The following is a 57,671-nucleotide window of genomic DNA, read 5'->3' as shown; positions in this document are numbered from 1 at the left end:
GGGTTCCGTCCGTCGGCCGGGGCGGCGGACGGCCCGTCGGCGGACCCTAGGTCGTCACCGAGCGCCGGGGCGGCGTCGAACGCACCCGCCAGCCGGCTGGCGAAGACGGTCTTGCCGGCCCCGCTCGGCCCGTCGACGGCGACCAGCCGGGTCCGTCCCAGCCGGGCCGGCCGGCGCAGGATCCGGGCCGCCAACTCGGCGTACGCCTCGACCACGGGTGACATCCGGCCGACCCTACTCCGGGCTGACCTGGGCCGGGAGACACTGATCCGGTGTCGGAGCAGGATCGGGGGGTGGCCGCGCTGCTGGCTCGCTCGCGTGTCGGGGTACGCCGGCTGACGCCGTTGGAAACGCTCGCGGCCGGACGGCGCGGGGCGCTGCTGGTGGACACCCGTACCGATCCGCAGCGGGCGGAACAGGGCGAACTGCCGGGAGCACTGGTGATCGACCGGACAGTGTTGGAGTGGCGACTCGATCCGGCGAGCGGGTCGCGGATCCCGGAGGCGGTCGGTTACGACGTCGAGGTCGTGGTGGTCTGCCGGCAGGGTTACAGCTCCAGCCTGGCGGCGGCCAGCCTCCGCTGCGTCGGCTTGTGGCGGGCGACGGACCTGATCGGCGGCTTCGAGGCGTGGCGGCGGGCCGGGCTGCCCTGTGCCGACGGCCCGGCCGACGTGCGAAGGTGATCCCCCGCCCGTCGGCGCGGACAGCCCTGACGCCATCGGCACGACGCCCGGGCCACCTGTCGACGAGGGGACTATCTCGTCGGAACCCGCGGGGTCGGGGCGGGGGCCGGGGGCGCGCCCGGGGGGACGAACGGTAGCCCGGCCGGTGGCCCCTGCTCGACGAGCCGCCACAGGGCGGTGGTGTCGAGGTGCTCCTCCACCAGGTCGCCGAGGAGGTCCAGGGTGCGTTCCCGGGCCGCCGCGAACGAGGTGTCCGGGGCGACCTGGAAGCCGTGCCGGCCGGCCAGTCGGGCCGCTTCGGTGAGGAAGCGCCGACGAAACCCGTCCGAGGTGAAGGCGCCGTGCCAGTGGGTGCCGAAGAGGTGCCCGAGCGCGGCTCCCTCCGGTCGGCCGTCCGAATAGCGGATCAGCGGCGACGGTGCCGGGTCGGCATTGGAGACGTACCCGTGGTGGATCTCGTAGCCCTGGACCGGGACCGATCCGAACGCCGTACCCGCCGACCGCGTCACGGTCTTGGCGGCGTCGAAGGTGATCTCGATGGGCAGCAGGCCGAGGCCGGCGACCCGGCCACGTCCGCTCTCCACCTCGTCGTCGATGCTGCGGGCGAGCATCTGGAAACCGCCGCAGATCCCGAGCAGCGGTCGTCCGGCGGCCACATGTGCGTGCAGCACGTCGGCCAGCCCGCTACGGCGCAGCCAGTCCAGGTCGGCCACGGTCGACTTCGTGCCGGGCAGTACGACGAGATCGGCGGCGGCCACCTCGGCCGGCTCGACGGTCAGCCGGACCCGTACCCCCGGCTCGGTGGCGAGCGCCTCCACGTCGGTGGCGTTGGAGACCCGGGGCAGCCGGACCACCGCCACGTCCAGCCACTCACCGCCCTTCGGCGGCGCCGGTCGGCCGAGCACCCGCCCGTAGGCGAGCGAGTCCTCGGCGTCCAGCCACAGGTCGACGTGCCACGGCAGCACCCCGTACGTCGGCCGTCCGGTGAGCCGGGTCAGCATGTCGAGGCCGGGACGGAGCAGGTCCAGGTCGCCCCGGAACTTGTTGACCACGAAGCCGGCGACGAGTTCCTGGTCGGCGGCGTCCAGCAGGGCCACGGTGCCGAACATCGACGCGAAGACGCCACCTCGGTCGATGTCGCCGACCACGATCGTGGGCAGCCGGGCGTGCCGGGCCAGGCCCATGTTGGCGTAGTCGGTGTCCCGAAGGTTGATCTCCGTGGGGCTGCCCGCACCCTCGCAGACCACCACGTCGTACTCGCCGCGCAGTTCGGCGAGCGCCTCAAAGGCGGCCGTCGCCAGCCGGGGACGGAGCGTACGGAAGTTGCCGGCGGTGACGGTGTCCACCGCCCGGCCGAGCAGCACCACCTGGCTCGACCGGTCACTACCGGGCTTGAGCAGTACCGGGTTGAACCGCAGGTCGGGCGAGACTCCGCAGGCGGCGGCCTGCATGGCCTGGGCCCGGCCGATCTCCCCGCCCCGCCCGTCCGGCCCGATCACCACGGCCGAGTTGTTGGACATGTTCTGTGCCTTGAACGGCGCCACCCGGACCCCCTGGCGGTGCAGCCAGCGGCAGATACCGGCGGTGAGCACGCTCTTACCGGCGTCCGAGGTGGTGCCGGCGACCAGTAGTCCACCGCTCGCCGCTCTCGCCGACCCGGCTGGCCTCGCCGAGCTTGCCGCGTTCGCCGGGCGTGCCGACCCGACCGGGCGTGCCCCGTTCGCCGGGCGTGCCGAGGTGGCCGGGCTGACGACGGGGCCGGCAGGGCCGGTTGGGCCAGCAGGAGCCGGCGCACCCGCAGGGCTCACCGGGACCTCCGTCCTGCCGGGCGGAGCGGCTTCGCGGACGACGGCTCCATCTCGGACCGGGCGCCGAGTCGGGTCAACCGTCGGGTCAGCCAACCGGTCGTGACCCGACGCGGCCGGCTGGTCGCCGCGTACGCCACCGTCACGCCCAGTGCGGCGAGCCCGACCGCGCCGGAGAGCCGGGCGGCCCGATCGATGTGCCGCGCCTCCGGCCGAGGCCCGTCGCCGAGGAAGGGCCGGACCTCGGAACGTCCGAAGTAGACGTTACGGCCGCCCAGCCGGACGCCCAGCGCACCCGCCATCGCCGCCTCGCACTGTCCGGCGTTCGGACTGGGATGGTCCGCCCGGTCGCGCCGCCAGACGTGCCAGGCGCGGGTCCGGTCTCCCCTGACCAGCGGGGCGGCGCCGATGGTGAGCAGCCCGGTCAGCCGGGAGGGCACCAGGTTGAGCAGGTCGTCGAGGCGGGCGGCGGCGGTGCCGAAATGGGCGTACCGCTCGGACCGGTGCCCGACCATCGCGTCGAGGGTGTTCACCGCCCGGTAGCCGAGCAGACCGGGCAGTCCCGCCACCGCACCCCAGACCAGTGGCGCGACCACCGCGTCGGAGGTGTTCTCCGCCACCGACTCCACGGTGGCCCTGGCGAGTTCGGCCTCGTCCAGCGCGGCCGGATCGCGTCCGCAGAGATGGCCCAGCCGTTGCCGCGCCGCCGGCAGGTCCGCCCGGCTGAGCGCCTGGCTCATGACCGTGGCCTCCCGCCGCAGCGTCCGCCCGCCGAGCACCATCCAGGTGGCGGCGGCGACCAGCGCCGCGCGGGCCAGCGGCCGATGTCGGGTGGCGACCGCCGCCGCTCCGCCGAGCACCACTGGTACGCCGACCGCCAACGCCGCGAACCCGGCCCCCGACGTACGCCGGGGCTGGTACAAGCGCCGTTCGAGCGCAGCCGCGAACTGCCCGAAGCCGGCGACCGGATGCCCCCGGCGGGGGTCACCGAGCAGCGCGTCGAGTGCATAACCGGCGGCCAGCCCGACGGCGTTCGCCGCACCGCTGCCCAGCCACCCCGGCGCCGTGCCCCGCCTGCCGGTCCGGCCCGCTCCGGCGGGCCACATCCTGCCGCGCAAGCCCGCCCCGTCGGCGGTTCCGGACGACCCGCTGTCGGTTCCGGGCAACCCGCTGTCGGTTCCGGACGACCTGCTATCTGGCCGCACTGCGACCACCTCCCCCGCCGGAGCCTAGCCCGGCCGTCCGGAGGCCGATCGACACCTCGCTGACCAGGGTCTCCGTCGTACGGCAGGTCGGGCGCCGCCCGCACCGGCGGCGGGTCACTCCGGCACCGGATAGGGTCGCGGGCGGACCCGCGACAGCGGGGGTACGGGGCCGGGAAGCACTCCACCACCTGACATCCCGGCAATCCTGTCGACGGGAGGCGTCAGTGCTGGCCATCGAGGTGCCCATCGAGGAGGTCCGATGACCGGTGTGACGCCCGTCACCGAGGTGGCCACCGGTCGATCGACGGCTGACGCTCGGGGGGCGGGCGCCGGAGCGGAGGACGGGACGAGGCTGGACGCCGGCAGGCTGTCGGGCGCCGGCCCCGCGGTACGAGGGGGCGCCGACGCCGGGCTGCACCGGCTGCCGTCCCTGACCGGATTGCGGTGGGTCGCCGCGATGCTGGTCTTCGGTTTTCACATCGGCACCATGCAGATCGTCGCCGAGCCCGACTATCGCCAGATCGTCGACTGGGTCTTCACGCTCGGCCTCTCCGGGGTGCAGTTCTTCTTCATCCTCAGCGGCTTCGTGCTGGTCTGGTCCGCCCGGCCCGGCGACACGAAGCGTGCGTTCTGGCGGCGCAGGGCCGCGAAGATCTATCCGAACCACCTCGTCACCTGGGCCGTGGTCGTCGCACTCGGGTTCTACTGGGCCGACGCCGTCAACGTGAAGGCGGCGCTGGCGAACCTCTTCCTGGTGCAGGCCTGGATCCCGGTCGACGGCTATTTCTACAGCGTCAACAACGTCAGTTGGTCGCTCGCCTGCGAAATGTTCTTCTATTTCTCGCTGCCGTTCGTGCTCCCGCTGATCCGCCGGATGCGGGCGTGGCAGCTCTACGCCGTCCTCGTCGCCATGCCGCTGCTCATCCTGCTGATGTGGCCGGGCCAGCAACTGCTGCCGGAGACCGCCCGCTGGTGGTTCACGCAGATCTTCCCGGTCGTACGCTCCTTCGAGTTCTGGATGGGCGTCGCCGCCGCCGAACTCATGCTGCGGGGGAAGTGGCGAGGGCCCGGTCTGCTCGTCTCCACCGGGCTCTTCGTCGCGATCTGGGTGGCGTCGATGGAGTGGATCCGCGCCGAGCTCTGGACCACGGTGCTGGCCTTCGGTTACGTCCTGGTGATCGCGAGTGCGGCCCGGGCGGACACCACCGGTCGCTGGTCCCCGTGGCGGTCCCGACCCCTGGTCTGGCTCGGCGAGGTGTCGTTCGCGTTCTATCTGGTCCACGTGTTCCTGATCAAGGCCGTCTTCCGTTTCGCCGGGCACAGCGGCGGGTTCCCGGGCTGGCAGGGGCCGGCCGTCGCGCTCGCTCTGCTGGTGGTGAGCCTGGTCGCCGCCTGGTCGCTCTTCCGGTTCGTCGAGACGCCGATGATGCGGCTGCTCAATCCCCGGCGCCGGCCCCGAACCGCACCGCTGCCGCCCGACGTCGTACGGCAGCGGCAGCGGCAGCCCGACCAATCCGGTGCGGCGGCTCCGGACACCGTTTCCGGACCAGCCGGGGCGGAGCCGGCCGGGGCGGCTGCCGGAGCTGAGTCGGTGTGGACCGAGCCGGTGAGCGCGCAGGGCCAGCCGAGTCCGGTGCCGTCGCCTCGCCGGGAACAGGAATCTCGGAAAGATGTCGAGAACCGGTCACGGGTGAGGGCCGAGCTTGGCCAGCCCATGAAGCGTCCGTGATCTGCGTTCGCGGCACGCCCTGACGACGGTGCATTCCGGCCGCCGCCTCGCGTTTCGGGTGGGGAGATCGGCCAGTGCCGCGACCGACCTCCCCACCCTCGGCCGGCCCGGACGGCGGTGCGGAGGCGACCACCGCGTCTGTCCGGGCGACCCGCTGTCCGGCCAACTATCGGGCCGGACCGCCGGACCAGGCATTGTGCGGCCGGACCCCTTTCCGACCGGAGCGCCTGGACCGGATGTGTGCTGGGTTCAGACGGATACCGGCATTCGGCCACGACCACGTCGGCCACGACCGGTGCCGCCGGTCTTGCCGAGGTCCGTGGTGTCGACGTCGGGCCCGTCCCCGAACTCCTGCTCGTCCTCGTCCGCACCGTTGGTGCCGGTCCCGACCTCGTCACCCCCCAGATCGACCGCGTCGATGCCGCCCAGCCCGTCGGCATCGACCGGCGGACGGTAGCCCGTGCCGGTCGAGGAGGTGATCGCCTCGCCCGGGCCGGTCACCTCACCATCGGGCAGCCCGTCGAAATCGATCCGCCCGTCAAGATCGGCACGTCCGTCGAGATCGGCGGAGAGGTGCAGCGGATCGAAGCCCTGACCCGACGGAACCGGCAGACCCCGATAGTCGCCGTCGTCGTCGAACGGGCGCTCGTCGGGGAGTACCGGCGCTTCGTCGGGCGAGACCGATTCGGTGGTCTCGCCGTGCACCCGGGTCTCGGCCTCGGCCTCCTCCATCGAGGAGGTCGCCATCGAGGGTCGGTTACGGGCGAACCGCCCTCTTCCCCGGGCCAGGTCGTGGCCGACGGCCACCGCCTCCAACTCGTACATCGTTCGGTGGTTGCCCGCGTCGTCGGTCCAGTCCCGCGTGTACAGCCGGCCGACCACGACGACCGGGTCGCCGACCATCACCGAGGAGGCAACGCCCTCGGCCAGCTTCCGCCAGCAGTTCACCCTGACCCGCAGGCTGTTGCCGTCGACCCACCGGCCGCTCTCCCGGTCGAGGCGACGGGCGGTCGAGGCCACCTTGAAGTTGGCCACCAGCGTGCCGCTCTGGGTGGTACGCCGCCATTCCGGAGCCGTCAGCACATTGCCGACAACTGTTACGTATGTGTCGAACATCGTCCCTCCACAGGGATCCAGTTGTTCCCGTCCGAGCCGACTCGACCGACAGCCTCGCCCCATACCCGTCAAGCCGCCAGCGTGGGCCGGCACACCTGTGGACAACCCGGCGCCCTGTGGAAAAAGCCCTGATCAAGGACCGATCTGGTATTGCCGAGTAGCGTCGGCGACGTGGAACCGGACCTGCTCGGACCGCCCTACGAGCGGCAGACGATCGACCTCGGCCACGACGCGGAGGGACCGGTGCTGGCCACCCTGGTCCGACGCCGGGCCAACCGGCCGAGTGATCGGGCCGTGCTCTACGTGCACGGCTTCGTCGACTACTTTTTCCAGACCCACCTGGCGGACTTCTTCGTCGAGCAGGGCTGGCACTTCTACGCGCTCGACCTACGCAAGCACGGACGCAGCCTGCTGCCGCACCAGACGCCGAACTTCTGCCACGACGTCACGGAGTACTTCCCGGAACTCGACGCGGCGGCCCGGATCATCCGCGAGACGGACGGCAGCCGGACGTTGCTGGTCAACGGACACTCGACCGGCGGCCTGATCACCGCGCTCTGGGCACACCAGCGCAGAACCGACGGAATCGTCGACGGGCTCTTCCTGAACAGTCCGTTCTTCGACCTCAACCTGCCCTGGCTGGTCCGCCGGCCGGCCCTGGCGATGCTCGCCCGGGTCAGCCACCGGATGCCGTACCGGACCGTCCCCCGCCGGCTCTCCGCCGTGTACGGCCACAGCCTGCACGCCGAGCACCGGGGCGAATGGAGCTACGACCTCACCTGGAAACCGGTCGACGGTTTCCCGGTCCGGGTCGGCTGGCTCGCCGCGATCCGGCGGGCGCAGCGGCAACTGCGAGCCGGGCTGGAGATCCCGGTACCGGTTCTGGTGAGCATCTCGGAGCGCAGCTTCCGGGGCCGGACCTGGCACGACTCCGCCACCGGGTCGGACGCCGTACTCGACGTCGAGCACATCGCCCGGTGGGCGCCGAAGCTGGGCCGGCACGTGACACTGATCCGGTTCGACGGCGCCCTGCACGACCTCACCCTCTCCGGGCCGGCGGTGCGTCAGCGGGTCTTCACCGAGTTGGCCCGCTGGGCCTCGGCTTACGTCGTTTCGAGCCCCGCACCGGCGGCCGCTCCGGCCAGTCCGTCGTCCCGCCGTCCCCCGACGAGCGCTGCCGGGGCACCCGGTACGGACCCGGCTCCGACCCCGAGGCGGCCCGCCACCGACCCCGTTCGGGCTCGGGTTCCGTCTCCTGTTCCCGATCAGGCTCCGGAGGGCCACCGTGCCACCGAGCCCGAGGCGCCCCGGACGCCGGCCGGGGATCGTCGTCCCGCCACCGATCCGGCTCAGGGCCGGACTCCGGCCCCGGCCGAGAGTCGGCTCGCCGCCGCCCCGGAGCCGGACCCGGCTCCTCCGCTCGACGCGCACTCCGCCACCGGTCCGGCTCCGGTTCGGTCTCAGGTTCGGGCGCCGGTCCCGGGGCACCGCCCCGCCAGCGCCCCGCCTCCCGGAACGGCTCCGCCTCCCGGAACGACTGCGACTCCGGCCCCGGCTCCCGGAACCGCGCCGGCTCCCGGAACCGCTCCGGGTCCTCCCGGCGCGCCCCCCGGGACCGCTCCGGTCCCGGCCGAAGGTCACGGTCCCGCTCAGGGCCCGGCCGGCGATCCGGCTCCGGAGCCGGCTCCTCCCACCGGTCCGGCTGCGGCTCCGGCTCCGGCGTCGTCCGGTACGGCGACCAGCCGCCCTGCCGCCACACCAGCAGCTCGCGACTGAGCAGGTTCTGGTCGCCCGCGAAGAAGATCCGGTCCACCGCCCGCCGTACCTTCTCCATGCCCGGCCGGGACGCCGTACCAGTGACTATCACCACGTCCCGGGCCGGCACGCCGACGACCAGCTCCCCCGGCACGGAGCGCTCAAGGTCCTCCCAGACCTCGGCGGCGAGCAGCACCGTGGATTCCAGTCCGCCGAACGAGAGCATCGGCGCGGGCGGCTGCCCGTCGATCCGCAGCCGGGGCAGGAGCCGGTAGAGATTGTCGACGGCCACCTGCCGCAGCTCGGCCTGGCTGATCTCAAGCTCGTCAAGGTCATCCCAGGTGACCAGGCGATTACCGTACGGCGGTCCGAACGAATAGCCGACGTCGAGGTCCTGGGTGAAGTCTTCGAGCAGGTGGTTCTCGCCGTACCTGGTGTCTTCGGTGGAGACCAGGAGCGGCAGAAACATTGTGCTCGTCAACTGCACGCTTCGAAACCTAGTATGTGCTGGCCAGATCGTCACGTCCTCGTCGAGGCGTTGTCCCGGCAACGGTAACCTGCGGGGGCACACGACCAGGTTCCCGCGCCCGTAGCTCAGCGGATAGAGCAGCTGCCTTCTAAGCAGTTGGTCGCAGGTTCGAATCCTGCCGGGCGCGCCTCCTCCGGGCCCACGGCCCGCGCGAGCCACCCCGCGAAAATCGGCACTCCGGCACCCGCGAAAAGCTCACGTACCCGGCCCGTGTCCCGTCGGCCCGGAGCGGGACCGCCAGCGGATTCCGCCGATGGCTGAAGACCTCCGCTGACAGCGTAAGCCGTCGATTCTTGCCGGCGGCCGTCACTAGGTTGCTGGCATGACTGACGTTGCTGGCACGACTGACCTGCACACCCCACAGGCTCGCGGCGGGGAACAGCCGCACGGCACCCTCGACGACTCGGTCTACAGCCGGCTGTTGCGGGAGCGCATCATTTTCCTCGGCAGCGAGGTCACCGACGAGGTGGCCAACCGGATCTGCGCCCAACTCCTGCTGCTCGCCGCCGAGGACGCGGAGCGGGACATCAACCTCTGGATCAACTCGCCGGGCGGGTCGGTCTACGCCGGCATGGCGATCTACGACACCATGCAGTTCATCGACAACGACGTCTCGACGGTGGCGATGGGGATGGCCGGGTCGATGGGTCAGTTCCTGCTCTGCGCGGGGACGCCCGGCAAGCGGTACGCGCTGCCGCACGCGCGGATCATCATGCACCAGCCGTCCGGCGGGATGGGTGGTAGCGCGTCCGACATCGCGATCCAGGCCGAGCAGATGCTGCACACCAAGCGGATGCTGCTGGAGATGATCGCCCAGCACACCGGGCAGACCTACGACCAGGTCGTCCAGGACGCCGACCGGGACCGCTGGTTCACCGCGACCGAGGCCAGGGAATACGGCTTCATCGACCGGGTGGTCAGCGGCACCGGCCGGGTCGCCGAGTCCACCGGTACGCCACGGTGAGCCGACTCGTCAGCGGATCGTCGCCTGCGGGCTGCGGGGCCCGGCCGCGCCGACGGCACCGTCCGGGTCCGTATCCCGGTTGTCCGCCCCGTGGCCCCGGCACTAACGTCGCGGCGTGCTGATCCGCGAGTTCACCGAGGCCGACTGGCCTCGGGTGTGGCCGATCGTCCGAGACGTCGTACGGGCCCAGGAGACGTTCACCTACGACCCTCGGATGACGGCGGAGCAGGGATACGACATCTGGGTCGAGTCGGCGCCGGGGCTGACCGTGGTGGCGGTCGAGGAGGACCGGCTGCTCGGTACGGCCAAGATGGGCCCGAACCGGCCCGGTCCGGGCGGCCACGTCTCGACCGCCAGTTTCATGGTCGCCGCCGACGCCCGGGGGCGCGGCGTCGGGACGGCGTTGTGCCGGTACGCGCTGGACTGGGCGAGCCGGCACGGGTACTCCGGCATGCAGTTCAACGCCGTGGCCGAGTCCAACCGGCGGGCCGTCGCGCTCTACCGGCGGCTCGGCTTCGCCGTGGTGGGTACGGTGCCGGGCGCCTTCGCCCATCCGACCCTGGGCCGGGTCGGCCTGCACGTGATGTACCAGGAACTCTCGGCGCCGGCCGTGACGCGGATTTCCGATTCGCTGTCGGGGGGCCGTCCTACGATGCCGACATGACGCGACCGACGGAGGCGACCCTCGCCCCTGGCACCGAGTTCACCGCCGACTTCGAGGTGACCGGATGGGACGAGCAGCCCTACGACGAGCCGGCCGAGGGCGGCACCCTGGCCAGGGTGACCGTGCGGAAGTCCTTCCGGGGCGTGATCGAGGGGACCAGCGTCGCCGAGCTGCTCACCGCGGCGAATCGCGGATACGTGGCGTCGGAGCGCTTCACCGGCAGCATCGACGGTCGGCACGGGACGGTCGTCTTCCAGCACGGCGGCCTGGACGCGGACCCTCCGCGTACCTTCGGGAACATCGTGCCGGGGACCGGGACCGGCGAGTTGACCGGGCTGACCGGGACGGTCACGTTCCGGCGGGACGAGTCCGGGCACAGCGTCCGGCTGGTCCTCGGCTGACCGGGTCTCGCCCGGAACCGGCCGTGACCACGATGCCCGGCCCGGTGCGTGGCGGCCCGGCCGAGTTGACCGTACGGCGGCACCTCGGGACAGTGGTTCGATGACGGGCAGAGCCGACGAGGTACGAGACGGGGTCTCGCTGACCAACCTCGACCAGCCGCTGTTCGACGGGGCGGACGCCACCAAGCGGGACCTGGTGGACTATCTCGACGAGGTGCGCGACCCGCTGATCGGCCAGCTGCGGGACCGGCCGCTCTCGGTGATCCGGGTGCTCCGGGGCCAGCCGCCGTTCATGCAGAAGAACGTTCCGCGTTACACCCCGTCGTGGGTCTCCACGGTGACGCTGTGGGCGGAGGCGTCCCGCCGCGAGGTGTCGTACGCCCTCTGCAACGACCGGCGCACCCTGTTGTGGTTCGGCAACCAGCGGGCCGTGGAATACCACCCCACCCTGGTCACGGCGGGGCGGCGGGACCGCCCGACCCACCTGGTGCTGGACCTCGACCCGCCCGCCCCGGACACGTTTCCACTGGTCGTGAGCGCCGCCCACCTGGTCCGACAGGTGCTGGACGAGGCGGGGTTGTCCGGGGTGGTGAAGACCAGCGGGGCGAAGGGGGTGCACGTCTTCGTACCGGTCGATCCGGAGGCGCCGATCGAGGACGTGGCCGCCGCGACCCGGGCGCTGGCGGCCCGGGCGGAACGGTTGGATCCGGCGCTGGCGACCACGGCCTTCATCCGGGAGGACCGGGGCGGGCGGGTCTTCGTCGACTCGACCCGGTCCGGCGGCGCGACGGTGGTCTCGGCGTACAGTCCCCGGCTCCGGCCGGGGGTGCCGGTGTCGTTTCCGGTGCCGTGGGAGGAGTTGGACCGGGTCACCCCGGCCGACTTCACCCTGCGTACGGTGCCGCGCCTGCTGGCCGGGCACGACCCGTGGACCGAGCGGATGCCGGAGCCGCAGCGGCTCCCGGCCGACGTGGTCGCCGAAGGGCACACCATCCCGGTCGCCCGGGTGCAGGCGATGCACGAGGGCAAGCGCCGGGCTCGCGCCCGCCGCGCCGCCGAGGCGGACTGAGACCGACCCGTACGCCTTCGACCGGTGTTCGGTGGACGGGACGGGGGGGGGGGGGGCCCGCCCCCCCCCCCCCCCCCGCCCCTCCCTCGCGCGGCCCGTCGCGCTTCGATAACGGACAGGGGCCGACCGGGTACGCCACCCGGTCAGCTCAGCGTGCAGGCCGTTCCGTTCAGGCTGACCGAGGCCGGCCTACCGGTGTTGCCGGTGTGGCTGGCCTGGAAGCCGATCCCGACCGACGCGTTCGGGGCGATGGTGCCGTTGTAGCCGGCGTTGCGGGCGGTCACCGCACCGCTGTTCGGGCTGTAGGAGGCGTTCCATCCCGAGGTGATGGTCTGCCCGGCCGGCAGGGTGAAGGAGAGCGTCCAGCCGTTGATGGCCGAGGTGCCCCGGTTGGTGATGGTGATCGCGGCGGTCAGTCCGCCGCTCCAGGCGTTCACCGTGTAGTTGACCGCGCAGTCGCCGGCCGGCGGTGGGGTCGGCGTCTGGGTGGGCGGCGGCGTGTTGGTCGGCCCGGCGGTCGGGGTCCTGGTCGGGGTCGGCGTGGCGGTGGGTGGCGGGGTGCTGTCCAGCCCGAAGAAGCGGATCGCCTCGGCCGCGTTCACCGGCAGGTTGTGCGGCACCCCCTGCATGCTGATCGCCTCGACCGGCGCGGTCGGGCCGCTGCCGCCGTACCGGGTACGGGTGTGGCCGGACTGCGGCGTGTCGGTGAAGGTCGGGGTCTGGCTCAGCCCGTGCACGTTGGTCCACTGCTTGATCTCTTCGCCGAAGTTCGCGTAGCGCAGCGTCTCGTCGTTGGTGCCGTGCCACAACTGCATCCGGGGTCGGGCGCCGCTGTAGCCCGGGTACGCGGCCCGGACCAGGTCGCCCCACTGCTGGGCGGTCCGGATGATCTGCCCGTTGGCGCACTCGCTGTTCCAGGTGGAGCCGCCGGTGGTGGCGAAGCAGCTGTGCGGCACACCGGCGAAGGCGGCCCCGGCGGTGAAGACGTCCGGATAGTTGCCGAGCAGCACGTTGGTCATCATGCCGCCGGAGGAGACACCGGTGGCGAAGACCTGTCCGGTGCTGTAGCGCTGCTGCACGTACCGGACCATCGACATGATCGAGACGGGGTCGCTGCCGCCGTCCCGGCGCAGCGCCTGCGGGGAGTAGACGTCGAAGCACTGGCCGCTGCGGGTCGCCGAGGGGTAGATGACGATGTAGCCGTAGCGGTCGGCGAGCGAGGCGAACTGGGTACCGGAGTAGAACGCGGGCCCGGTACCGGTGCAGTAGTGCACCGCGACCACGATCGCGGGACGGGCCGCCAGCCGGTCCGGCACGTACAGGTGCATCCGCAGGTTGCTGGGGTTGGTGCCGAAGTTTGTCACCTCGGTCAGCGTCGCCGCCGAGGCGGGCGTGGCCACCGTCAGGCTCACCATGCCCGCGCCGAGCACCACCGCGCTTGTCGCGATGGCGAGCGCGCGTACGAGTCGTCGCATCCCGATCCTCTCTCCACCCTGCGAGGCGCGTTCACGGAAGGCGATCCGGAGCGTCCTGCCACTTGAAACATCCCAAAGTATCAATGGGAATGTTTCAATACACAAGACATTGACCGACATGAGTTCGGCGGGATGTCGCGGCGTGGACCGACCGGTCGGCCGGCAGGGGTGGCGCGAGGTTCAGGCGGGGGTACGACCCGACGGCGGGGCGGTGCTCTCCCGGACGACGAGTTCGGTGGCCAGCTCGACCCGGTGCTGGTCCAGGGAGTGGCCGGCCGCGAGGTCGATGATCATCCGGGCGGCGGTCACCCCCATCTGCTCCAGCGGCTGGCGGATCGTCGTCATCGGCGGTCCGGACCAGCGGGTGAAGGAGAGGTCGTCGAAGCCCACCACGCTCAGCTCGTCCGGGATGCGTACCCCGGCCCGGCGGGCCGCCTCGTAGACCCCCAGCGCCTGGAGGTCGTTGGCGGTGAAGATCGCGGTGGGCGGGTCGGGCAGCGCCAGCAACTCCCGGCCGTCGGCGAGACCGCCCTCGACGTAGAGGGTGCTGATCCGCACCAGGTCGGGATCGACCGGTACCCCCGCCGCGTCCATCGCTGCCCGGTATCCGTCGAGCCGGGCCCGGCAGCAGGGCCATTCCGGTGGTCCGCTCAGCATCGCGATCCGCCGGTGCCCGAGGTCGAGCAGGTGCCGGGTGGCGGCCAGCCCGCCGTTCCAGTTCGTCGCGCCGACCGAGGGGGTCTGGTGCAGCGGCTCCCCCGTCGGGTCCAGCACGACGAGCGGGATCGACCGGGTGGCGAGCTGCGACTGCTGCGCGACGGTCAGCTCGGAGAAGACCGCGATCACCCCGATCGGCCGGCGGGTCAGCACCTGCTCGGTCCAGGCGCGCCCCGGGGTCAGCCGGCCCTGCATCTCGGTGAGCACGACGGCCAGGTCGTGCTCCCGGGCGACCTTCTCGACCCCCCGGATGATCTCCAGTGCCCAGAGGCTCTCCAGGGCGTGGAAGACCAGCTCCACGATCGCCACCGAGGTCGACCCGCCCGGCCGGCGGTAGCCGTGCTCCCGCAGGATCGCCTCGACCCGCTTCCGGGTCTCCAGCGCCACTCCGGTCTGCCCGTTGATGACCCTGGACACCGTCGGTGCGGAGACTCCGGCCATCCGGGCGATCTTGGCAACGGTGAGCACCCGGCCACGCCCGCTCCGGGCCGCCTGCGGATTGGTGCCGGTCATCGCCGCAGCCTACGCGAACATCGACCGGCGGCACCGTCCCGGCGGCGGTCGAGGCGTCCGGCCGAAGTGGAGTGACCGGGCCGCCGGCGGTTCACCGGGCGCGCGGCGGGGCCAGCCGGTCGAACCAGTTCCGGGCCGCCGCCACCCCGCCGCCGTCGCCGAGGGCCACCATCAGCGCGGCCCGCGCCTTGCCGGCCGGCAGGCCCCGGGCGCCGATCGCGCCGACCCGGGCGGCCAGCCCGGCGGGTGGCTGCAGCTCGGCCAGGTCGACCGTCCGGGTCCGGCACCGGGAGGCGACCACCACCGGGACGTCCCAGTCGGTCAGCTCGGCGATCGCGGCGAAGAGACCGGCCGGGACGTTGCCCGGCCCGGTCCCCTCCAGCACCACGCCCCGGGCGCCCGCGTCCACGACCGCCGCGAGCAGCCCGGAGTCCATTCCCGGGTACGTCTTCAGCAGCGCCACCTCCGACTCCGGTTCGCCGGACGCCTCCGGCGGCCGGGGCGGCGGCGGGCCGACCAGCTCGACCCGCTCCCCGACCACCTGGCCGAGCGGCCCGAACGGTGCCGACGAGAACCCTCGGACCGTGCTGGCGTCGACCATGCTCGCCCAGCGGGCGGCGTGCAGTTCGTCGTCCACGCAGACCACCGCGCCGACCTGGCGCAGCAGCGGGTCGGCCGCGGCGGCGACGGACGACGCCAGGTTGCGCGGCCCGTCGGGCGAGAGTTCGTCGAACTGCCGTTGCGCGCCGGTGAAGACGATCGCGCCGCGTACGGCGGCCGGGCCGGCCAGCAGGTCGGTGAGGTAGGCGGTCTCCTCCAGGGTGTCGGTGCCGTGGCTGACCACCACCCCGTCGAACCCGTCGGCCAGAATGGCCGCCCGGACCCGCCGGGCCAGCCCGAGCATCGTGCCGGGGGTGGTGTCCCAGCTCGGCTCGGCGAGCACGTCCTCGACCACCACCTCGGCGGCGAGCCGCTCCGGCGGGATCGTGCCGAGCAACTCGGCCCCGGAGGCGACGCCCTCCCGTCCCGGGCCGGTCGAGTAGGCGATGGTGTCCTTGGTGGCGAGCAGCAGTACCCGACCGGGCACGTGAAGATCCTCTCCGCTTGCGGACCCGCGCTAGGGCAGGTCGGTCAGCAACGGCAACGCGAGTACCAGCAGAAAGGTCACCGTCGCGGCGACCGCCGGCACGATCCTGCGCATCTGAACCCGCCCGGTCAGTCGGCGGTGTCGGCCCGGCCGGCCCGCTCCTCCAGCCGTTCGAGCCGGGCGACGATCGGCTGGAGTTCCCGGCGTACCGCGGCGGCCAGCAGCGCGGCGACCTCGGGGGACGGCGGGACGCTGCCGGACGGCGGCTCCGCCGGTGCCGGGGTCTGGGCCCGCAGGTGGACGTAGCCGGCCAGCGCCGCCGCCACGGCCCGGCGGGTCAGCCGCAGCTCGGCGCCGAGTGACCGCAGCAGTTGCCCGCCGACTCCGTCGGGCTCGGCGACCAGCCCCAGGAGCAGATGTTCGCAGCCGACGTAGTTGTGGCCGAACGCGGTCGCCTCGGTGACGGCCAGTTCCAGGGCGTTCGCCGCCGGGCCGCTGAAGTGCAGACCGTCGTGCGGGTCGCCGCCCGGCTCGGCGGCGGGTTGCCCGGCGAGATCCTGGAGCACCCGGTCCGGGTCGATCTCCTCGACCCGCAGCACGTGCAGGGCCAGGTTGGTCCCCTCGGCCAGCATCCCGGCGAGCAGGTGGGCGGTGCCGAGCACCGCCGAACCCTCCTCCCGGGACCGGTCGACCGCGAGCAGCACCGCGGTGCGGGCCCGGGGAGTGAAGTTCGGCAGCCGGGCGGCCAGGTCGGCGTCGTCGAGGTCGCCGAGGGCGGTCTCCCGGATCGCGGTCACCCGGCGTACGGCCTGTTCGAGTGCGCGCTGGCAGACCGCCGAGACCGGAATGCCGGCGACCCGTACCGCCTCGGCCAGCTCGTCGGGCAGGTAGACGTTGATCTTCGGCATCTCGGGCTCCTCCTGTCGACACCGGAACTGACCCCACTATAACCCCGTTGGGGTTATTAGCTACCCCCACCTTCACGGCGCAGGTCCGCCTCGTCGTCGGCGACCGGCCCGCCCAGCTCACCGGTGCCGTACGGGTCCAGGGTCTCCAGCACCCGCCGCCCCCAGCGCTCGTGAGCCGCCTGCCGGGTGACCCCGGCCGCCCGGGCGATCAGCTCCCAGGTCACCCCCCAGCGGCGCAGCCCGACGACGCTGCCGAACGGGTCGACGCCGGACGCCAGCACGATCCGGAAGTGCAGCAACTGGGACGCGATCTCGCGCTGCCGCCCGGCCGTCCCCTCCTGCTCGGCCGCCCACTCCGGGCTGCCGGGCGCCGGCCGACCGCCGATCAGCAGGTCGGCCTGTCGACTGGCCTCGTTCACGGCAGCGTCGGCGGCCGCCACGACGGCGGGGGCGATGTCCACGGTGAGCGCGGTTTCCAGGAATCGATCCATGCTGTCAGGCTAGCCTTGACACAACCCGTCGTCAAGGTGAGCTTGACGGGAATAACGCCGAGCCGTTCCTCCGGAGCCGCGCTAGGCTCGACTGATCGCCACGGCCGCGCCGCCACGACGCACGGCGTCGCCTCGGCGGTGGGGTGGCCGGAGCAGCCGGCCACGGATCGGACGGAGTGGACGATGGCGGCGGCAGGGCGGCGAGCTAGCCACGCCGAGCTGGGGAACGAGGACAGCGTCCTCGCCTGACCCCCTCGGCCCGGCTCGGCGTAACGCCCTTCGGCCCCCGGCCAGCCACGTTCCGCGCGAACGCCTCCGGACGGACACCGCGAGGACCCCGTACGGCCTCCGCCGTGCCGGGCTCCGGTACGCGTTCGCCACCCCACCCCGACAGGGCACTCCGATGCGATCTCCAGACATCCGCCGCACCTTCCTCGACTACTTCACCGAGCGCGGCCACACTCCGGTGCCGTCCGGTCCACTGATCCCGGACGATCCGGCGCTGCTGCTCACCATCGCCGGGATGAACCAGTTCAAGACGGACTTCCTCGGCGAGTCCACGCCACCCGCACCGCGGCTGACCAGCGTGCAGAAGTGCGTACGCACCAGCGACATCGACAACGTCGGCCGGACCACCCGGCACGCCACCTTCTTCGAGATGCTCGGCAACTTCTCCTTCGGTGACTACTTCAAGGCCGAGGCGATCGGGTACGCCTGGGAGCTGCTGACCCGGCACTACCAGCTCGACCCGAACCGGTTGTGGATCACCGTCTTCACGGACGACGACGAGGCGGTCGACCTCTGGCGCCGGGTCGGCGTGCCGGACCGGCGGATCCAGCGCCTCGGCATGGCCGACAACTACTGGTCGATGGGGACACCGGGACCCTCCGGCCCCTCCTCGGAACTCTGCTACGACCGGGGTCCCGCGTTCGGCCCCGAGGGCGGCCCGGCGGTCAACGACGAACGGTACGTCGAACTCTGGAACCTGGTCTTCATGCAGCACCGTCGCGGCGCGGGCGGCGTCAAGCGGGACTTCCCGATCCTCGGTGACCTGCCGAGCCGCAACATCGACACCGGGCTGGGCCTGGACCGGCTCGCCGCGATCCTCCAGGACGTCGAGACGGTCTGCGAGACCGACCTGCTCGCCCCGACCCTGCGGGTGGTGGCGGAACTCGCCGGCCGGCCGTACCCCGGCCGGGACGGCAGCCCGGAGTCGGTGTCGTTCCAGGTGCTCACCGAGCACGCCCGGACCGCCGCGTTCCTGATCGCCGACGGGGTGCTGCCCGGCAACGAGGGGCGCGGCTACGTACTGCGCCGGATCATGCGCCGGGCGGTCCGGCACGCCCGGATGCTGGGCATCGAGGAACCGGTGCTGGACGCGGTCACCGGCAGTGTGATCGCGAACCTCGGTGTCGCCTGGCCCGAACTCGTCGCCCAGCGCGGGCTGGTCGAGGCGGTCACCGCGCACGAGGAGGAGACGTTCACCGGTACCCTCCGGCAGGGTGGCCGGCTGCTCGACGCGGCGATCGGCCGGGCCCGGGAGACGAACTCCGGCCGGCTCTCCGGCGAGACCGCGTTCGAGCTGCACGACACCTACGGCTTCCCGATCGACCTCACCGTCGAGGCGGCCCGGGCCGCCGGGCTCGACGTCGACCGGGACCGCTACGGGACCCTCCTCGACGAGCAGCGTCGACGGGCCCGCGACGGCGGCCGGGACCGCGCCGCGGCGGCGCCGCACCGGACCCGGACCTACCGGGAGCTGCTGACCCGGCACGGCCGGACCGATTTCGTCGGCTACACCGACCGGCACGTCGAGACCGAGGTACTCGCGGTGCTGCGGGACGGCCGGCCGGTCGAGTCGGCCGGCGAGGGCGAACGGGTCGAGCTGGTGCTCCGGCGCAGCCCGTTCTACCCGGAGTCCGGCGGGCAGGTCGGCGACGCGGGACGGGTCCGGACCGCCGACGGCGGGCTGGTCGAGATCACCGATACCCGGTACGGGCTGGACGGCCTGCACACGCACCACGGGCGGGTCGACTCCGGTGAGGTACGCCCCGGCGGGCCGGTCGCGGCGGAGGTCGACGGCGAGCGGCGGGCTGCCACCGAGCGCTCCCACTCGGCGACGCACGTGCTGCACGCGATGCTGCGCCGGGTGCTGGGCCCGCACGCCCGCCAGCAGGGTTCGCTGGTCGCGCCCGGCCGGCTCCGGTTCGACTTCGCGCACTTCGCACCGGTCGACGAGACCGCGCTGCACACCATCGGCACGCTGGTCGACGACTATCTGCTGGCCGACCCGGAGGTGCGGGTCTGGCAGGCGAGCCGGGCCGAGGCGGAGGCGGCCGGCGCCACCGCGTTCTTCGGCGACCGGTACGGCGAGCAGGTCCGGGTCGTCGACATCGGGGACGCGTCCCGGGAGCTGTGCGGGGGTACCCACGTCGGGCACGGCACCCAGGCCGGGCCGGTACGCATCCTCGGCGAGTCCTCGGTCGGCACCGGCGTACGCCGGATCGAGGCGCTGACCGGCCGGGACGCGCTCCGGCACGCCGACACCGAACGGCGGTTGCTGGCCGAGGTCGGCCGGCTCGTCGGCGCCCGACCCGAGGAACTGCTCGGTACCCTCGCCAAGCGGCTCGACGCGCTCGGCACGGCCGAGGCGACGCTGCGCCGGTACCGGCGGGGCGAACTCGACTCGATCGCCGGGACGCTGGTCGCGGTGCGCCGGGCGGTCGGCTCCGGTTGGCTGGTCAGCGCGCGGCGTGACGACCTGACCCCCGCCGAACTCCGGACGGTGGCCAGTGGCGTCCTGGCGCGGAGTCCGGCCGGCACCCCGACGGTGGTGGTGTTGGCGACCGCGGACGACGATCGGGCGCAGCTCGTCGCCGGGCTGGACCGGACGCTGCTGGACCGGGGCGGCCGGCCCCGGGACCTGCTCGCGGAGGCGGGCCGGCTGATCGGCGGGGGTGCCGGCGGGACCGGCAACCTGGCCAACGCGGGCGGCCGGCGGGCGGAGCGGGTCGGCCAGGCGCTGTCCCGGGCCGAGGCGGCGGCGGCCGACCTGCTCACCCGGCACTCCGGCTGACCGGACTGCCAATCCGCTGCGGAGGGGCCCGCGTTGCGGCCCCTCCTCAGCGGCCGGCGTTGCGGCCCCTCCTCAGCGGCGGGCGTGCCGGAGGGCGCCGGCCAGGAAGGCGAGGCCGAGCAGGGCGAGTGCGCCGCCGGCCACCAGCAGCGGTGCCGGTCCGGCGGGGCGGCCGTCGACGCGTACCGCGCCCATGAAGTCGAGCGCGGCTATCCCGTTCAGGGCGGAATACCAGAGGGCGAGGTAGCCGGCCTGGAAGGGGCGGTGACTCCGGCTGAGCACTCCGGCCGCTAGCGCCAGCGAGGGGACGAAGAGCGCACCGGCGACCCAGGCGGCCAGCCCGGGAGCGTCCTGGGCCAGCAGCATCCGGAGCATCGGCACCAGTCCGGTCAACCCGGCCAGGGCCACCCCGGCGAGCCACTCGGCCAACATCCGGCGGCGCGGCGCCGGATAGCCGCCGAGCAGCCCGGTCAGGCCGTACTCGTGGCTCTGCGCGCCGAGCCGGGACCAGAGCAGTACCGGCCAGATCCAGGCCATCGGCAGGACCACCGCCGGTACCGCCGACAGCGGTGCCACCGCGCCGGCCACCGCGAGCAGCCCGGTCCCGAGCCACCACCAGCGGGACGCGGTACGGGCCAGTACCCGCAGCTCACCGCCGAGCAGCCGGCCCAGGCCGTCGACCGCGCGGAGCCCGGCACGGCGGCGTACCGGCAGACTTCCGGACCCCTCGGCGGCGCGCAACCAGGAGGGCGCGGCGTCGACGAAGCGCGGCCGGGCCGGCGGCCACCCGCCGACCGGAAGTGGTGCCGGACCGGATGGGAACGGTGCCGGACCGGACGGGACGGGTTGCCGGCGCCGGCCGGTCCGGGCCGGGTCGAAGCGGCCGAACCAGAGCGCCGGCAACACCGCGATCCCGACCGCGACCAGGCCGAGCAGCAGCCGCTGGCCGACGAACCCGGCGTCCGGGTCGAGCCCGGACCACTCGAAGGTCCGAAGTGGAGAGTCGAGGTACATCAGTCCCAGGCTGAACTCGCCCCCGGGTCGCAACCCCGCCTCGACCAGGCCGTCCCGCACCGACCGGGCCACCTGGTGCACGCCGAGCCCACCCAGCGGAGCATCCGGCCCCTGCCCCGCGATCGTCCCGACCATCGCCAGGAAGAACCAGACGATGTTGCCGAACCCGGCCCGCAGCGGCCGTACGGTCTCGAAGAGCACCGCGACCGCGGCGGTCGTCGCCAGCACCGGCAGGGCGAGCAGGCCGAACGGCAGCAGCAGCGCGACCGGGTCGACCGCCCGGTCCTCGCCCCGGGCCAGCTGGATCAGCAGGGCCGTACCGGCGAGGACGCCGAGCATCGAACCGAGCACCAGCAGGTTGCTCAGGAACTTGCCGGCCAGGTAGCCCCACCGGGACAGCGGCGTGGCGGCGAGCAGTTGCCCGACCCCGGTGCGCTCGTCCCGCACGACGGCACCCCGGATCACGTAGAAGCCGGCGACGGTCAGCCAGAGCGCCCCGGCGAGCGCGGTCACGGTGCCGACGTAGGCGCTGTTGTAGACGCCCCGGTACACCCCGGCGTTGACCACCACCCAGCGGTCGTCGAGGTCCGGCAGCGCCAGGTAGCCCAGGCCGACGGCGGCGGCCAGCACCACCGCGTACGCCGGGCGGCGCACCCGCTCCCGGAAGTCGGCGACGGCGATCGCGACGGGTGCGCGCAGTGCCGTGGTGCCGGGGGCGGTCATCGGGGCACCGGCCACTGGATCGGCCGGTGGATCGCGTCCAGGTAGGCGTCCTCCAGGTCGGGCGGGACCTGGCTGGCGTCCGGGCCGGGCGGCTGCGCCGACAGCAGCCGGACCCGTACCCCCGAAGGGGTCCGGACGAGCCGGCTGACCAGATGTCCGGCGGCCTGGAGCCGGGGCACCTCGGCCGGATCGGCGAGCAGCTCCCACACCCGGCCCTCGGCCGCCCGGAGCAGCTCCGCCGGGGTACCCCGGCGGCGGATCCGCCCCTGCGCGACGACGGCGATCTCCCCGGCCACCGACTCGACGTCCGAGACGATGTGCGTGGAGAGCACCACCACCCGGTCGGTGGCCAGCTCGCCGAGCAGGTTGCGGAACCGGACCCGCTCCTCCGGATCCAGCCCGGCGGTCGGCTCGTCCACCACCAGTACCCGGGGATCGGCCAGCAGGGTCTGCGCGATGCCGACCCGGCGCAGCATGCCGCCGGAGAAGCCGCCCAGCGGGCGCTTGCCGGCACCGGTCAGGTTGACCAGCTCCAGCAGTTCGTCGATCCGGCCCCGCGCCGTCCGGGCCGGCAGCCCCTTGGCGGCGGCGAGGAACCCGAGGAACTCCCGGGCGGTCAGGTGCGGATAGACCCCGAAGTCCTGCGGCAGGTAGCCGAGCACCCGGCGCAGCAGGTCCGGCCGGGCCAGCACGTCGGCGCCGTCCAAGCGCACCTGCCCGCTGGTCGGCCGGGTGACGGTGGCGGCGATCCGGATCAGCGAGGACTTGCCGGCCCCGTTCGGCCCGAGCAGGCCCAACACCCCCGCACCGAGTCGCAGCGTCACGCCGTCGACCGCCCGGTGGCCGCCCCGGTAGACCTTCACGATGTCGCGCAGTTCGAACACGTCCGCACCTACTTCCCGGTCCGGACCCGGGCCCGGCCGTTGGCTGCGACGGCTTCCGCGACACGGCCGCTGGCCGGGTCGCCGGTCAGCCCGGGGCCGGTCGAACGGATGCGGTGCGGAGGAGTCGGATGGGGGTGCACTGGGGCCTCCGGGGATCGGATTCGCGCGGCTGTTCACTGGACGGGCGGGCGGGCGGACGGACGGGTCGGTTCCGCCGGGCCGGTGCCGGGAAGCCGGCGGAGTCCTGGGACGTGACCGCCGGGCCTCGGCACCGGTCCGCCGCGCCGACCCGTCGAGCAGACCACCGGGGCGGGGTCGCCGGCACGGGCAGCAGGCACCGGATTCGAGGTAGGGCTGGGCATACCCGGGGACTATCGCCAGCGGCATGGGCGGGCCCGGGCCGGCGCACTAGCGTGGTGACGTGCCCCGGCCGAGCCCCCGTACGCTGCTGGAATCGCTGACGCGACGCCGGTTTCCGCTGACCGGCTGGCCGTGGCGGGCGCTGGCGTACCTGGCCAGCACCCCACCGGTGGCGCTCGCCGCCGGGGCGCCGCTGGGGCTGCTCGCCCTGCCCTGGCTCTATCTGCTCGGCCGGGGTACCGGGATCACCGACCTGCCACTCGGCACGCTGGTGCTGCTGCCGCTGCTCGGTGCGGTGCTGGTCGCCGGGCTCGGGCCGCTGGTGGCGCTGCCGCTGGCCGAGCTGGAGCGACTCCGGCTGCGCCTCGTCGACACCCGGCCGGTCCGCTCCGGGCACCGTCCTCCCCCGGCCGCCGACCCGTGGTCCTGGCTGCTGACCCGGTACGCCGAGCCGGCCACCTGGCTGGCACTGCTGCACGCCGGGCTGCTCGGCACGGTCGGGCTGCTGCTCTCCGCCACCGGCCTGGTGCTGCTGCTCCTGGTCGTGGTGCTGATCGCCAGCCCGCTGCTGGTGCAGACCGGCGACGGCCCGATCTCGATCGGGTTGGCCAGGGTCGACACGGTCCCGCAGGCGGTGCCGTACGCGCTGCTCGGGCTCGTCCTGCTGGCCGTCTCGCCGTACCCGCTGGCGCTGCTCGCCGCCGGTCAGGGTGCGCTGGCCCGGGTGCTGCTCGGCGGCGGTACCGGGGAACGGCTGCGTACCGAACTGGTGCAGGTGGCCCGGTCCCGGGCCCGGCTGGTGGACGCCTTCGAGGCCGAGCGGCGCCGGATCGAACGCGACCTGCACGACGGGGCACAGCAGCGGCTGGTCAGCCTCACCCTGCAACTCGGGTTGGCCCGGCTGGAGATCCCGCCCGGCACGCCGGGGGCGGCGGCGGTGGCGGACGCGCACGAGCAGGCCAAACTCTTCATGACCGAGCTGCGGGAGCTGATCCGGAACATCCATCCGAAGGTGCTCACCGATCGCGGCCTGCCGGCGGCGGTACGCGACCTCGCCGACTCCTCGGCGGTCCCGGTGACCGTCGAGGTGGAGCTGCCGGGCCGGTTGCCGAACCCGGTGGAGGGGACGGCGTACTTCGTCGTCGCCGAGGCGCTGACCAACGTCGCCAAGCACGCGGGGGCGACGGCGGCGACGGTCTCGCTGCGGCTGCGGGCCGACCGGTTGACGATCGAGGTCGCCGACGACGGTCGGGGTGGTGCCGATCCGGTGCTGGGCAGCGGGCTGACCGGGTTGGCCGACCGGGTGGCGGGCGTCGACGGGAGAATGCTGCTGTCCAGTCCGCCCGGCGGGCCGACCCTGTTACGTGTGGAGTTGCCGTGCCGCCCGACCGAGAGCTGATCCGGGTCGTCCTCGCCGAGGACGGCGTGTTGCTCCGGGAGGGGCTGGCCGGGCTGCTCGGCCGGTTCGGCTTCGAGGTGGTCGCCGCCGTCGGTGACGCGGAGGCGCTCGGGGCGGCGGTCGGGGCGTACGCCCCGGAGCTGGTGCTGACCGACATCCGGATGCCGCCGGACTTCACCGACGAGGGGCTGCGGGCGGCGGTACGGCTGCGCCAGGCGCACCCGGGGCTGGCCGTGGTGGCGCTGAGCCAGTACGTCGAGCAGAGCTACGCCGCCGACCTGCTCGACTCCGGCGGCGGTCGCGGGGTCGGCTACCTGCTCAAGGACCGGGTGGTCGACGTGGCGGAGTTCGTCGACGCGCTCCGTCAGGTGGTGGCCGGCGGCACCGTCGTCGACCCCGAGGTGGTACGCCAGCTGTTGCGTCGGCGGCGCGACCCGCTGGCCCGGCTCTCCGCCCGGGAGCGGGAGGTGCTGGCGCTGGTCGCCGAGGGGCGCTCCAACGCGGCGATCGCCCGGGTGCTGGTCGTCTCCGAGGCGGCCGTCGGCAAGCACGTCGGCAACATCCTCGCCAAGCTCGACCTGCCGCCGACCGAGGAGACCAACCGCCGGGTACTCGCGGTGCTGGCCTATCTGACCGGCCGGAGTTGACCCGTCGGCGGCGGCTCCGTCAGACCTGGCCCGGGTAGAAGCCGTGTCGGGCCAGCGGGCCGATCAACTGCGCCTCCTCGTAGGCGAAGTGCGACAGCAGGGTGTCGGTGAGCAGGTCGATCGCCTCGCTGATCGGGCCGTAGTCGGTGGGGTTGCGGGCCAGGTGTACGAGCGCCGCGTCGACTCCCTCCAGTACCTCGTGGATCGCCAGGTGCTCCTCGTGCAACCGGTCCAGTACCGCCGCCAGGTCGGGCTGGCTGCGCCGCAGGTGCGGGAAGATGCCCTGGCTCTCCATGGTGTGGTGGGTCGCCACCGCGCGGCACTGCGCCTGGCAGACCCCGCCCAGGGTCCAGTCGTTGGCCCGGATCGTCATCATGTTGAGCTGGTCGCGGGCGTCGCCGACCTGGGAGGTGCCCTCCTTGACCTGCTGGAGGATGTCGCGTACCTGCCGAAGCTCCGCCCGGTAGTGGTCGTGCACGTCGACGAGGTGCCGGCCGGCGTACCGGCCCTGGTGGGTGAAGGTGACCTCGGGCGGCGGCTCCGGTGCGGCCGGCCGGGTCGCCTCGTCCAGCACGCTCTTCGGGCTGAGCCGCTCGGTCGGCGGGGCGGTCGGCAGCACACCGGTCCGCCGGGTCAACCAGTCGTTCTGGGTGGTCATGACCTACCTTCACGATCTTCTGCGGAGGTCTCGATTATCCGGCACGCCGGCCCGGGTGATCATCCGCAGGGTGTTCGGTGTGCTCGGCACGACCGTCCGCCGACCGATCGGCGCCGGCTGGGCCCGGCGGACGGTCGGGCCGGGCCGGCCGTGCTCAGTCCGGTTGGCGGGACACCACCGTCCGGAGCGCCTCGACCAGGCTGGCCGTCCGGGGGTCCGGTCCCAGGGTGACGCGGAGGCCGTTCATCACGTACCCGAAGGCGATGCCGCTGGCCGGGTCGGCGTAGCCGAGCGACCCCCCGTGCCCGGGGAAGCCGAACGCGGTCGGCGACCACCAGGGCTGGTCCGGCAGGGGCAGGCCGAAGCCGAGCGCCGGCCGGGTCGGCACCATCAGCACCCGGTCGACGCCGCTGGCCTGTTCGGCGGTGGCGGCGGCGAGAGTGGCCGCGTCGAGGATCCGGATCCCGTCGACCTCGCCGATCAGGCCGGCGTAGAACCGGGCCAGTGACGACGCCGTGCAGGTGCCGTTGACGGCGGGTATCTCGGCCGTCCAGGTGGCGGGGTCGGCGAGGTCGAGCGGCGGGTCCGTCACCATCATCGACCGGACCGTCAGCGAGGCCGGGTCGGTGTACGCGGCGAGGATCTCGCGCATCTGCTCGGGCACCGACCCGGGAGCCGGGGCCGGGGCCGGCTGCTCGACCAGCCGGCTGACCCGGTGCGTCTCGGCGGCGGGCAGGCCGACCCAGAAGTCCAGCCCGAGCGGCTTGCCGATCTCGTCGGCGAAGTACGTGCCCAGGCTGCGGCCGGAGACCCGACGTACGACCTCGCCGACCAGCCAGCCGTAGGTCAGCCCGTGGTAGCCGTGCGCCGTGCCCGGCTCCCAGACCGGCGCCTGGGCCGCCAGCGCCTCGACGACCGGGTGCCAGGCCAGCGCCTCGGCCCGGCGGACCGGACGGTCGAGCACGGGCAGCCCCGCCTGGTGGGAGAGGAGCCAGCGGACCGGTATGCCGCCCTTTCCGGCCGCCGCGAACTCCGGCCAGTACTCGGCGACCGGGGCGGCGAGGTCGAGCTGCCCGCGTTGGGCCAGCAGGTGCGCGCAGGCCGCCGGCACGCTCTTGGTGGCCGAGTAGACCACCTGGAGGGTCTCCTCCCGCCAGGGCCGGCCGGTGGTGGGATCGGCGGTGCCGCCCCAGAGCCGGACCACCTCCCGGCCGTGCCGATAGACGCTGACCGCCGCGCCGATCTCGGACCGGGTCTCGAAGTTCGCCAGGAACGCCTCCCGGACCAGCTCGTAACCGTCTGCCACCGTGCCGTTGACCACGGACATCACGCGCTTCCCTTCGCCATGAGTGGTCGCCCGGGCGACCCGCCCGGACGACGATGTCAGGGTATCCTGACATGCTTCGTCAGGGAATCCTGACAGACATATGATTGCGGGATGGCGGAGGAACTGGCCCCGGGGCACGCGAACCTGATCGGGTTCCGGCTGCCGGACGGGACGCTGAGCACCGCCGCCACCGAGCCCGCCGGCACGGTCGCCTACCGGGCCCGGTGCTCCTGCGGTTGGACCGGCGCCAGCGACTATCCGCCAGCCGACGAGGGACACTGGATGGCCGCCTCCGAGTGGAGCGGGCACGTCAAGCCGATCCTCGCCGCCACCCCGCCGGGCTGGCTGCTGAACCGGTCCGACACGCTCCGGGACAATGTCGCCGAACTCGCCACGACCTGGCCGTTGCAGGCGCTGGGCATCCTCGCCGAGGTCGAACGCTGGCAACGGCCGCTGATCGAACGCGCCGTGGTCGCGGCCCGGGAGGCCGGGCTCTCCTGGGCCGAGATCGGCAACGCGCTCGGCATCAGCCGGCAGTCGGCGCACGAGCGGTTCCGCAACGTCGTACCGGCCCGGCCGTCCGGCTGACGCCGTTCCCGGCGCCCCGGCACCGGCCGGTACGGTGGGGCGATGTCGTACCCGTCCACCCCGGCCAGCCGCCGGCGACCGTCCGGTTCGGACGGTGGCGGCTGCTACGTGGTTACCGGCGGTGGCCGGGGCGTCGGCCGGGCGATCGTCGAACGCCTGCTCGGCACGGCAGACCGGGTCGTGGTGCTGGAACGCGATCCCGACACGGCGGACCGGCTGGCCGGTCATCCCGCCGCGCGGCGGCTGGTCGTGGTCTCCGGCGACGCCGCCGACGAGACGGTGGCGGAACGCGCCGCCGACGAGGCGAGCGCCGCCGGCCCGCTACGGGGCTGGGTGAACAACGCCGCCGTCTTCCGGGACGCCTCGCTGCACGACACCCCGGCCCGGGAGATCCTGGACCTCATCGCGGGCAACCTCGACGCCACGGTGGTCGGCTGCGGGGCGGCGATCCGGCGCTTCCTCGCCACCGGCACCCCCGGCGCGATCGTCAACGTCTCGTCCCACCAGGCCCAGCGACCGGTGCCGGGCTGCCTGCCGTACGCGACGGCGAAGGCGGCCGTGGAGGGACTGACCCGGGCCCTCGCCGTGGAGTACGGCCGGTACGGCATCCGGGTCAACGCGGTCGCCCTCGGCTCGATCGCGACCGAGCGCTATGCCGGGCTGCTCGCCGGGGAGGAGCCGGCGGACGCGGAGCGGATCGAACGGGACATGCGGCGGCTGCACCCGATCGGTCGGGTGGGGCGCCCCGAGGAGGTCGCCGCCACCGTCGCGCACCTGCTCTCCGCCGAGTCGAGCCTGCTCACCGGGGTGGTGCTACCGGTCGACGGTGGACGGTCCGCACTGGGCCTCGACCCCGAGGCACCCGACCCGGAGGCACCCGACCTCAGGACGCCCGCCTGAGCCTGACGCCCGCCTGAGCCTGTCGCGAAGGGTCAGCCGGCCCGGGCCGCGCGCCACCGGCGGGCGGGGTCGTGCTGGCGTACCCCCTCGCTCGCCGACCCGGGCGACGCCCCCGCCGGGGACGGCAACCAGCGCCGGAGCGCCGCCGCGCGGCTGGCCGCGGCGAACGCCTCCTCCCGGAGACTGCGGGCCGCCGCGGCGGCCACCTCGGCGTCCCGCCACGCGGCCCGTTCCCGCTCCTCGGCCGCCCGGTGCGCGGCGAGCAGACTGTCCCGAGCCGCCCTACGGAGCAGGATCTCCTGCTCGGCGGGGTGCCGGCGCGGATCCCAGCCGTTCCGGTTGGCCAGCGCGTCGCTGAGTTGCAGCACCGTCAGTTCCTGCCGGGTGCAGGCCGCCATCGCGGCGCGGTGCAGGAACCGCTCACGGTCGGCATACTCGGCCGGCGTGCGCGGGGTACGCGGCTCCGGCAGTACGGCGGCGGCACCGAGCCGGCGGGCCGCCGCGTCCGCCTCCTCGTACGCCTGCCAGGTCGACTCGACCGCCTCCTGCGCCGCCAGCCACTCGTCCCGGCGCCGCTGGGCGGTGACGGCCGACCGTTCGGCGGCGACCGCCACCTCCTCGGCGTACCGGTGCAGCTCGGTCGCCCGGGCCACCAGCCGTTCCCGGCGTCCCTCGGCGTCCCGGACCGCCACGTCGTAGCCGGATCCGTCGTGCGGCTGGTCGGCGGCGGTGGTCGCAAGCGGGCGTACGACCAGCCAGATTCCCGCTGCCAGTACGAGGCCGAGCAGTACGAGCCAGACGGCGGTGGCCCGGGTCACCTCGATCAGGAAGTCGAACAGCATGTTTTCCATTGCGGCACCTCACGGGGTGGACGATGCGGACGAGGAGTCGACGGGACCGGACCGGAAGCGGTCGGCGCGACCGGTCCTCAGCCGAGCGGGGGTGCGCGCGGCCCGACCGCCCGGGCGTACGCGTCACCGGCCGGCGATATCCCGGCCACCGCCCCGAGCCCCGGCCGGTCCGGCTCCGCACCGGGCAGGTCGGCCCGGACCGGCACCGTCGGCACCACCGAGCCGGCCGCGACGGAGCGCTCGTCGGCCGGCACGGCGCTCTCGAACCGCACCGGAGGCTGGCCAGCCGCCGCGACGGGCGGCTCGTGGGGGACACCGGAGGGCAGCTCGGCCGCACCGGACGGCAGGCCGGCCTCGGGATGCTGCCGCACGACCGGGCCGGCATCGGGCACGTCCGGCCGGGCGACCCGAACATCCTCCACAGTCGACTGTGCTGCGGCGGGCCGTGTCCCGGCCGCCGCGAGGGCCGGGCCGGAAGGTCCGGTCCGGGCTCCAGCGGCGCCCAACAGCAGGCCCATCAGCACCAGGGCGGTCACGAACCGCACCGACCGGCACGCTATCCACCACACGGGGCGGACCAGCGCGACGGAAGACACGAACCCAAACTACCTCGGGTCACCGGGAACCGCTCGGCGAGCCGGAGCGGTCCAGGTCACGCCACCGCACCCGACCGGCGATCCGGCGACGGTGGACGCCACCCCGGGCAGCCATCTCGGCAACGCGAACCTGCCCGGCTGACCGTCCCGCCGGGACCGGGCGGCGACGCCACGTGGAGCGGGCCGGCGCTCAGCCGAGCAGCGCTTCGAGCCGGGGTACCAGTTCCGCCGGTGCCGGCATCGCGGCCATCTCCCGGCGTACCTCGTCGGCGGCCGAGCGCAGGCTCGGGTCGGTGACGAGCCGGACGAGTTCGGCTCCGCCGATCGCCCGTTCGGGTACGGCCAGCCCGGCGCCCCGGGCCGCCACCAGCTCCGCGTTGTGCCGGCGGTCGCCCGGGCCGGGGACCACGAGCTGCGGTACGCCCGCCGCCAGCGCGCCGAGCACCGAGCCGGCCCCGCCGTGGTGCACCACCCCGGCACAGTGCGGCAGCGCGGCGTTGATCGGGATCCAGTCGACGGTACGGACGTTGTCGGGCAGCGGCCCGTGCCGCAGCACCCGCCGGTCGGGGCGGACCAGCACGAACTCGGCGTCGACCCCGGCGGCGGCCCGCACCACGGAGGTCATCAGGGTTCCGCCTCCCGGGCCGGCCACCGTACTGCGACTGACCAGGATTCGCGGTCGCCCGCCCGGTCCCCGGAGCCACTCCGGCAGCTCGCCGACCCCGGTGGACGGCACACCGCGCAGCGGCCAGCCGGCCCGCTCGCCGACCACGCTGGGCGGGGCGATGGTCAGGATGGCGGCGCTCGGGCGCAGGCTGCCGATCCCGCTGCGCTGCTGGGCCCGGACCAGCCGGGCGGCGGTCACCCGGACCAGCTCGGCACCGTCGAAGAGCGAGTTCTCGTGCAGTACCGCCGGTACCGCCCGGCGGGCGGCGGCGAGCGCGCCGGAGACGGCCAGCGGTTCGTGTACGACGAGGTCCGGCTGCCAGCGGTCGGCGAGGGTGACCAGGCCGTCGACCATCTGCTCGTTGGCCGCGCCGAAGAGCAGCGCGACGCCCCGGGTGCCGGCCCGGCCGGCCAGTTCGGCCCGGGCGGTCACCGGGTGGCGCAGCATGGTCCGCCGGGCGATCCGGTCGAACCGGAACCCGGGAGCGATGTCCTCGACCGGCAGCCCTGTCCGGCGTACGGCGAGCCCGTCGCCGCCGGTGGCGAGCAGCACCTCGTGACCGGCGTCCCGGAGCGCCTCGGCCAGCGGCACCATCGGGAAGACGTGTCCGAGCAACGGCGCTGACGCGAAAAGCACCCGCATGCCGCCAGCCTAGTGAATCTTCCTCGATCTTCCCGTCGCGCCCGTCAGAACCGCGGGTGCGAGGGGTTCAGTGAGCGCCGCGCAGGCGGCCGGCCACGGCGAGGAGGGCGGCGAGGCCGAGCAGCGAGCCGAGGGCCTGCACCGGTACGGCACCGGCCGGATCGCCGGTGCCGAGGGCGAGCAGCGCGGGCAGGGTGCAGAGCAGCCCGAGGTCGACTCCGGTGACCGCCCGGTGCAGCGGGCCGGTCGGCACCATGCCCATCGGGGTGACCAGTGGCGGCAGGTCGTGCCGGACCGCGCCACGCCGGGCGGCCCGGAGTGCCCCGACGGCGAGCCCGGGACCGGCCGCCGCACCGAGCAGCGGCCAGGCCGGCGCGGCACCGGGCAGTTCCCCGGCGACCAGCGCCAGCGACCCGGCGGCCCAGGTGACGGCGACGAGGACCGGCAGCACCAGCCGGGCGGCCAGCAGTGCCCGGCTGGAGAGGCCGAGCAGCCGGGTCAGGGCGGGAAGGTCGCGGTCCCGGCGAGCGTTGCCGGTCACCACGCCGAGCGCGACGAACCCGCAGAGCAGCCAGGTGCCGGCGAGTACCGGGCCGGGGCCGGTGATCCCGGCGAGCAGGGCCGGCGGCAACAGGGCGCCGGCCGCCACCGCCAGGCGTCCGGGCGAGCGGCGCAGGGCCGTGACGTCGTGCCCGAGTACGGCGAACCGGCCGGGCCACCGGGGCAGACCGGTACGCCGGGGCGACCGGCCCGCCCATCGACGCTCCTCGACGGCGCGGGCGGCGGTGCCGAGGTCGAGCGTGACGACACCGGCCGAGACCGTCTGCGCGAAGGTGCCACCGGCGGCGAGACTGGTCAGGGGTACCCGATCCAGACGGAGCAGCGCCAGGCCGGCGACGCCGACGGCCACGACGCCGACGGCAGCCAGCGCGCCGGGCGACATGCCGTCGGCCGCCGTCTGCGGCCAGCCCCACGGGCCGAGGGCCTCGGCGACGGTGAACCGCCCGGCCGGGGCGAGCACGGTCAGCGCCGCGGCGACGGCGCCGAGCAGCAGCGCACACCGTTCCAGCAGCACGGACGGTCCGTCGGTGAAGGTCTGCGCGAGGGTGGCGAGCCCACCGACGAGCAGGCCGGCGATCCCGCCGGCCAGCAGCACCGGCAACTCCGTCGGGGCCATCGACGCCCAGGCCACGAACGCGCCGTGCAGCAGTCCGGCAACGGTGGCCAGGGCGAGCACCGCGAGCGCGGTCGTCCGGAGCAGACCGCGCCGGCTCGTCGGGCTCGGCAGCAGCCAGGCAAGTCGGGCCGGTGCGGCGGCCAGCGGGCCGAGCCGGGCCGCCCCGAGCAGGACGGCGGCGTACCAGAGCAGGCCGACGGCGAGCAGGAGGCCCGGGGGTGGTGCGGCGACGGGTCGGCCCTGGGCGAGGAGGGCGACGAGCCGGGGCGCGGTACCGGCGATCACGGCGCCGCCGATCAGCACGGCGAGCAGCCCGACGTACGCCCGCTCGGCGTACCCGGCGGGGCGTGTTCCGGCCCGGCTCCGGGCGCGTAGCCAGGCCCGGACCGGGGCGGCGGAGAGCGCGGCCGCCGGGTCAGGCATGTGGAGCCGGTACGGTGATCGACTCGGCTCCGGCCGCCGCGATCAGGACGGGATCGTGGCTGGCCAGCACGACGGCGCCGGCCCGGCCGGCGTACTCGCGCAGCACGCCGCCGAGCGCCGTCCGCCCCGCCTCGTCGAGGTGCCGTTCGGGCTCGTCGAGCAGGAGCAGCCGGCTGGGTCGGGCCAGCACCAGGGCGAGGGCCAGTCGCTGGCGCTGGCCGGTGGAGAGCCGTCCGGGCAGCACCGAGGCGAACCGGGTGACGCCGAGCCGGGCGGCCAGTTCGTCGGCGGGAAACCAGCCGGGCGGTACGGGCCGGTTGGCGAGCCGGACCAGTTCGAGGTGTTCGCCCGCGGTCAGGTTCGGATACCAGGCGGGGTTCTCCAGCAGGCTCGCCACGGTACGCCGGAACGTCGGGGAGCGTTCGTCGGCCGGCGCCCCCTCGACCAGCACCCGACCGCCGAGCGGCCGGAGCAGTCCGGCGAGGCAGCGCAGCAGGGTCGACTTGCCGGTGCCGTTCGGTCCGGTGACCGCGAGCGCGTCTCCGGCGTCGGCGCCGAGGCGCAGTCCCCGGAACAGCACCCGGTCGCGGTAGCCGACGTCCAACTCCTCGGTCCGCAGGATCATCTTCCCCCCGTTTCCCGCACCCGTGAACACCGGGCAGCGTACCGGCGGACCACTAGGTCGCTGAGCCAGCTAGCTGGTTGTGCTACTTTCTTCGCCGTGGATCAGGAGCGCCGTGGTCAGTGGTTGCGCGGGGTGCTCGACCTGTGCGTCCTCGCCCTGCTGCACCGCCGGGAGTCCTACGGATACGAGTTGGCCCAGTCGCTCGACGCGAGCGGGATCGGCCCGATCCAGGGCGGCACCCTCTATCCGGTGCTGCTCCGGCTGCAACGGACCGGCCTGGTGAGCGCGCAATGGCGGGAAGGCGCCGCCGGCCCGGCCCGCAAGTACTACCGGATCACTCCGGCCGGCGCCGAGACGCTACGCCGGACCGCCGTCGACTGGGACGCCTTCGCCAGCGGGGTGGGGGCGGTCCTGCGGGAGGTGCAGACACGTTGAACTCCGACGGATGGCTCCAGGCGCTCGCCGGTGAGCTGCACCGGCAGGGGCTCGATCCGGACCTCGTCCGGCACGTGGTCGCCGAGGCCGCCACGCACCTGCGGGACAGCGGCGAGCCGCCGTTGCAGGTCTTCGGCCCGCCGGGGACGTACGCGACGGCGGTGGCAGAGAGCGTCGGCGCGTCCCGGCACACCGGCGGGATCGGGACGGCCCGGGTGGCGGCGCCGACCCGGACGCCGCACACCGCCGGCCCGGTCCGGTTGGAGGTACGCGGCATCACCAAGCGCTACCGCCGGCGCCCGGTGCTGACCGGTGTGGACCTGACCGTACGGGCCGGTGAGATCGCCGCCGTGGTCGGCGCGAACGGCGCCGGCAAGAGCACCTTCCTGCGGATCTGCGCCGGCCTGCTGAGCCCGGACGCCGGCCAGGTCCGCGTGCACGGCGCCCTCGGCTACTGCCCGCAGTCCGGCGGTACCGCCGACTTCCTCTACCCGGAGGAGCACTTCGTGCTGGTCGGCGCGGGGCGAGGGCTGCACCGGGCGCAGGCCCGGGCGGCCGGACGGGCGCACGCGGCGGCGCTGGACTGGGATCCGGCCGGCCGGACCCAGGCCCGGCACCTCTCCGGCGGCACCCGGCAGAAGCTCAACCTGGTGATGGCCGCGCTCGGCGAGCCGGACGTGCTGCTCCTCGACGAGCCGTACCAGGGCTTCGACCGGGGCACCTACCTCGACTTCTGGCAGCAGCTCTGGCGGTGGCGCGCGGACGGCCGGGCCATCGTCGTGGTGACCCACCTGCTCAACCAACTCGACCGGGTCGACACCGTGCTCGACCTGACCCCGGCCCGGGAGATGTCGGCATGACCAAGATCTGGACGGTGGCGGAACTGGCCCTGCGCGAGGTGGTCCGGCGCCGCGGCGTACTGCTGATCCTGCTGGTGTTCCCGCTGGCCTTCTACGCCAGCCGCCGGGACGACCACGCCGGCCAGTCGATCCGGTTCGTCTGTCTCGGGCTGAGCTGGGCGCTGAGCACCGCCGCGCTCTTCGCCGGCAGTGCCGCCCGGGGCATCGAGCCCCGGCTGCGCCTCTCCGGCTACCGGGCACACCACCTGCACCTCGGCCGGTTGCTGGCACTCTGGACGGTCGGTGCCCTGCTGTCGGTGCCGTACTTCCTGCTGGTCCGCTTCGACCAGGACGACGTCCGGTACGGCGCCATCGCGCTGATCATGGCGTTGACGGTGGCCACCGCCGTCCCCTTCGGACTGGCGCTGAGCGCGATCCTGCCCCGGGAGTTGGAGGGCACGCTGGTGCTGTTGATCGTGGTCGGGCTCCAGATGGTGATGGATCCGTCCGACACCGCCGCCCGGGCGTTGCCGTTCTGGTTCAGCCGCGAGATCGGCACGTACGCGATCGACCACACCGACAGCGGCTACCTGGCCCGCGGCCTGGTGCACGGCGTGATCCTGACCGTGGCACTGACCGCGCTGGTGGCGACCGCCTCCGGAATCCGGCTGCGCCAGCGCCGGCACCTCCGGTTCGAATGAGCCCGCCGGAGCCGTAGAGTTGTCCGGGTGATCCCGCTGGAGGCGGCCGCTGCCGCGTACGCGACCTGGATCACTCCTGACCTGCCGCTCTACGGCAACGACCACGAGCGCGCCGACTTCGCTCCCTGACCGGCCGGTTCCACCCCGCCCACCGGCCCGTCACCTCCACCCCTTCCGGGAGCGATCCACCATGTCGTCGACCGTCGACACCTCCGCACTCGCCGTCCTGCGCACCCCACAGACCGCCCGGGTGCTCGCGGCCAGCCTGCTCGGCCGGATCCCGCTCGGCGCGGCACCGCTGGCCCTGCTGGTCTTCGCCCGGGAGACGATGACGTTGACCCTGGCCGGGTTGCTGGTCGGGGCGTACACCGCCGGGATGGCGGTCGGGCAGCCGATGCTGGCCCGGCTCGCCGACCGCTGGCGGCAGCCGCCGGTGCTGTGGCTGGCGGTCGCCGTCTCCACCGCCGGCTTCGCGCTGGTCGCGGCGTCGGTGGCCGCCCCGTTGACCGTCGGTGCCGCCGCGCTCGCCGGGCTCGGGGCGCCGCCGTTCGAGGCGTGCCTGCGGGTGCTGTGGCGGAACCTGTTGCCGGAGGAGCGGATCCACACCGCGTACACCCTGGACACCGCGACCCAGGAACTGATCTTCGTGGTCGGGCCGGTGCTCACCCTCGGCGCCGTCGCCGCGTACGGCCCGGCCGGCGGGTTGGCCGCCGCCGCGCTCTGCCAGGCCGCCGGTACCGTCTGGTTCGCGACCACCCCGGCGGTCCGCCGCTGGCGGGGTGTGCCGGCGGTACGGCACTGGGCCGGCCCGCTCCGCTCCGGCCCGCTCCGGGTGGTCCTCGGCGCGCTGGTGCTGGTCGGTGCCGGTGTCGGCAGTGTGGCGGTGGCGGCGACCGGCTACGCGGAGGCGTCCGGCGGGCGGTCCTGGGCCGGCTGGCTGCTCGCCGCCCAGGCGGTCGGGGCGCTGGCCGGCGGCCTGCTCTACGTCCGGTCCCGCACCGCCCGCCGGTACGGCACACTGCCCCGCGCGGCGGCGGCGCTGGCGCTGGGCTACCTGCCGCTGCTGCTCACCCCCGACCCACCGGTGATGCTGGCGCTGATGGCGGTCAGCGGGCTGGCCCTGCCGCCGCTGCTCACCATCACCTTCGTCGGGATCGACCGGGTCGCGCCGCCCGGCACCGCCGCCGAGGCGTTCGCCTGGACCGCCACCGCCTTCTCGGTGGGCAGTGCCCTCGGCGCGGCGGTGACCGGTCCGCTGCTGGACGGCACCGGCAGCGCCGCCGCCGGATTCGCGCTCGCCCCGTTGACCATCGGACTCGCCTGGCTGGTCCTCACCCTGGCCGCCCGCCGACCGGCGGCCACTCCGGCCGGGACGTGAGCCGACCGGCAGCGTCGCGGGGAACGGACCGGGCCGGCGGCGACGGGCCGACCGTCGCCCCGGTGGCCAGCGCGGCAGCGGCGACGGAAGCGGCGGCGGAGCAGCAGCGCCCGGACCGGCGACGGCGACGGGCGACGGCTCAGCTCTCGGGTCGCGGAGCGGGCGGATCGACGAACAGGGCCAGCCGGTCGACGCTGACCGCGCTGGTCAGCAGCCGCTCCTTGTGGTTGCCGAGCAACCGGCGGGTCCAGTCGACGAAACCGCCGTCGCCGAGTTCGACCCGCTCGCCGTCGAGTACCGATCCGATCTTGAAACAGCAGCCGGTGTAGTAGCCCCGGCCGCCGGAGCGGTCGGGATCGTCGCGTACCAGGACCCTCGGGTGGTCGGCCAGGGCGGCCCGGGCCGCCTCGGCGATCGGCGTCGCCGCCGGGTCCAGCACGGTGAGGGCGACCTCGACCGTCTGCATCCCGGCCGCCTCCAGCGCCGCGCAGAGGATCCGCAACTGCTCGGCGCAGCTACGCCGCTCGAACGCCAGACTCCCGGTGTCCCGCCCGGCGGTGACCAGGGCGAGGAGGCTGAAGTGGGCGAACCGGCCGGCCCCGCCGAACCGCTGGGCCCGGATCACCCGTTGCAGGGTGGCCAGCCGCACCGGCGGAGCCGACCGGCCGTCCCGGGCGAGCAGTTCCCGCCGCCGGACCGCCGCCTCCAGCGCCAGCCCGTTGGTCGGGTCGGCCGCCACCTCACTGCCCCGGACCGTGGCGAGCACGTTGTTCTGGTTCACCCCGGCGACCACGGAATGGGTACCCAGTGGCGCGACCGGGGCGAGGGTGAGCAGTTCGTACCGGTCCGGGACGGCGGAGAGCAGCAGGTCCTCGGCCCGGCGCAGCCGGCGGAACCCGGCCTGCGCCGGCGCGACGAAACGGTCCTCGGTGTACCGACGGAGTACGTCGGCCGGCGTCAGGAAGCCCGCCCGGGTCCGGAACGCGGCCAGCAGCAGCGTGACCAGATCCGAACCGGCGAGGCGTACGCCCAGGGTGTTCAGGATCTCGGCGCCACCGGCCTGGCGCAGCACCCGGGCCAGCGCGGCCCCCTCGACCATGTCAGGATCCGCCATCGCATATCGCTATCACGGCGGATCGCCGTCCACCACCCACATTTCGCGCCCCGGTGGTCGCCGGCCGGTGCCCCGGGTCGTCACTCGGGCTCCAGCCGCACCCGCCCCCGGCCGAACGCGTCGATCCGGCCCCACCGCCCCGGAATGCCGATCAGCTCGATCCGGCCGAGCCGCTCCGGGATCGCCGGATCGACCGCCAGGTGGTCCTGGTGCGGCCGCAGGCCGAGCAGGCTGCGGAGCAGCACCAGCGGCGTTCCCGCTGACGAGCAGTGCGGACTGCACGCCCGGGGGTACTGCACCGGATACCTGGTGAGCCGGCGGTCGTAGCCGGCGAACGCCTCGGGCATCCGGCCACCGAAATACCCGGACGCCTCGATCATCGTCACCGCCAGCCGGGCGGCCTGATCGGCGAAGCCGTAGCGGCGCAGTCCCAGGGCGATGAGCGAGTTGTCGCTCGGCCAGATCGCCCCGTTGTGGTAGCCGACCGGGTTGTACCAGGCCTGGTCGTAGGCGAGCGTCCGGACGCCCCAGCCGGAGAAGAGCGGTCGGTTGAGCAGGTGGTCGGCCACGATCCCGGCCCGGGACTCGTCCACGATGCCGCTCCAGAGCAGGTGGCCCATGTTCGAGGCGAGCGCGTCGACCTGGCCGCCCTCGGCGTCGAGCGCGAGCGCGTAGTAGCCCCGGTCGGCGATCCAGAAGTCCCGGTTGAACCGGCTGCGCAGGTCGGCCGCCTCCCGCTCCAGCCGGTCCGCGTACGCCGGGTCGTTCCAGAAGGTACGGGCCAGCCGGGCGCCCCGGATCTTGGCGTCGTAGGCGTACCCCTGTAGTTCGCAGGTGGCCCGGGGCTTGCCGGGCAGCCGGCCGTCGGCGTACATGATGGAGTTCCAGGAGTCCTTCCAGCCCTGGTTCTCCAGCCCTCCGGGGCTGCGGCACTCGTACCAGACGTAGCCGTCGCCCATCAGGTTGCCGTACGTGTCGATCCAGGCGAGCGCCGACCGGGCCTCGTACTCCATCAGCCGCACCGTGTCGGCGTCCCCGGTCCACCGCTCGTACTCGTCGAGCAGGATCACGAAGAGCGGCGTGCAGTCGGCCGTGCCGTAGTAGGTGGTGTACGGAGTGTCCTCGAAGCCGCCCGGTTCGCCGTACCGGATCTCGTGCATGATCTTGCCCGGCTCCTCGTCCCGGAAGTCGTCGATCCGGCCACCCTGGAGCAGGGCGAGCACCCACAGCGCGCTGCGGGCGATCTGCGGCATAAACGGCAGCGTCTGGTAGCCGGTGATCAGGCTGTGCCGGCCGAACAGCGTCATGTACCAGGGCAGCCCCGTCGCCGTCAGCTTCATCTGGCTGGTCAACCCGGTGTACTGCAACGCCGCCAGGTCGATCAGGCTGCGCCGGTAGGTTTCCGCGAGCGTCTCCGAGTCACAGCTGAGCTTCGGGGCCAGGGCCAGCCACTCCTGGAGTTCGCGCCGCTTCTCCGGCCGGACCTGCTGGTAGCCGCGCAGGTTCTCCCGGACGTCCCGGCCGCCCGCGCCCTGGATGATGCCGGTAGCCCGGATGGTCGTCGACCAGGTCCCGTGCGCGTCGAGTTCGATCCGGAAGGTGAGGCCCTCGGCGTCGATCTCGGCCGGCTCGCTGCTGGTGACGATCGTCTCGGAGACGTGCCGGTCCCGCTGGTGGCGCAGCCGCAGCCTGCCCTCCTCGACGAACTTCACCGCCCGCTCCGACATGTGCCGGGCCTCCCGGGCGTCGAAGACGTCCGCGAAGTCGGAGTCGATCTCCATCCGCAGCGTCAGCGCCACCGGCTCGTCCCGATGGTTGAGCACGGTCAGCTGTTCCTCGAACGCCCCGCCGAGCGACCGGTGCCGGATCACCGAGGTCTTCGCGTCCACGTAGTGGGTCGGCTGGCCGGGCACCAGGAAGAACCGTGACTCGAAGTACTGGAGGTCGTCGATGGAGAGGGCGTGCAGCCGCTCGCCGTCGATCGTGAGTACCCACTTGGAGAGGAAGCGGGTGTCCCAGGCGAAGAGCCCGGACGGATAGTCCGGCGACGGGTCGACGTCGCCGGTGGAGTCGCTGAGCATGAACGTGTTGCCGTCCAGGATGCTGACCAGGTCCTTCACGATCGGCGCTCCCGTTCTCGAGCGCCGATCCGGCCGGCGAACCGCTCCCGGATCCGCTCCCGGGGATCCCGGGTCCCGGGCGGCGAGGGAAAGACCCGCCGGAACATCAGCAGTAGCGGCAGACTCCCCCGCACGGTCACGTCGTTCCGGTTGTACGCGGCCACCACCTGCGCCTCACCGATCGCACACCGGTCGAACAGCGCCTTCTCGGCCTCGACCACGCAGTCCGCCTCCCGCTTCTCGTGCGACACCAGCACGTTGCCCCGGTTGATCGAGACGAACCAGTGGTCGACGTGGCCGTCCCGGTCGAGGTCGAACCGGAGCGTTCCCCGGGCGTGGGCCGGCAGCAGCTCCGGCCCGTGCTCCTCGACCCGGCAGAAGAAGTCGGCGGTCGGATCTGCCATCGTCTGGTGCCTCCCTTTCCCGACTCGTCCGGCATCCCGCACAGCGGCCGGTGCCATGTCCGGATCACTCCATCAGCCGCGGCGGCGTCCGGCTGTGCTCCGCCCGCCCCCGGCCGAAGGCGTCGATCAGGCCCCACCGGCCGGGGATGTCCAACAGCTCCATCCGGCCCATCCCCTCCGGCAGGGCCGGGTCCACGACCAGGTGCTCACCGTGCGGCTCCAGCCCCAGCAGGGTCCGGATCAGCAACATCGGCGTACCGGTCGACCACGCCTGCGGGCTGCACGCCGTCGGGTACTGCACCGGATACTTCGTCAGCGCCCGGTCGTAGCCGGCGAACGCCTCGGGGAGCCGGCCGTCGAAGTACCGCCCGGCGTCGATCATCGCCTCGGCGATCTGGCCCGCCTCGTGCCGGAAGCCGTACCGGCGCAGGCCCCAGGCGATCAGCGAGTTGTCGAACGGCCAGACCGTGCCGACGTGGTAGCCGATCGGGTTGTACCGGCCCTCCCCCTCGGCCAGGGTCCGCACTCCCCAGCCGGAGAAGAGCCGTGGCCCGAGCAGGTGCTCGGCCACCTTCGCGGCCCGGTCCTCGTCGACGATCCCGCTCCACAGCAGGTGTCCGATGTTCGACGAGAGCGCGTCCACCTGGCCGCCCTCGATGTCCAGGGCCAGCGCGTAGTACTCGCCGTCGTCGACCCAGAAGTCCCGGTTGAACCGCTGCTTCAGATCCGCCGCCTCCCGCTCCAGCTGGTCGGCGTAGACCGGGTCGCGCCAGAACAGCCGGGCGAGCCGGGCGCCCCGCATCTTGGCGTCGTAGGCGTAGCCCTGTAGTTCGCAGGTGGCCCGGGGAAAGGCCGGCAGCCGCCCGTCGGAGTAGGAGATGCCGTCCCAGGAGTCCTTCCAGCACTGGTTCTCCAGGCCGTTGCGCAGGTTGCGCCGTTCGAACCAGACGTAGCCGTTGCCCATCAGGTCCCCGTACCGGTCGATCCAGTTCAGCGCGGCCCGGGCCTCGTGCTCCAGCGTCTCGACCAGCTCGGTGTCCCCGCTCCACCGCTCGTACTCGTCGAGCAGGACCACGAAGAGCGCGGTCGCGTCGGCCGAGCCGTAGTAGGGCGAGTGCGGCTGCTCCTCGAAGGCCGTCGACTCGCCGTACCGGACCTCGTGCAGGATCTTTCCCGGCTCGCGTTCCCGGAAGTCGTCCAGGGTCACCCCCTGGGACATCGCCAGGTAGCGCAGCGTCGGCCCGGCGAGTTCCGGGGTGAACGGCAGGGACTGGAGGCAGGTGATCAGGCTGTCCCGGCCGAACATGGTCATGAACCAGGGCAGGCCGGCGGCCGGCAACGGCGCCCCGGCGGTCAGCGGCGTGTACCGCAGCGCGGCCAGGTCGACCAGGCTGCGCTGGTACGTCTCGGTCAGCGCCTCGCTGTCGCTGGTGAGCTTCGGCGCCCGCTCCAGCCACGCGTCCAGATCTCGCCGCATTTCCTGCGGGGAGCGGCTGCGGTGCCGCTGGATGCTGAGCCGGATGTCCCGGCCGCCGGCCCCCTCCACGATGGTCTCCACCCGCAGCCGGGTCTGCCACTGCTGGTGCGGCCCGATCCGCAGCGTGAAGCTGATCCCCTGCTCGTCGAACTCGGCGGGCGCGCTCGAGGTGATGATCGTTTCGCGCCGGTAGGTCTCCCGCTGGTAGCAGAGTCGCAGCCGGTCCTCCTCGACCAGCGCGGTGGTGGTGCCGACCTTCTCCTGGACGTCCTTGATCTCGAACAGGTCGGCGAAGTCGCTCTCGGCGTTCAACCGGACGGTCAGCTCGACGGTCCGGTCCTGGTGGTTGAGGACGGTCAGCTCCTCGATGAAGCTGCCGCCGACCGTCCGGTGCCGGATGATCGACAGCTTGGCGTCCACGTAGTGCGTCGGCTCACCCGGTACCAGGAAGAACTGCGACTCGAAGTACTGGAGGTCGTCGACGGAGAGGACGTTGAGCCGGTTTCCGTCGACGGTCAACTCCCACTTCGACAGGAACCGGGTGTCGAACGAGAACAGCCCGGTGGGGAAGGTCGGCGACGGGTCGATGTCGCCCCGGTTGTCGCTGACCACGAAGGTGTTTCCGTCGAGGATGCTGACCAGTGGTTTCATCACCGCTGCCCCCGCTGCCGTACCCAGTCCCTCGGCTCGTGCGCGCCGGGCGGCCCGGGGACCAGGTGGTTCAGGTAGCTGTACAGGCCCAGCTCGCCCTCCACGGTGACCCGGTTGCAGAGCAACGCCGCGAACGGGTTCGACTCGCCGGCGGCGATCCGGTTGAAGAACTCGCGGTCGGTCCGCACCGTGCAGTCCGCCGTACGGTCCGTCTGGGTGGCGCTCACACTGCCGGCGCTGAGCACCAGCAGCCAGGTGTCGAGGCCCTCCGGAGACTCGAGTTCGAAGCGGACGGTTCCCCGGATCCGGCTCAGCAGCGGGTCCGGGGGCCGGTGGTTGAGACCTTCGAAGAACTCCGTGGTCGGATCCATCGCCCCGCCCTCCCTCGCCTGCGACCGGGCACAGCTGCTGGCCCACGTCGAACCGCCACCTCCAGGTCCCGGACGGGGACCTCCCGCTGATGGAGCGGGGCGCACAGCCCGACGAGCCCGGGGACGCCGTTGTCGCCCGGACCCGTCGGGCCGGTCTCAGTTGTTCGGTTCATCGGCGCTGATGTCGGCGAGCACGGACTGCGGCTCCCGCTCGACCGCCAGGTCGCCGAGGGAGACCAGTCCGATCAGCCGGCCGTCCTCGACCACCGGCAACCGACGTATGCCGTACGTCCGCATCAGGTCGGCGGCGGCGACCGCGTCGTCGTACTGCGTCACGGTCACCACGTCCTGGGTGAGGATCTGGCTCAGCGTGGCGCTCGACGGGTTCAGCTCCTCGGCCACCCCGCGTACCGTGATGTCGCGGTCGGTGACGATACCTATCACGTCGTCCCCGTTGGTCACGATCACGTCGCCGATGGCGCTGTCCCGCATCTCCTGGGCGGCAGCGGTGAGCGTGTCGCCGCCGTCCATGGTCACCAAGCGGGTCGTCATGAACTCTCCGACGGTCGTCATCCTGCTCCCCTCTCAAGGTCGGCCGACCCGGTCTACCCGGGCAGACCTCGACGTAACGCCGCACGGCCGGGCGAACGGGCCCGCTCGGATATCAGGACGTCGTCCCCGGAGCCGCTGTTGTCCCCCGGGCAGCGGTTCGCCCGAGAAGTGCCCGGGTGTGCGGTTCTCACCGAGACCGAGCAGGGGGCGGCGGCCGAAAGCCGGCGACATGCGCGGCAGGGCACAGACCGACCAATGTGGACAACCCGCGTCGGCACGGGAGGTACGCCGGCCGGTTACGCCGGCCGGCGCGGAAACGACCGGGCTAGCCGCGCGGCGGTGCGCCGTACACCCGGTCGACCGGGAGGCGCAGCACGAGTCGACGGTCCGCGACCATCGCCCGGCGGTAGTCGTCCCAATCCGGGTGCTCACCCTGGACCGCCCGGTAGACGTCGATCAGCTCCTCGACCGTCGGGTCGGTCCGCTCCGCCGCCACCGGGGTCAGCTCGGCGACACCCTCGGCGACCGCGTACGCCCAGCCGTCTGCGGTGCTGACCTGGAAGCTCGCCCGAGGGTCACGCCGCAGGTTGGCGGTCTTGGCCCGGTCGGCGGTGATGGAGACCCGGATCAGCCGACGCTCCGGGTCGTAGCAGTAGTTGACGTTGGACAGTTGCGGCCGACCGTCCCGCTTGATCGTCGCCAGCACGCCGAGCGACCCGTCCCGGATGATGCCGAGCAGCGCCTGTTCCGTCCGGCCGTCCACCACGCCCACCTCCCGAGACAGGGTCGACCCTCACCCTACCCACCGCCGCGGACCCGCCGCCCGTGACCGGCGGGTCGGACGTCAGCGCGACTCGCCGGCCACCAACTCGGCGATCTGCACGGCGTTCAGCGCCGCGCCCTTGCGCAGGTTGTCGTTCGAGCAGAAGAAGGCCAACCCGTGCTCGACGGTCTCGTCGACCCGGAGCCGGCCGACGTACGTCGGGTCCTGCCCGGCGGCCAGCAGCGGCGTGGGTACGTCCACCAGCGCCACCCCCGGGGCCCCGGCCAGCAGCTCGCGGGCCCGCTCCGGGCGGAGCGGCCGGGCGAACCTGGCGTTGACCTGCAACGAGTGGCCGGTGAAGACGGGCACCCGGACACAGGTGCCGGAGACCTTCAGTTCGGGAATCTCCAGGATCTTGCGGCTCTCGTTGCGGAGCTTCTGCTCCTCGTCGGTCTCCGCCGACCCGTCGTCCACGACCGCGCCGGCCAGCGGCAGCACGTTGAAGGCGATCGGCTGGGCGTACTGCCGGGGGGCCGGGAACTCGACGGCCCGGCCGTCGAAGGCGAGCGCGGCGGCACCGTCGGCGACCTTGCGGACCTGCTCGTCCAGCTCGGCGACCCCGGCCAGTCCGGAACCGGAGACCGCCTGGTAGGTCGCCACGACCAGGCTGAGCAGCCCCGCCTCGGCGTGCAGCGGTCGCAGCACCGGCATCGCCGCCATCGTCGTGCAGTTGGGGTTGGCGATGATGCCCCGGGGGCGTACGGCGGCGGCGTGCGGGTTGACCTCGGCGACCACCAGGGGCACCTCGGGATCCATCCGCCACGCCGACGAGTTGTCGATCACCACAGCGCCGGCCTCGGCGACCCGGGGGGCGAGTGCCTTGCTCGTACCCTTTCCGGCCGAGAAGAGCGCGATGTCCAGCCCGGCGAAGTCGGCGGTCTCCGCGTCCTCGACGGTGACCTCGCCGTCCCGCCAGGCCACCGTGCGCCCCGCCGACCGGGCCGAGGCGAAGAGCCGCAGCTCGTCCACCGGAAACTGGCGCTCGGCGAGTATCCGCCGCATCACGCCACCGACCTGCCCGGTGGCCCCCACAATCCCGATCCTCATACCGCTGAGGCTACCCAGCCGCTCGGGCGGCCTAGCAAGCCGATTACCGCACCGCCCAGCATCCGGTCAGTCCCGACCGCCGGGCCGCCCGTCCGTGCAGCCCGGCGCAGGGCGTCAGACCGCGGCGTCGACCACCTCGCCGAGCCCGCTGGCGACCAGCTCGTCCCGGATCACCGCCGCGTCACCCTCGATCACCAGGGTCAGCCCCTGCGGGTGCAGGTGCGTCGCGGCCGCCGCCGACACCGCCGGCTCGGCGGTCGACAGCAACTGCTCGCGCAGCGTGGCGTGGTAGTCGTCCGGCAGGTCGTGCACGACCAGCGTGGCGAGCGCGTTGGCGATGGCCCGGGGGGCCTGCAACTCCACCGAGAGCTGCCCGGCCCGCCAGGCGCGGGCGACCGCCAGCTCCGGCTCGGTCACCCCGGCGTCCCGGGTACGGGTGATCTCGCCCACCGCGTCGACCAGGGCCGGCGCGGTCACCGCGGTCTGCACCCCGGAGCTGACCACGAACCGGCCGAACCGCCGCGAGTGGCCGAACTCGGCCCTGATCCCGTACGTGTAGCCGCGTACCTCCCGGATCAGGTGGTTCAGCCGGGAGGTGAACGCCCCGCCGAGCACCGTGGCGGCGAGCGTCATCGGCACGTGGTCCGGGTGGGCCCGGTGCGGTGCGGGGTGCCCGAGCCGCAGCGTGGACTGGACCGAGCCGGGCCGGTCGACCAGGATGATCCGCCGCTCGTCGCGGACCGGCACCTCCAGCGGCGGGCCGGCCGGCTGCACCGCACCGTCCGCACCGGCGAACGCGGTGGTGCCGAGCAGATCCAGGTCGATCCGGTCGAGGTCGCCGACGACCAGCAGGGTGCCGAACCGGGTCAGCCAGGCGGCGTGGAACGCGGTGACGTCGTCGACGGTGACCGCGGCCACCGAGTCGGGATCGCCGTCCATCGGGCGGCCGGGCCGCTGGTCCGCACCGAACAGGTCGGCGCGGAGCGCGGCGTCGGCCCGTGGCCCCGGGTTGGCCCAGTACATCCGCAACGCGGTGACCTCGTCGTCGCGTACCCGGGTGATGTCGGCCGGGTCGAGGCGCGGGGTCCGGACGGCCTCGGCCAGCAGCTCCACCGCCGCCGGCAGCCGGTCCACCGGCACCTGCACGCTGACCTGGAACGCGTCCCAGTCGGTGGCGATGGTCAGCTCGGTGCCGAGCCCTTCCAGCGCCAGCGCGTACGCCGTGGAGTCGCGCCGGGTCGTCCCCTCCTCCAGCGCCTTCGCGAGTACCCCGGAGAGCCCTTCCCGGCCCAGCGGCTCACGCCCGGCGCCGCCGTCGAGCAGCAGCACCGCGACGGCGAGGTGGTGCCCCGGCAGGTGGGCGGCGACCACCTTGCCCCCGGCCACCGTCCGGCGGACCACCGTCGGGAAGGTGTACGGCCGGGCGGCCCCGGTCGGCGGCCGCTCCGTGATCAGGATGGGACCCGGCTCGCTCATGACGCCTCTTCCTCGGTCTCCGGCAGGTAGGTCAGGGTCGCCCGGTCCTCGGGCCGGAGCAGCTCGGCGGCGAGCTCGGTCACCTGCTCCGCGGTGACCGAGAGCCAGCCCGGCAACCGGTCGGCCGCCCGGGCCGGATCCCCGAGCTGGGTGGCGTGCCGGCCGAGGATGTCGGCCCGGCCGTCGACGCTGGCGAGCTGCCGCCACCAGCCGGTGGTGAGCAGCGCCTTGGCCCGGTCGAGTTCGGCCTCGGTCACCCCGTCGGCGAGCCCGTCCAGCACCTCGACGAGTCCCGCCTCCAACTCCTGCACGGTCACCCCGTCCCGGGCGGTGGCGGTGGCGATCATCGGAGCCGGCGCGTACGCCAGGTCGACGCCGAACGCGCCGAGGCTGTCCGGCTGGGCGAGCCGGGCCCCGTCGGCGAGCCGCTGGTAGAGCCGGCTGCCCCGGCCGCTGCCGAGAAGCGTGGCCAGCACGGTCACCGTGTCGTAGCCGGGGCCGCCGAACGGGTGGGTCCGGTGCGCCAGGTAGACCCTCGGGGCGGGCACGTCCGCGGTGACGGTCTCCCGGACCGGCGCTCCGATGCTCGGCACCGTCCTGCCGTCCGGGGCCGGCGGGATGTCCGGCTGCGGCACCAGCCTGCCGAAATAGCGCTCGGCCAGCGCGAAGACCTCGTCGGCCGAGGCGTCGCCGGCCACCGTGAGCACCGCGTTGTTCGGGGCGTAGTAGGTGGTGTGGAACGCCTGGAAGGTGGCCAGGTCGGCGGCGTTCAGGTCGGCCATCGAACCGATCGTGGCGTGGTGGTAGGGATGCCCGGGGGGATAGAGCAGCGGCAGCAGGCGCAGCCAGGCGTCGCCGTACGGGACGTTCTCGTAGCGCTGCCGTCGCTCGTTCTTCACCACCTCGCGCTGGTTGTCCAGGGTCTCCTGGGTCAGCGCCGGCACCAGGCCGCCCATCCGGTCCGCCTCCAGCCAGAGCGCGAGCGCCAGATGTTCCGAGGGCAGCGTCTCGAAGTAGTTGGTCCGGTCCGGGTTGGTGGTCGCGTTCAGCGAGCCGCCGGAGCCCTGCACCAACTGCATGTGCTCGGTCTTGGCCACGTTGACCGAACCCTCGAACATCAGGTGTTCGAACAGGTGGGCGAAGCCGGTCTGGCCGTCGGGCTCGTGTCGTGAGCCGACGTCGTACCAGAGGTTGATCGCGACGACGGGGGCGCTGCGATCCTCGCTGACCACCACACGCAGGCCGTTGTCCAGCCGGGTGGTCTCGATCGGCCAGGGATAACCGGTCTCGGGCATGGCCACGACGCTATCCGATCGGACCACTTCGGCGTGGACAACCCCGCCGGGCGGGTGGGTCAGGTGGCCGGCAGGTCGACCGTCATCCAGCTCGGCAGGTGGTCCGAGGACTCGGCCGGTGATCCGGGCCGGCGGGTGCCAGCCACAGTGGCCGATCCTGCTTCCGGCCGCGTGGAGACTGTTGCCCGGCCGGTCCGGGCGCCTATCGTGCGGATCACCCCTGCAAATTGGTCGATGGACCTGGCCGGGTGGCAGGAACGCCGCGCGACCGACCGGCGCTCGGAGTAGTCCCAAGGAGACAGAGTTGACGACCCCCTCGACACCCGCCGCCACCCGCGGTCGGGCGGCACCCCGCCGACGCCTGGCCACCCTCGCGGTGGCCGCCCTCGCCGCCGGCGTACTCCCGGTGCTGGTCACCTCCGCCCCGGCCAGCTCCGCGCCGGGCCAGCCGGCCAACCCGTGGACCCGGCTCGCCGACGGCTCCAGCGCCGCCCGGTCCGCCGGGCCCACCGACATCCAGGCCGAGCGGTTCACCGGGTACGCCCTGGACCGGGCGAGCCTCGCCGCCACGCTGGAGCGGGCACCCGAGGAGCGCGCCGGCACCGCCCCGGCCCGGTCCCTGGTCGTGGCGCTGCCCGCACCGGACGGCACGTTCCAGCGGTTCGCGCTGGTGGACTCGCCGGTGATGGCGCCCGGCCTGGCCGCCCGGCACCCGGAGATCCGGACGTACGCCGGCCGGGGTGTCGACGATCCGACCGCGACCGTCCGGGCCGACCTCACCCCGCTGGGCTTCCACGCCTCGGTCCGGTCCGAGCGCGGTGTCTGGTACGTCGACCCGTACAGCCGGTCCGACCAGGGCCGGTACGCCAGCTACTACGTGCGGGACGCCACGAACCCCGACGGGCCGTTCGTCGAGCGGGAGGACGTGGCGCACGCCGCCGAGGAACTCGCCGACGACGTACCCGCCGCCCTGGACTCGGCGGGCGGGGACGTGACGCTGCGGACGTACCGGCTGGCCCTGGTGACCGACCCGTCCTACGCGACCTACTTCGGTCCGGCGAACGTGACGGCGGCCAAGGTGACCCTGGTGAACCGGGTGACCCAGATATACGAGGACGAGACGGCGATCCGGCTGGTGCTGGTCGACGAGACCGAGAAGACGAACCTGAACACCCCGGCCGAGGCGACCGGGGCGAACGGGCCGTGCGGTGCGGCGCCCTGTTACACGGAGGCGCAGCTCGCCTCCTGTGCCGGCGGCACGCTGAACCGCAACAACATCGTGCTCGGCCAGCTCGTCGGGGCGTCCGACTACGACGTCGGGCACATCGGACTCGGCGTCAACGGTGGCGGGATCGCCGGGCTGGGCGTGGTCGGCGGGGCCAACAAGGCGCGCGGCTGCACCGGCCTGCCGACCCCGGTCGGCGACTTCTTCGCGGTCGACTACGTCGCGCACGAGATCGGCCACCAGTTCGCCGGCAACCACACCTTCAACGGCACCCAGTGGAACTGCTCCGGCGGCAACCGCAGCCCCGCGAACTCGTACGAGCCGGGCAGCGGTTCGTCGATCATGGCGTACGCCGGCATCTGCCAGCAGGACAACCTGCAACCGCACAGCGACCCGTACTGGTCGCAGCGCAGCTACACCGAGATCACCACGTACGTCACCTCGGCCCGGCCGGCCGTCAACGAGGTGCAGAACGTCTCGCTGCGCGACTTCGACACCGACGGCGACTCGTTCAGGCTGCGCTTCGGCGGTGCCGAGTCGGCGCCGATCGTCCGGGGCGGCAACTACAGCGCGGCCGGGATCAAGGCGGCGATCGAGGCGATCCCCGGCTGGCCGGCGGGTGCGCTCGTCGCGGTCGCGCCGTTCGGCGGCACCGGCGTGCTGGACGACGCCGGGTTCCAGGTCACCTTCGCCGGTGGCCCGGTGGCGGCGGTCAACGTCGAGGCGCTCGCCGTCACCAACGCCAGCGGCGCGGACGGCTTCGTCGGCGAGACGGTCAAGGGCGGTCCGATCGACAACGGCGGCTGGCGGGTCGAGCAGACCGGCAACTCCGCACCGGTGGTGACCGTGCCGGCCGCGTACACGATTCCGGTCCGTACCCCGTTCGCGTTGACCGGCAGCGCCACCGACGCCGACGGCGACACGGTGACGTACCTCTGGGAGCAGAACGACCGGGGCGGGGTCGGCGGCAGCACCGCCGGGACCGCGCTGGTCAGCAACACCAAGACCAACGGGCCGCTGTTCCGGCAGTTCGGCACGGCGGCGGTCGTCAGTCCGACGGACACCCTGGAATACCACTCCCCCGGGCAGAACGCGGTCACCACCGACCCGACCCGGGTCTTCCCGGACCTGGCGCAGATCGCCGCCGACAACACCAACGCGAAGACCGGCACCTGCCCGGCCGCGCCTCCGCCGCCGGTGAGCGGCGGGGCGAGCAACGTGCCGCCGGAGATCGTCGACTGTTACTCGGAGTTCCTGCCGACCGCCGACTGGGTCGGTGTGGGTGACCGGACCCTGCACTTCCGGCTCACCGCCCGGGACGGAAACCCGGGCGCGGGCGGGATCGGCAGCGCCGACACCGCGCTGACCCTGGCGCCGGCCGCCGGACCGTTCCTGGTCACCTCGCAGGCCGGCGCGCAGACCCTGGCCGGCGGCGCCACGCTGCCGGTGAGCTGGGACGTGGCCGGCACCGACGCCGCGCCGGTCGGGGTGAGCGAGGTGAAGATCTCGCTCTCCGTCGACGGCGGCAGAACCTTCGGGTACGTCCTCGCGGAGCGCACCGCCAACGACGGCGCCGAGACGGTGACCCTGCCGAACATCGGCGCCAAGGCGGCCCGGATCAAGATCGAGGCGATCGGCAACGTCTTCTTCGACCTGAACGACGCCGACCTGACGCTCCAGGCCACGCCGAAGGTGATCTTCGACGGTGGCGAGGTGGTGACGGTGCAGTACAGCGACCCGATCCTGCCGGAGGTGCGGGTCACCGCCACCGACCCGGACGGCGGTCCGGGACAGCTCGCCGCGACCGCGACCGGGCTCCCCGCCGGCCTGGCGCTCGGCGCCAAGACGCCGGAGGAACCGGACGGGGCCGGCGCACCGGCGGTCTGGGGCGTGGTCGGCAACAACCGGGCCGCCCCGGGCGACTACCCGGTGACGGTGACCGTCACCGACCAGCACGGGCAGAGCGGGACGGTCTCGTTCACCATCCGGGTGGTGCCGGAGGCGGCGGAGCTGGCCTACACCGGGGACACCCTGGTCTCGGGATCGGGCCGGAACGCCGACGTGCTGCTCCAGGCCACCCTGCGGGAGATTCCGCCGGGTTCCGGCGCCGAGCCGTGGCCGGGTGACGTCTCGACCGCGACGGTGACCTTCGCCGCCGGTGGCCGCACCCTCTGCACCGACGTACCGGCACCGCTCGGCACCGACGACTTCGGCTCGGTGGCGACCTGCACGGCGAGCCTGCCGGCCGGCGGCCACGAGGTGACCGTCACGCTCGGCGGCAACTATGCCGGCAGCACGAAGGCGCGGGTCGAGGTGGCCAGGGCGGGCACCTCCGTGGTGCTCGGCGGCGGCTCGGTGACCCCGACCAGGTCGGCCGGGGCGTACCCGGTGGAGCCGAAGTCCCGGGTCGACTTCAGCGTGCTGGTCGCGCAGACCCGGCTCGGCGGCACCGGTACGACGACTCTCTCCTTCCGGTCGGAGGGCCGGAGCTACGAGATCCGGGGCGTCGGGCTCGACTCGTTCGGCGTACGGTCCGGTGGCGGCGCCGACCGCCTCGACCTGCGCAGCCGGGCCGGCCTCTACGACGTCACCGACCCCCGTCGACCGGTCACGGTGGCCACCGGGCTGAGCCTCCGGGTCACCGGTACCGACCGTGGCCCGCTCGGCGGTAGGGACAGCGTCGCGGTCACCCTGACCGAGGGCGACCGGCTGCTCCTCGCCACCGACTGGACCGGCCTGACCAGCAAGGAGATCAACCTGACCAGCGGGACGCTCCTGGTCCTCTGAGTCGCGAGAAGGGCCTCTCCCCGTCGGTACGTCCGGGGAGGGGCCCTTTCCCATAGGGAGCTCTTTGCCTTCGCCCTCTACAGTGGAGCCGTACCGTTGCGTCGACGTTGCGGTCCGATCGCCGAGGACTTGAGCGAGGTGCCGGTGGGCGACGGGTGTGAGTCGGTAGACTGGAATCCGCTTGGCTCGGCCGGGGCACACTCCCAGCTGGCCGGCGTGGTCGCTGGTCTCGTCTTCGCCGGCATAGTCATGCTGATCGACAGGGCGACGTCGAGAGGTTCGTCGGCCAAGGCGTTGACGATGTTCATCGCCGGCCTGGTCACGTTCGCTCTGGACAGCTTCTTCTTTGGCGTCATCGCCGGTGAACAGACCTGTTCCCGGGCCTGGACGCAGACCACGGTGGCGGCGGGGATGCTCGGGGTTGGCTCACTCACCCTGTTCACCGGCTTGGCGTGGCTGATCGCCGGGCGCGACGAGTTCGAGTCCCCGCTCCGGTTGATCCGGGTGACCGCGTACGGTCTGTCCTTGGTGATCGTCGGGCAGTTGGCGGTGACCGCGCGCGACTATCTGCGGGATGTCCGGCCCGAGGGTATGTATCCCTGGCTGGACTGGCTGGTCCGGGCGTGGTCGGCACTGGTCGCGGTGGTCGTCGTCGCGCACGCGTTTGCTCCCCGACTTCGTTACGAGGCGCATCGGGCGGTGAGCCACGCGGCCTACCTCGGGATTGCCTACGTCCTCAGCTGTGCCGTCATTTTCGGCCTGTTGACCACTGCCGACCGGAGCTACTGGGCGGACGGGGTCCCGCCAGGCGTATTCATCGCCGCCGCTCTTCTGTCGGTCATGCTGCCTGGCGTGGTGGTCGTTGTCCAGTTGATGGCCTTCCCGTCGGCGATGGTGGTGGTTCGACCGCCGGTGGCTCCGGCGCTGCCCGCTTCCCGCGAGCCGTCGCCGCCGCATGGCAGGCCGCCGGCCGTGGAAGCCTCGGCTGGTTCCGAGGCGCCGCCTGCGGTCGCCGACCTGGACAACAACACCAAGTGATCCGCGAACAGTGTGCCGGGCCAGCGTGTCCGAAAACTGTCGGCAGCTCGGGCGAACAAAACGTGGGTGGCGGCAGACGAACAAGGTGAGAGGTTGCCACAACGGAGGAGAAGTGTCATGAACCGTTCCGCGATCCCACGTTTCATCGCCGTCGGTGTGCTGGCCCTGGGGGTGCTTGTCACGGCGGTGGTACCCGCGTCCGCCTCGACCCGCGCTGCGGGCCCGGCGTCCACCGAGCGGGCCGGCCCGACGTCGGCCGGCGCCGTTATGGACGGTCCCGCCGGGTCGGTGCTGAGCGTTCGCGGTGCCGGCCCGTACCGGATCGGCGCGCGCCTGCAAGCCCTGCAGGAAGCTGGCCTGATCGACTGGGTCGCCCCGCCGCAGGAGTGTGACGTCGTACTCACCGGCGTGACCGGCGAATGGTCCGGGGCACTCATCCTGGCCTTCCGGGCAGGCCGGCTGGTGGAGGTCGGTACCGCCACCGTCCCGCCCCGGTCTCCCGCCGGCGCGTCGGTCGGCATGGGCTGGAGCCAGCTTGAGGACATCTACGGCGGCCGCGGCCGCCTGATCTACAACAGCGACGGCGAGCAGGCGTACGTCGTCCGCATCGGTTCCCGAGTGGAGTTGTACACCGGGCACCCGATCCGCGCTGGCGTCGGCTACTTCCAGGCCGGGCCGGCCAACTTCGTCCTCAAGAATTTCATGGGCGAATCAGTCTGCTGATCAGGATGGGGTGCGGCGGGCCACCACGGCCGTCGCGCCCTTGACCGACGGCGGGGCGACGGCGGCGTTCTGCAAGTGCCGGAACTCATGGTGTGCCGACCGACCAGACGGCTCTCGGCTCCACGTACCCCCTTGTGACACGACGAGCCTCCATCGCGGTCATCCGCGCACCCTGATCTCGATATTGCGGCGCGATGGGCGGTGGGCGGCGTTCATCAGACAGCTCCGCTCGCCGGGAGCCGCCGACACCTCGTGCGCGTCTCCGCAGCGGTCTCGACCGCCTGCCCTTGGGCCTGTCGAATTATCATCGGGCGATTCCCGCCGATCGATCGTCTTGGTCGATGACCTTCGTTCGTTCGTGGATGGCCGTTGTGCCGAGGTGGCCCGTGCCAGCGCCGTCGGAGTGGAACTCCTCGATCGGTACCGGGACCGGCGCTTGGACGAGCTGTGGCTGGACCACGACCTCGGCGGGGACGACACGATCTGGCCGGTCGTGGAGGTCCTGGAACGGGCCGCGTTCGACAATCGCCCCTTCGACGTCGGCGTCACCAACGTCCACTCCGCCAACCCGGCCGGCGCCGCAAAGGTCGCCCAGGCCCTACGGCGCTGGGGGTATCGCGTCCAGGTTGCGTCGGGCTCCACGGACGTCGGCTATCTCGACGGGCCCCAGGTGAGCTGACCGGCTCGAACGCGCCGCCCGGCGGCGGCCACACCCGGACGCTTCGGAGGGCTGGTCCGGGTATGCGGAGGCCGCTGGATTCGGGGTAGACCAATGCGCCGACCGTTGACTCAAGTCATGCGGCTGCGGGCTTGGGTATCAGTTTTCGTCTGCCAACCCACACCGCCGCGGCTAGGGAAACGGCGCACGTCGCAGCGGTGAGGAAGCCGGCGTTGTAGTCGTATCGCTGGATCACCAATCCGCCCAACGCCTGCCCGGCCGCGTTGGCGGCGATGATCGCGGTGGTGATCCAACCGAAGGCCTCTGACACGCGCCGCTGGGGTACCAGCCTGTCGAGCAGCGTGTTGTGGAGGGTGATCTGCGGTACGAGGGTTGCCCCGGCCAGGATCACCGCAACCGTCAGCGGTAACGCGCCACCAAGCAGTGACGGGATCAACAAGATCGTGCCGAACCCGGCGATGAGTACCGGCAAGCGAACCACGAGCGGGCGAGGCCAAGGCGATCGCTGGTACGCCATGCCGACGAGTACGGAACTGATCGACCACAGTCCCAGTACGACGCCGGCCAGTTGCGGCACGCCGTTGGACTCGGTGCCGGCCGTGACGCCTACCACGACGAAACCGACTGTCAGGCCGAACGCGCACGTGGCGAGGAGCAGGATGGCAAGACCCGCCGGGTGGAATTGATCAGCGTCGGTTCCGTCGGCGGCCCGGTCCAGGTCCTCGGCAGAGGTCCCGAACGTCGCGTGCCGGCGGTGTGACCGGACTGCCGCCGTCGAGGCGAACCCGGCCGCGCTGACCGTGCTCAGCGTGACGGCGACCAGCAGAGCGGAGCCCGACCACAGCCAGGTGGCGAGCACGGCGGCCACGGCCGGACCGAGCAGCCAGCACAGCTCGAAGCTGACCGCCTCGTAGCTGTAGGCGGCGTCGCGGACCGAACCTGCCGGGACGAGATGGCGCCACATCGCCCGGGACGCGACTTGTACGGTCGGCAGCACCGCGCACTGCACGGCTACCAGGAGCGCGAGCGCAAGAGTATTCAGACCCGTGGAGATGAACACGACGGCGCCCACGCTGAGCAGCGCATATGGGCCGGTAAAGGCGAGCAGAACTCGGGTCGGCCCGTACCGGTCGATGAGCCTGCTCTGCCCGATGACGCCCACGGCGGTACCGACGAGGCTGGCCGCCGAGACAGCCCCTGCCACGGCATAGGAACCCGTCCGGTCCTCGACAAAAATCAACAGGCTCAAGTTGATCATCGCGAACGCGAAGCGGCCCAGTACAGACCAGACCGCCATCGGAAGGGCTCCCGGAACGGCCAGCGCGGTCCTAGTCGTCCCCATCGCCGCCTCCATCGCGTTCTCCGACCCGCCCGACAAATTCTCCCGGCCACGCGGCTGGCAGTGGGCGTGGGTGGGGCTATGGCTGATGACGGTCGGTGACGCGGCGTTCGGCGCCGACCGATCGTGGTTCGAGCGTGCTTGGAAGGGCGCCATCGCGCTGATCGTCGCCGTGGCCGTCACGGTGGCTGCGTACCGCCACCACCGGTGGCGAAAGCCGGTGACGGAGCGTGGCGGCTCCGACTGGCGGCGGCGTGCCTGAATCGCGCCGTACTGCCATGGCTGCTCCCCGCTCAAGGCCGGCAGAACGGCTAACCTCCGCCTCCTACGGCAGAACGGCGCTCTGGGGACAGTACTGACGGTGGGGAGATGCCCATCTGGGTTGACTCGGGCGGTGGCCCGTTGGTCGTCGTTCCCGAAACATCGCTTCGGGACTGGCGTGGCGTCGATCCGGTGGACGTCAACGACGACAGTGATGCTGAGCGAGCCTACGCCGTTGAGGGCCTCGCCGGTGTTGTCGCGGTAGGCCGTGCGGAGGCACAGGCCCTCGTGCTCGGAGACGAGCCGGCGAGCACCTGCTACGTGCCAGAGATGCATGCTCTCGTAGGTTGGGATGCTGCTCAGAACGCGGACTCTCTGATCAACGCGGCTCGGAAACTCGTCGCCGATCTGACCGTCGCATGGGACGACTGCGGCGTTTGGGAGACCGACGGGCCGGCGGTGCTCATGGATGCTGGCGAGGACGGCGCCGAGCCTCTGTCGGGCAACAGAATGGGCCGGGCGCCGGAACTCATCGCCAACCTGCCGTAGCGCGACCCGCTGGATGGTGACCGCGCGACCGCCGGGCGGGCATCGGGTTCGTGGCGCTACCCCGAGAACCTGCCCCGAGCTGCCATGACCACGGGGGAATCGACAGCTCGGGGCAGGTGCACCGAGTGATGGGGACGGTCTGTCAGCGGCGGCGCGGTACCCAGTGCAGAAACCGGCCGGCGAGCAGTGCGGATGTACCTCGGGCAGCTCTTGCAGAGCGCGGGCAAGGTGGCTGCCGAGGTACACCATCAGCCCCACCCGATCGCCCCGGAAGCCGGTCAGCAGCGTCAGCCGCGCGTCCGGGCATGGCCAGTCGGCGCCGCAGAACCGGCACCGGTAGGAGGGGTGCACCGGCACGTGCCGCCGCCAACGCTCCTCGCGACCGATCATGGCAGGGCCGATCGGGCTTTCTCGGCTCGACGTGCCCGCGCGGCCTCTCGGAATGTCAGCGCATTGCCCCGACCTGCCTGAGGTCGCCCCGCCGAGCCACTCCAAAGTGGACCACGCGCGTTCCGCGCCCCGATCCTGGCGGGCGGCGGCGGACTGTCCGCCGTGCCGACCACGGGTGCCGAGGCGCGGACGGCCGCCCGGTACTCGGCCGGGGAGAGTGGCGGCACCTTCGGCGCGTACGGCATCGGGATCGGTTCGACCGAGTCCGGGCAACGCCAGCGGAAGCCGCACCGGCAGTACCGCCAGAGGCGACGCCAGTCCCGCCGATG

Annotated in this window: 49 protein-coding genes, 1 tRNA gene and 2 pseudogenes (1 of these 52 cut by a window edge); 22 read left to right on the top strand and 30 right to left on the bottom strand. The window is 73.1% G+C overall.

Annotated elements, in window-relative coordinates; genetic code table 11:
• Positions 1–224, bottom strand: the beginning of a protein-coding gene (locus V1634_RS05380; protein WP_331206617.1) for a uridine kinase family protein. It extends 466 nt beyond the left edge of the window; only the first 224 of its 690 coding nucleotides appear in the window; its start codon is at positions 222–224; its stop codon lies beyond the left edge, outside the window.
• A gap of 48 nt (positions 225–272) precedes the next feature.
• Here V1634_RS05380 and V1634_RS05375 point away from each other — a divergent pair, with 48 nt between their 5' ends.
• A complete protein-coding gene (locus tag V1634_RS05375) occupies positions 273–683 on the top strand; it encodes a rhodanese-like domain-containing protein (RefSeq protein WP_331206616.1) in 411 nt (136 codons plus the stop codon).
• Between the two features lie 71 nt (positions 684–754).
• Here V1634_RS05375 and V1634_RS05370 read toward each other — a convergent pair whose 3' ends face one another.
• Positions 755–2,311: a cobyric acid synthase gene (locus tag V1634_RS05370; RefSeq protein WP_331206762.1), complete on the bottom strand. Its 1,557-nt coding sequence runs from the start codon at positions 2,309–2,311 to the stop codon at positions 755–757.
• 176 nt (positions 2,312–2,487) lie between these two features.
• The gene (locus V1634_RS05365; protein ID WP_331206615.1) at positions 2,488–3,606 is read right to left on the bottom strand and encodes a cobalamin biosynthesis protein; all 1,119 of its coding nucleotides are present in this window, start codon (positions 3,604–3,606) and stop codon (positions 2,488–2,490) included.
• 346 nt (positions 3,607–3,952) lie between these two features.
• Here V1634_RS05365 and V1634_RS05360 point away from each other — a divergent pair, with 346 nt between their 5' ends.
• A complete protein-coding gene (locus V1634_RS05360) occupies positions 3,953–5,422 on the top strand; it encodes an acyltransferase family protein (protein WP_331206614.1) in 1,470 nt (489 codons plus the stop codon).
• 249 nt (positions 5,423–5,671) lie between these two features.
• On the opposite strand, the gene ssb is transcribed toward V1634_RS05360, so the two are convergent.
• Positions 5,672–6,538, bottom strand: coding sequence for a single-stranded DNA-binding protein (gene ssb, locus V1634_RS05355; RefSeq protein WP_331206613.1), 867 nt, complete (start codon positions 6,536–6,538; stop codon positions 5,672–5,674).
• A 171-nt stretch (positions 6,539–6,709) separates the two neighbouring features.
• On the opposite strand from ssb, the pseudogene V1634_RS05350 reads away from it, so the two are divergent.
• The 6 genes and pseudogenes from V1634_RS05350 to V1634_RS05325 form a co-directional block, all read left to right on the top strand.
• Positions 6,710–7,726: pseudogene (locus V1634_RS05350) on the top strand (alpha/beta hydrolase); the annotation flags it as partial.
• Between the two features lie 1,150 nt (positions 7,727–8,876).
• Positions 8,877–8,949 (top strand) — tRNA-Arg (locus V1634_RS05345).
• 195 nt (positions 8,950–9,144) lie between these two features.
• Positions 9,145–9,786, top strand: coding sequence for a ClpP family protease (locus tag V1634_RS05340; protein WP_331206612.1), 642 nt, complete (start codon positions 9,145–9,147; stop codon positions 9,784–9,786).
• 115 nt (positions 9,787–9,901) lie between these two features.
• A complete protein-coding gene (locus tag V1634_RS05335) occupies positions 9,902–10,450 on the top strand; it encodes a GNAT family N-acetyltransferase (protein WP_331206611.1) in 549 nt (182 codons plus the stop codon).
• Complete coding sequence (locus tag V1634_RS05330) at positions 10,447–10,851, top strand: DUF3224 domain-containing protein (protein WP_331206610.1); 405 nt, start codon at positions 10,447–10,449, stop codon at positions 10,849–10,851. Before V1634_RS05335 ends, V1634_RS05330 begins: the two co-directional genes overlap by 4 nt.
• A 100-nt stretch (positions 10,852–10,951) precedes the next feature.
• A complete protein-coding gene (locus V1634_RS05325; RefSeq protein ID WP_331206609.1) occupies positions 10,952–11,920 on the top strand; it encodes a DNA polymerase domain-containing protein in 969 nt (322 codons plus the stop codon).
• 143 nt (positions 11,921–12,063) lie between these two features.
• Here the strand turns inward: V1634_RS05325 and V1634_RS05320 are convergent, their stop codons facing one another.
• The 5 genes from V1634_RS05320 to V1634_RS05300 all read right to left on the bottom strand — a co-directional run bounded on the left by V1634_RS05320 (position 12,064) and on the right by V1634_RS05300 (position 17,111).
• Positions 12,064–13,395 (bottom strand): extracellular catalytic domain type 1 short-chain-length polyhydroxyalkanoate depolymerase, encoded by a 1,332-nt coding sequence (locus V1634_RS05320; RefSeq protein WP_331206608.1) that lies wholly within the window; start codon positions 13,393–13,395, stop codon positions 12,064–12,066.
• Between the two features lie 180 nt (positions 13,396–13,575).
• Positions 13,576–14,625, bottom strand: coding sequence for a LacI family DNA-binding transcriptional regulator (locus V1634_RS05315; RefSeq protein ID WP_331206607.1), 1,050 nt, complete (start codon positions 14,623–14,625; stop codon positions 13,576–13,578).
• 91 nt (positions 14,626–14,716) lie between these two features.
• Positions 14,717–15,712: an asparaginase gene (locus tag V1634_RS05310; RefSeq protein WP_331206606.1), complete on the bottom strand. Its 996-nt coding sequence runs from the start codon at positions 15,710–15,712 to the stop codon at positions 14,717–14,719.
• 128 nt (positions 15,713–15,840) lie between these two features.
• Positions 15,841–16,620: a Clp protease N-terminal domain-containing protein gene (locus V1634_RS05305; RefSeq protein ID WP_331206605.1), complete on the bottom strand. Its 780-nt coding sequence runs from the start codon at positions 16,618–16,620 to the stop codon at positions 15,841–15,843.
• A gap of 56 nt (positions 16,621–16,676) precedes the next feature.
• Complete coding sequence (locus V1634_RS05300; RefSeq protein WP_331206604.1) at positions 16,677–17,111, bottom strand: hypothetical protein; 435 nt, start codon at positions 17,109–17,111, stop codon at positions 16,677–16,679.
• Positions 17,112–17,514: 403 nt separating this feature from the next.
• Between V1634_RS05300 and alaS the strand changes: the two genes are divergently transcribed.
• Positions 17,515–20,187, top strand: a complete 2,673-nt coding sequence (alaS, locus tag V1634_RS05295; protein ID WP_331206603.1) for an alanine--tRNA ligase — start codon at positions 17,515–17,517, stop codon at positions 20,185–20,187.
• Between the two features lie 72 nt (positions 20,188–20,259).
• Here alaS and V1634_RS05290 read toward each other — a convergent pair whose 3' ends face one another.
• On the bottom strand, positions 20,260–21,924 hold the full coding sequence (locus tag V1634_RS05290; protein ID WP_331206602.1) for a hypothetical protein: 1,665 nt from the start codon (positions 21,922–21,924) through the stop codon (positions 20,260–20,262).
• On the bottom strand, positions 21,921–22,808 hold the full coding sequence (locus V1634_RS05285) for an ABC transporter ATP-binding protein (protein ID WP_331206601.1): 888 nt from the start codon (positions 22,806–22,808) through the stop codon (positions 21,921–21,923). The genes V1634_RS05290 and V1634_RS05285 overlap by 4 nt, the downstream gene beginning before the upstream one ends.
• A gap of 421 nt (positions 22,809–23,229) precedes the next feature.
• Here V1634_RS05285 and V1634_RS05280 point away from each other — a divergent pair, with 421 nt between their 5' ends.
• Entirely contained in the window at positions 23,230–24,567 is a 1,338-nt protein-coding gene (locus V1634_RS05280; RefSeq protein WP_331206600.1) for a sensor histidine kinase, read from the top strand.
• A complete protein-coding gene (locus tag V1634_RS05275; RefSeq protein ID WP_456238611.1) occupies positions 24,546–25,214 on the top strand; it encodes a response regulator transcription factor in 669 nt (222 codons plus the stop codon). Before V1634_RS05280 ends, V1634_RS05275 begins: the two co-directional genes overlap by 22 nt.
• A 19-nt stretch (positions 25,215–25,233) precedes the next feature.
• Here the strand turns inward: V1634_RS05275 and V1634_RS05270 are convergent, their stop codons facing one another.
• On the bottom strand, positions 25,234–25,872 hold the full coding sequence (locus V1634_RS05270) for a hemerythrin domain-containing protein (RefSeq protein WP_331206599.1): 639 nt from the start codon (positions 25,870–25,872) through the stop codon (positions 25,234–25,236).
• 154 nt (positions 25,873–26,026) lie between these two features.
• Positions 26,027–27,199, bottom strand: coding sequence for a serine hydrolase domain-containing protein (locus V1634_RS05265; RefSeq protein WP_331206598.1), 1,173 nt, complete (start codon positions 27,197–27,199; stop codon positions 26,027–26,029).
• 111 nt (positions 27,200–27,310) lie between these two features.
• On the opposite strand from V1634_RS05265, the gene V1634_RS05260 reads away from it, so the two are divergent.
• Together V1634_RS05260 and V1634_RS05255 are read left to right on the top strand one after the other, a co-directional pair.
• Complete coding sequence (locus tag V1634_RS05260) at positions 27,311–27,787, top strand: hypothetical protein (protein ID WP_331206597.1); 477 nt, start codon at positions 27,311–27,313, stop codon at positions 27,785–27,787.
• Between the two features lie 42 nt (positions 27,788–27,829).
• Positions 27,830–28,687 carry an SDR family NAD(P)-dependent oxidoreductase gene (locus V1634_RS05255; RefSeq protein ID WP_331206596.1) on the top strand — a complete coding sequence of 286 codons (858 nt, stop codon included), beginning with the start codon at positions 27,830–27,832 and terminating at the stop codon, positions 28,685–28,687.
• Between the two features lie 32 nt (positions 28,688–28,719).
• Here V1634_RS05255 and V1634_RS05250 read toward each other — a convergent pair whose 3' ends face one another.
• The 6 genes and pseudogenes from V1634_RS05250 to V1634_RS35415 form a co-directional block, all read right to left on the bottom strand.
• Positions 28,720–29,538, bottom strand: a complete 819-nt coding sequence (locus V1634_RS05250; RefSeq protein ID WP_331206595.1) for a hypothetical protein — start codon at positions 29,536–29,538, stop codon at positions 28,720–28,722.
• 77 nt (positions 29,539–29,615) lie between these two features.
• Positions 29,616–30,083, bottom strand: coding sequence for a hypothetical protein (locus V1634_RS05245; RefSeq protein ID WP_331206594.1), 468 nt, complete (start codon positions 30,081–30,083; stop codon positions 29,616–29,618).
• Between the two features lie 241 nt (positions 30,084–30,324).
• Positions 30,325–31,443, bottom strand: a complete 1,119-nt coding sequence (locus V1634_RS05240; RefSeq protein ID WP_331206593.1) for a nucleotide disphospho-sugar-binding domain-containing protein — start codon at positions 31,441–31,443, stop codon at positions 30,325–30,327.
• 67 nt (positions 31,444–31,510) lie between these two features.
• A complete protein-coding gene (locus tag V1634_RS05235; RefSeq protein ID WP_331206592.1) occupies positions 31,511–33,043 on the bottom strand; it encodes a DUF6297 family protein in 1,533 nt (510 codons plus the stop codon).
• The gene (locus V1634_RS35420; RefSeq protein ID WP_407951727.1) at positions 33,036–33,233 is read right to left on the bottom strand and encodes an AAA family ATPase; all 198 of its coding nucleotides are present in this window, start codon (positions 33,231–33,233) and stop codon (positions 33,036–33,038) included. Before V1634_RS35420 ends, V1634_RS05235 begins: the two co-directional genes overlap by 8 nt.
• 18 nt (positions 33,234–33,251) lie before the next feature.
• Positions 33,252–33,587, bottom strand: a pseudogene (locus V1634_RS35415) (ABC transporter ATP-binding protein); the annotation flags it as partial.
• 177 nt (positions 33,588–33,764) lie between these two features.
• On the opposite strand from V1634_RS35415, the gene V1634_RS05225 reads away from it, so the two are divergent.
• From V1634_RS05225 to V1634_RS05210, 4 genes are all read left to right on the top strand, one after another.
• The gene (locus V1634_RS05225) at positions 33,765–34,103 is read left to right on the top strand and encodes a PadR family transcriptional regulator (RefSeq protein ID WP_107260159.1); all 339 of its coding nucleotides are present in this window, start codon (positions 33,765–33,767) and stop codon (positions 34,101–34,103) included.
• A complete protein-coding gene (locus V1634_RS05220) occupies positions 34,100–34,963 on the top strand; it encodes an ATP-binding cassette domain-containing protein (RefSeq protein ID WP_331206590.1) in 864 nt (287 codons plus the stop codon). The genes V1634_RS05225 and V1634_RS05220 overlap by 4 nt, the downstream gene beginning before the upstream one ends.
• A complete protein-coding gene (locus tag V1634_RS05215) occupies positions 34,960–35,643 on the top strand; it encodes an ABC transporter permease (RefSeq protein WP_331206589.1) in 684 nt (227 codons plus the stop codon). The genes V1634_RS05220 and V1634_RS05215 overlap by 4 nt, the downstream gene beginning before the upstream one ends.
• A 190-nt stretch (positions 35,644–35,833) precedes the next feature.
• Positions 35,834–37,021 carry an MFS transporter gene (locus V1634_RS05210; RefSeq protein WP_331206588.1) on the top strand — a complete coding sequence of 396 codons (1,188 nt, stop codon included), beginning with the start codon at positions 35,834–35,836 and terminating at the stop codon, positions 37,019–37,021.
• A 139-nt stretch (positions 37,022–37,160) separates the two neighbouring features.
• On the opposite strand, the gene V1634_RS05205 is transcribed toward V1634_RS05210, so the two are convergent.
• From V1634_RS05205 to V1634_RS05160, 10 genes are all read right to left on the bottom strand, one after another.
• Positions 37,161–38,135 carry a hypothetical protein gene (locus V1634_RS05205; protein WP_331206587.1) on the bottom strand — a complete coding sequence of 325 codons (975 nt, stop codon included), beginning with the start codon at positions 38,133–38,135 and terminating at the stop codon, positions 37,161–37,163.
• An 80-nt stretch (positions 38,136–38,215) separates the two neighbouring features.
• On the bottom strand, positions 38,216–40,258 hold the full coding sequence (locus V1634_RS05200; protein ID WP_331206760.1) for an amylo-alpha-1,6-glucosidase: 2,043 nt from the start codon (positions 40,256–40,258) through the stop codon (positions 38,216–38,218).
• A complete protein-coding gene (locus V1634_RS05195) occupies positions 40,252–40,659 on the bottom strand; it encodes an SCP2 sterol-binding domain-containing protein (RefSeq protein WP_331206586.1) in 408 nt (135 codons plus the stop codon). The genes V1634_RS05200 and V1634_RS05195 overlap by 7 nt, the downstream gene beginning before the upstream one ends.
• Before the next feature lie 64 nt (positions 40,660–40,723).
• The gene (locus V1634_RS05190) at positions 40,724–42,787 is read right to left on the bottom strand and encodes an amylo-alpha-1,6-glucosidase (RefSeq protein ID WP_331206585.1); all 2,064 of its coding nucleotides are present in this window, start codon (positions 42,785–42,787) and stop codon (positions 40,724–40,726) included.
• Positions 42,787–43,158 carry an SCP2 sterol-binding domain-containing protein gene (locus V1634_RS05185; RefSeq protein WP_331206584.1) on the bottom strand — a complete coding sequence of 124 codons (372 nt, stop codon included), beginning with the start codon at positions 43,156–43,158 and terminating at the stop codon, positions 42,787–42,789. Before V1634_RS05185 ends, V1634_RS05190 begins: the two co-directional genes overlap by 1 nt.
• A gap of 156 nt (positions 43,159–43,314) precedes the next feature.
• Positions 43,315–43,731, bottom strand: a complete 417-nt coding sequence (locus tag V1634_RS05180) for a CBS domain-containing protein (RefSeq protein WP_331206583.1) — start codon at positions 43,729–43,731, stop codon at positions 43,315–43,317.
• 304 nt (positions 43,732–44,035) lie between these two features.
• On the bottom strand, positions 44,036–44,473 hold the full coding sequence (locus V1634_RS05175; RefSeq protein WP_331206582.1) for a PPOX class F420-dependent oxidoreductase: 438 nt from the start codon (positions 44,471–44,473) through the stop codon (positions 44,036–44,038).
• A gap of 81 nt (positions 44,474–44,554) precedes the next feature.
• Entirely contained in the window at positions 44,555–45,580 is a 1,026-nt protein-coding gene (locus tag V1634_RS05170; RefSeq protein ID WP_331206581.1) for an aspartate-semialdehyde dehydrogenase, read from the bottom strand.
• A 114-nt stretch (positions 45,581–45,694) separates the two neighbouring features.
• On the bottom strand, positions 45,695–47,056 hold the full coding sequence (locus V1634_RS05165) for a M16 family metallopeptidase (RefSeq protein ID WP_331206580.1): 1,362 nt from the start codon (positions 47,054–47,056) through the stop codon (positions 45,695–45,697).
• Positions 47,053–48,351: a M16 family metallopeptidase gene (locus V1634_RS05160; RefSeq protein ID WP_331206579.1), complete on the bottom strand. Its 1,299-nt coding sequence runs from the start codon at positions 48,349–48,351 to the stop codon at positions 47,053–47,055. The genes V1634_RS05165 and V1634_RS05160 overlap by 4 nt, the downstream gene beginning before the upstream one ends.
• A 304-nt stretch (positions 48,352–48,655) precedes the next feature.
• Between V1634_RS05160 and V1634_RS05155 the strand changes: the two genes are divergently transcribed.
• The 4 genes from V1634_RS05155 (at position 48,656) to V1634_RS05140 (ending at position 54,803) form a co-directional block, all read left to right on the top strand.
• Positions 48,656–52,363: a M12 family metallo-peptidase gene (locus tag V1634_RS05155; protein WP_331206578.1), complete on the top strand. Its 3,708-nt coding sequence runs from the start codon at positions 48,656–48,658 to the stop codon at positions 52,361–52,363.
• Positions 52,364–52,492: 129 nt separating this feature from the next.
• A complete protein-coding gene (locus V1634_RS05150) occupies positions 52,493–53,401 on the top strand; it encodes a hypothetical protein (protein WP_331206577.1) in 909 nt (302 codons plus the stop codon).
• A 66-nt stretch (positions 53,402–53,467) separates the two neighbouring features.
• The gene (locus V1634_RS05145; RefSeq protein ID WP_331206576.1) at positions 53,468–54,124 is read left to right on the top strand and encodes a hypothetical protein; all 657 of its coding nucleotides are present in this window, start codon (positions 53,468–53,470) and stop codon (positions 54,122–54,124) included.
• A gap of 328 nt (positions 54,125–54,452) precedes the next feature.
• The gene (locus V1634_RS05140) at positions 54,453–54,803 is read left to right on the top strand and encodes a cyclic-phosphate processing receiver domain-containing protein (protein ID WP_331206759.1); all 351 of its coding nucleotides are present in this window, start codon (positions 54,453–54,455) and stop codon (positions 54,801–54,803) included.
• A 115-nt stretch (positions 54,804–54,918) separates the two neighbouring features.
• Here V1634_RS05140 and V1634_RS05135 read toward each other — a convergent pair whose 3' ends face one another.
• Positions 54,919–56,325 (bottom strand): MFS transporter, encoded by a 1,407-nt coding sequence (locus V1634_RS05135; protein ID WP_331206575.1) that lies wholly within the window; start codon positions 56,323–56,325, stop codon positions 54,919–54,921.
• Positions 56,326–56,511: 186 nt separating this feature from the next.
• On the opposite strand from V1634_RS05135, the gene V1634_RS05130 reads away from it, so the two are divergent.
• Positions 56,512–56,952, top strand: a complete 441-nt coding sequence (locus V1634_RS05130) for an Imm21 family immunity protein (protein WP_331206574.1) — start codon at positions 56,512–56,514, stop codon at positions 56,950–56,952.
• Positions 56,953–57,671 lie beyond the last annotated feature (719 nt).

The sequence above is a fragment of the Plantactinospora veratri genome (genome assembly GCF_036421995.1).
In the GTDB taxonomy this organism is placed as follows: Bacteria; Actinomycetota; Actinomycetes; order Mycobacteriales; family Micromonosporaceae; genus Plantactinospora; species Plantactinospora veratri.
Note: the sequence above shows the minus strand (reverse complement) of the source record. Positions and strands in the feature narration are given on the sequence as shown.

Bases quoted from the DNA above. Each gene is read 5' to 3' on its own strand.
- V1634_RS05360 (WP_331206614.1), top strand. From the start codon at position 3,953: ATGACCGGTGTGACGCCCGTCACCGAGGTGGCCACCGGTCGATCGACG.
- ssb (WP_331206613.1), bottom strand. From the start codon at position 6,538: ATGTTCGACACATACGTAACAGTTGTCGGCAATGTGCTGACGGCTCCG.
- V1634_RS05340 (WP_331206612.1), top strand. From the start codon at position 9,145: ATGACTGACGTTGCTGGCACGACTGACCTGCACACCCCACAGGCTCGC.
- V1634_RS05330 (WP_331206610.1), top strand. From the start codon at position 10,447: ATGACGCGACCGACGGAGGCGACCCTCGCCCCTGGCACCGAGTTCACC.
- V1634_RS05325 (WP_331206609.1), top strand. From the start codon at position 10,952: ATGACGGGCAGAGCCGACGAGGTACGAGACGGGGTCTCGCTGACCAAC.
- V1634_RS05320 (WP_331206608.1), bottom strand. From the start codon at position 13,395: ATGCGACGACTCGTACGCGCGCTCGCCATCGCGACAAGCGCGGTGGTG.
- V1634_RS05315 (WP_331206607.1), bottom strand. From the start codon at position 14,625: ATGACCGGCACCAATCCGCAGGCGGCCCGGAGCGGGCGTGGCCGGGTG.
- V1634_RS05305 (WP_331206605.1), bottom strand. From the start codon at position 16,620: ATGCCGAAGATCAACGTCTACCTGCCCGACGAGCTGGCCGAGGCGGTA.
- V1634_RS05300 (WP_331206604.1), bottom strand. From the start codon at position 17,111: ATGGATCGATTCCTGGAAACCGCGCTCACCGTGGACATCGCCCCCGCC.
- alaS (WP_331206603.1), top strand. From the start codon at position 17,515: ATGCGATCTCCAGACATCCGCCGCACCTTCCTCGACTACTTCACCGAG.
- V1634_RS05290 (WP_331206602.1), bottom strand. From the start codon at position 21,924: ATGACCGCCCCCGGCACCACGGCACTGCGCGCACCCGTCGCGATCGCC.
- V1634_RS05270 (WP_331206599.1), bottom strand. From the start codon at position 25,872: ATGACCACCCAGAACGACTGGTTGACCCGGCGGACCGGTGTGCTGCCG.
- V1634_RS05265 (WP_331206598.1), bottom strand. From the start codon at position 27,199: ATGTCCGTGGTCAACGGCACGGTGGCAGACGGTTACGAGCTGGTCCGG.
- V1634_RS05260 (WP_331206597.1), top strand. From the start codon at position 27,311: ATGGCGGAGGAACTGGCCCCGGGGCACGCGAACCTGATCGGGTTCCGG.
- V1634_RS05255 (WP_331206596.1), top strand. From the start codon at position 27,830: ATGTCGTACCCGTCCACCCCGGCCAGCCGCCGGCGACCGTCCGGTTCG.
- V1634_RS05250 (WP_331206595.1), bottom strand. From the start codon at position 29,538: ATGGAAAACATGCTGTTCGACTTCCTGATCGAGGTGACCCGGGCCACC.
- V1634_RS05240 (WP_331206593.1), bottom strand. From the start codon at position 31,443: ATGCGGGTGCTTTTCGCGTCAGCGCCGTTGCTCGGACACGTCTTCCCG.
- V1634_RS05235 (WP_331206592.1), bottom strand. From the start codon at position 33,043: ATGCCTGACCCGGCGGCCGCGCTCTCCGCCGCCCCGGTCCGGGCCTGG.
- V1634_RS05215 (WP_331206589.1), top strand. From the start codon at position 34,960: ATGACCAAGATCTGGACGGTGGCGGAACTGGCCCTGCGCGAGGTGGTC.
- V1634_RS05210 (WP_331206588.1), top strand. From the start codon at position 35,834: ATGTCGTCGACCGTCGACACCTCCGCACTCGCCGTCCTGCGCACCCCA.
- V1634_RS05205 (WP_331206587.1), bottom strand. From the start codon at position 38,135: ATGGCGGATCCTGACATGGTCGAGGGGGCCGCGCTGGCCCGGGTGCTG.
- V1634_RS05195 (WP_331206586.1), bottom strand. From the start codon at position 40,659: ATGGCAGATCCGACCGCCGACTTCTTCTGCCGGGTCGAGGAGCACGGG.
- V1634_RS05190 (WP_331206585.1), bottom strand. From the start codon at position 42,787: ATGAAACCACTGGTCAGCATCCTCGACGGAAACACCTTCGTGGTCAGC.
- V1634_RS05185 (WP_331206584.1), bottom strand. From the start codon at position 43,158: ATGGATCCGACCACGGAGTTCTTCGAAGGTCTCAACCACCGGCCCCCG.
- V1634_RS05180 (WP_331206583.1), bottom strand. From the start codon at position 43,731: ATGACGACCGTCGGAGAGTTCATGACGACCCGCTTGGTGACCATGGAC.
- V1634_RS05170 (WP_331206581.1), bottom strand. From the start codon at position 45,580: ATGAGGATCGGGATTGTGGGGGCCACCGGGCAGGTCGGTGGCGTGATG.
- V1634_RS05165 (WP_331206580.1), bottom strand. From the start codon at position 47,056: ATGAGCGAGCCGGGTCCCATCCTGATCACGGAGCGGCCGCCGACCGGG.
- V1634_RS05160 (WP_331206579.1), bottom strand. From the start codon at position 48,351: ATGCCCGAGACCGGTTATCCCTGGCCGATCGAGACCACCCGGCTGGAC.
- V1634_RS05130 (WP_331206574.1), top strand. From the start codon at position 56,512: ATGCCCATCTGGGTTGACTCGGGCGGTGGCCCGTTGGTCGTCGTTCCC.